Here is a 57,157-nt window from a genome sequence, read left to right as displayed (position 1 = left end):
TTTCCTCGCCCACCCATTCGAGATAGGCGTTGATGTTCTCCGATCCGCCCCAGGCGTTGAAATAGACCGTCTGGCCGGAAGCTGCTTTTTCGATCGCCGCCCAGTCCTTGACGTCTCGCTCAGCCGCTGCTGCGTTCAGGGCACTGATTGCGGCGATAACGCTGGTTGCGAATAGTCTCTTGATGAAACGCATTCTGTTTCGTCTCCCTTGTTCGGATCGGAGTGAGCTGGTTCAAGCCCCGTCCCCGCGTGATTTAGCTGCTAAGGCGCTCTCGGATACTCAACTCTTGCCGATGGATCGTGATCTCCTCTGCGCCAGGGCCGCCTCAATCTGCGGGCTGATGTGCTGACCTTCCGCTACGCCCGTCATGTGCGTCAGGTCGCGGGTGATCCGCATTTGCGCGATAAAGGCGCGGCATCCGCGGCACATGGCGAGGTGCAGCTTCATGTTGAAGCGTTGCCATGGCCCGAGGTCTCCGTCGACGAGAAGGCTGGCGCGTTCAGCGACTTCACTGCATCGGAACATCAGATCAATCCTTGTTGTGAACTTGGCTGGCTCAAAGGGTACCCCTGCGCTGACGGACCTGCTTGACGATGGTTGGTATGAGCGCCACCACAGCCAGTGCAAAGAAGGCCAGCGTGATCTCGCGGGTCACCAGGTCAGAAATCTGCGCCTGACGTCCTGCTTCCTGTGCTGCGATCAGTACGCTGTCGACACCCTGGCCGAGATAGGCATATGCGAATGTGCCCGGCAGGATGCCAAAAAAGGTTGCTGCGACAAAGCGGGCAAGGCTGATATCGAAAAGCGCCGCTGCGATATTGACCACGAAGAAGGGAAAAACCGGGGCGAGCCGGATGACGAAGAGATAGCCAAACGCATTTTCGCGAAAGCCGTCGGCAAGCTTCTTCACCACCCCGTCGACCCTGTGGCGCAAGAAACTCCCGAAGGCAGAGCGAGTGGCCATGAACAGGATGGACGCACCTATCGTCGCGCCAACCGCGACGAGCGACCCGCCCAACAGCCAGCCGAACAGGAAGCCGCCGAAGACCGTCAGGATCGAGGCGGCCGGGAACGAGAAGGCGACTGCAAGGATATAGACGCCGATGAACAGCAGCGCCGACCAAATCATATTGGCGTCCACATAGGCTCTCAGTGCTTGCCGTTGTTCGGCAAGATAGCCGAGGCTGAGATAGTTCTGCAGGCCGAAGGCATAGCCAAGCGCAAGGCCCAGCACCACGATCCCGAGAGGGGCAAGCCGCAAAAGACGCCGACTATTCTTGCCTAATGTGTTCTGGTCAGACATCGTTGAGGGACCAATCATAGACAGAGAAGCCGAAAGAGGCGGTATCGATACGTTGCCGCAGAATTATCGGCATACCATGAATGGATTGTTGAAGGCTGTCATGGCTCATCTGGCTCGTATTGCTTGAGATCGAACCGAGTTCGGCGTCACAATGGCTTGATCTGCCCAGATCTCGCTGGACTTTTAGAACGATATTTCTGTTAGCTGCTTGCGGACATCGATTGGAGAGCTGGTGGGGAACACGGAGATTGGCGAGCAGGATTTGCTGCGACGTCTGCTCGAAGGGGATCAGGCAGCCTTCGAGCGCCTGTTTCGACGCCACAATGCAGCGATGATCCGTTTCGCTACCGGTATCGTCCAAACCCGGCACGTGGCCGAAGAAGTTGTCCAGGATACATGGTTGGCGGTCCTTAGCCGGATAGAGCTTTTCGAGGCAAGAAGCTCTCTGGCAGGCTGGATCTACACCATTTTGATCAACAAGGCCCGGACCTTCACCAAGCGTCAGGGTCGCATTGTTTTCTTCGACGATGCCAGCAATGGTGACGGCCTTGCAGACGCGTTTGACGGACGCGGTCGCTGGCGCAACATGCCCCAACTCTGGGATGAGCTGACGCCGGACAGACATGTTGAGGGCCGCATGGTTCTTGAACATGTCGAGGCGGCCATTGATGCGCTTCCGCCGGCACAGCGCGCCGTGCTCATCCTGCGCGGTCATCAGGAACTTGAGCCCAAGGAGGTTTGCGCTCTTCTCGGCATGAGTGAAGGCAACATGCGCGTACTTCTCCACCGGGGCCGGGTGAGCGTGCGCAACGCCCTTGATCGCGTCAATAAACACCTCTGACATTGCATCTGGCCAAGTACCGTCTTGAATGGGCGGCATGCCTTGTGTGCTCATGGCTCAGCCCCAGAAAAAGCGACCCATGCCTGCCGCCAGCGAATGACAGTGGTGACGGCGCAAAGCGCCGCAAATCCGTAGGCGATCACGCTGAACTTTGAGGGGAAGAGACACATGGCGACGAAGACTGCAATCGTCTCGAAACCTTCCGCCAATCCACCTGCGTAATAGATGCCCTTGGTCGGAAAATCTGCGGCTTTCCTGCCAAGCTTTGCCGCAACAGCGGAAAAGGCGAGAAATGACGAGCCTGTTCCGACGAAGGAAACGATCAGCACGGCGGCCGGCAGCGCATGGGTTTCCGGTGCCTGCACCGCAAAACCGAGCGGGATGAGCGCGTAAAATACCATGTCGAGTGCGATGTCGAGAAAGGCCCCGCGAGCCGTCGGTCCCTGGAGGCGGGCGACGGCGCCGTCTAGCCCATCAAACAGACGATTGACGAGGATGAGTGACAACGCCAGTGCCCATTGACCGAAGCTCAAGGCCACGAACGCGCCGAGGCCAGCCACGAACCCCGTAAGGCTGATGATGTCTGCCCGTACGCCGCGATGTGCCAGGAATTCTGCCACAGGCTGAAGGGCGGCACGTTGCAGCGGCAGGATGCGCGCGTCGATCATCCGCGCCTCCAGGTCTGGAAGCGTTCCAACAGCGACAGCAGGACGCCGTTGATGTGGTCGCGACGCCACTGGCCAGCGACCATCTTGTTGGCCTCCGCGAGTGTTGGATAGATGTGGATGGTGCCGAGGATCTTGCCAAGGCCATGTCCGTGCTTCATGGCGAAGACGAATTCGGCCAGCAGGTCGCCAGCATGCTCTCCGACGATTGTTGCTCCCAGGATCCTGTCCTTGCCGGGCACCGTCAGAACCTTGACGAAGCCCCGCGCAGACCCGTCGGCAATCGCCCGATCGAGATCGTCGATCCCGAAGCGCGTGACCTCATGGGGAATGTTTTTCTGCCTGGCCTCGGCTTCCGACAGGCCGACGCGTGCCACTTCCGGATCGGTGAAGGTTGCCCATGGAATGACGCTATAGTCGGCCTTGAAGCGCTTGAGATCGCCGAAAAGTGCATTGATGGCGGCGAACCAGGCCTGATGCCCCGCCACATGGGTAAACTGGTAAGGCCCGGCCACATCACCGGCAGCCAGGATATTTGGGTGTAGCGTCTGCAAGTATTCGTTGGTTTCGACCACGCGGTCCACCTTGATGCCGAGTTCTTCCAGCCCGAAGCCTTTCAGGCGCGGCGCGCGCCCGACAGCTGCGATGATCTCGTCAAAAGCAATACGTCGCTTCTCGCCGGCATGATCGACTTCGATCCACTTCTCGCCAGCCTCGACCCCGCAGGCCACCGCCTTGTGGTTCGTCAGCACCTGCACGCCGTCGGCCTTGATGGAGGCCTCAACAAGCGAGGAAGCGTCTTCGTCCTCGCGGATCATCAGGCGCGGCGCCATCTCAATCTGGGTGACCTCAGACCCCAACCGTGCAAAACTCTGCGCCAGCTCACAGCCGATCGGCCCGCCGCCCAGCACCACCAGCCGCCTTGGCGCTTCATCTCGGCCGCGCAGTTTGTCCCACAAACTATCCGAGGTGAGATAGCCAACCTCGTCGATGCCGGGAAGAGGGGGCACGGAGGGTTGCGCGCCGGTCGCGATGATGATTGCGCGTGTTGTCAGGCGTTGGCTGGCCCCATTGTTCAAGGCGATCTCTACCGTCCAGGGATCTATCAGCTTTGCATAGCCTTGAAGGACTTCGACCCCCAGAGATGTATAGCGCGCGACACTGTCATGGGGTTCGATCTCGGCGATGACTTTGTGCACCCGCTCCATCACGGCGGAAAATGGTACCTTGGGCTCGACCGATTGCAAGCCGTAGTGGTCGGCATGGCGCATCTGGTGCGCGATCTTTGCGCTCTTGATCAACGCCTTGGATGGCACGCATCCGAAATTGAGGCAGTCGCCACCCATCTTGTGTGCTTCGACCAGGGTCACCTTCGCTTTTGCGCCAGCGGCGATATAGGCCGAGACAAGCCCCGCAGATCCTGCGCCAATGACAATCAGGTTGCGGTCGAACCGCTTTGGCCGTGTCCAGTTACGGCTGCTCGGTGCGGGCTTTTGATAGGTCGACACCATGCGGATCCTTGCGAAATTTTGGCCCTTTGGACCGGCTACACAAAGGACTAACGAGCATTCGATCTGTTACGGTGAGTAGGGAAAAAATATTGCTGGGTGTATATTCCGGACGTATTCAGGCCGCCAAACAGGTTCGGTGGATCCTTATGAAGCGGTGCCTAGGTTCGTCACCGCGATGACTGCGGCTTTCGCGACCGGTTTTAGCTCACGGGCAACCTGGCCTGAACGCGCCTTTAGCGTCCCTGCTCTTTTCGTTTCCATTTGCTACCATTTTCCCGGCTTTGAATACCTTGCGATTTTTTGGAAACGCGACGACCGCTTCAGGGATACAGGTGCTGGAAAACGTTACGAAGTCAGCTTTTGCGCCAACATAAATACCGTAATTGTCTATGCGAAGCGCTTTCGCTCCCTCGCTCGTGACGATGTCGAATGCAGCTTGCAGGTCCTCGTCGGTGTAGAAGCCGGAGCGGTAGCCGATGATCTCTGCGCGGTGCAGCATGTCGCCATCGCCATAGGGCCACCAGGAATCGCGGATGTTGTCGCTACCGCTGAAGACGGTGACGCCTTCTTGGCGCAGGAGAGCCACGGGCGGGAAAGTGTGATTGCCGGGTGCGTTTGTCATGATCGATACGCCGCTTTTTGCGATGGTCCCGGCTATCTTGCGGGCTGCGTCGGGCGCGAGATCGCCGAGCCCGTAGGCGTGACTGATCGCGACATGGCCCTGCATGCCAAGCGCCACCGTGCGCGCGCAAATCTCCTCGATTGTAAAAGCACCCATGCTTCCGGCATCGTGGAGATGGATATCCACGTCGACCCCATGCTTTTCAGCCACGCCGAAAACGACATCGAGATGGCCGTTCACGTCTCGGTCGAAGCTAGCGGGATCAAGACCGCCCACAAGGTCCGCGCCGAGTTTGATCGCTTCGTCAAGGAGTTCCGGCGTCCCAGGGCTTTTCAAAATGCCGCTCTGGGGAAAAGCGACGAGCTGGATGTCGATGAGATCCTTGTAGTCTTCACGAACCGCCAGAATGGTCTCCAGTGATTTCAGCCCGACGGAGCCATCCACCATGACGTGGCTGCGCATATGCAGCGTGCCATTGCCGATGCATAGATCGAGCTGGTCGCGTGCGCGTTTGTCCATCGGTGCAGCGATAGCCATGTTTTCCGCCTGGAATGCAACCCGCTCATGCACGTCGAAGCCGTTGGTGCAGGGGCGGTGCGGCATCCATGTGTCGCCGTAGAAGCTGGTGTCCAGATGGATATGTCCTTCGACGAAGCCCGGTACAAGCATATCCCCGGCAATGTCGACAATTGAAGCTGAAGCGGCATCTGATCCGGCAGGTTCGATGGACGTAATCTGTCCTTGCTCGACAGTGACATTGTGCAGCAGGCCGTCAGCCAGTTTGGCATTGGTGAAGACAGTCTTTGTCATGCTTATTAAACTCCTGAAGCAATCTATAACGTGTTCGACGTCGGGATGGCGGCGCCTGCTAAAGCGGCGCCATGTGGCAGGCGACAACACCACCGCCGTGGCGCTCGCGTGAAATCGGGGCCTCCCGGCTGCAAATATCTGCGGCAAGGGGACAGCGTGGGTGAAAGGCGCAGCCTTTCGGTGGGTCGAGCGGACTGGGTGGTTCGCCGCCCATCAATGCACGGTCGCGATTGGGGGAGGCGACATCCGGGATCGTCTGTAGCAGCAGCTTCGTGTAGGGATGCTGCGGATTGGCGAAGAGCGCCTCCGTATCCGCTTCTTCTACAATTCTGCCGAGATACATGACCGCAATCCGGTCTGCCATGTGACGCACGACGGCCAGGTTGTGGCTGATAAACAGGTAGGTTAGTCCAAGCTCGTCCTGAAGCTTTCGCATCAAGTTGAGGATTTGCGCCTGCACGGAGACATCCAGCGCCGATGTCGGCTCGTCGCAGACAAGGAATTCCGGCTCGCTTGCCAAGGCACGCGCAATCGAAATGCGCTGCCTCTGGCCGCCAGAAAACTCATGCGGATAACGCCTTATGTCATCGGGCGAAAGACCCACGATCGTGAGCAGATCGGCAACACGCTGGGTCACAGCCTCTGCACTGTCACGGAGGCCGAATTCGCGGATGGGTTCGGCAATGATATCGCCGACGCGCCAGCGCGGGTTAAGGCTCGCATGCGGGTCCTGAAATATCATCTGAGCTTCCATAGGCTTGCCGTCACTGGCAGGCGCAAAGACGATGGCACCCTCGGTTGGCGCGTATAGACCTGTTACCAGCCGCGCTACCGTCGATTTTCCGCATCCAGACTCCCCCACCAGTGCCAGGCACTTGCCTTTCTGGACAATAAAGGTGACGTCCTGCACGGCGTGCAGATACCGTTTCGGCTTGCGCTCGATCACCCGGTTGAGCCAAGGCGTCGAGACATCGAACACCCGCGTCAATTGGTCAACTTCAAGCGCGTTCTTGGAGCTTCTCATGCAACACCTCCATCATGAAGCAGGCAGGCAACGGCACCATTGGCTTGCGGAACCAGTGCCGGGCGGATTTTGAGACAGCGTGGACCGACCGAGCGACAGCGCGGATTAAAGGCGCAGCCGTTGGGAATGGCATTGAGCCGTGGCATCGCGCCGTCGATCTGCGTGAGACGCTCGACACGCGCACCAAGCGCTGGAATGGAACCCATCAGGCCCTGCGTATAAGGATGTTTGGGGCGGGCGATGACATCTTCGACCGCGCCGATCTCGATGATGCGACCGGCATACATGACCGCCACACGGTCTGCGGTCTCAGCGATTACGCCCATATCGTGCGTGACCAGCATGACACCGGCACCCTGTTCCCGGCAGAGCTTGCGCAGCAGGCTGGTGATCTGCGCCTGTATCGAAACATCAAGCGCTGTCGTTGGCTCATCTGCGATAATCAGCTGCGGATTTCCTGCCAATGCCAAGGCAATGACAACACGCTGACGCATGCCGCCGGAAAACTGGTGCGGATAATGGTCGATGCGCTCTTCAGCACCGGGAATGCCCACCTGTTGCAAAAGGTGAACGCCGTGAAGACGCGCTTGCGTCCGGTTTCGGTCAGAATGCAGACGGATGGTTTCGATGAGCTGCTGACCGACGGAGAAGAGGGGATTGAGCGATGTCAGCGGGTCCTGAAATATGGCACCCACCATGCGACCCCGCACGCTCTCCATCTCCTCATTGCTTAGATTGTCTGTGCGCTTTCCACCAATATGGATTTCGCCGGATGCAACGCGCCCCGGCGGTTCGAGAAGGCCGAGAACCGCCATGCCGGTCATGGATTTCCCGGCACCGGATTCACCGACGACACCGAGAATCTCTCCTTTCGCGATGGTCAAAGATACATCGGACAATGCAGTCAGAACGCCACTGCGGGTCGGAAACTCGACATACAGGCCTTTGACCTCAAGGGTGGGAGGTGGGTTGGAAGTGTTCATGAAGACACCTCGCTTTGATGGGAGGGGTAGCTTGGCGGGAAAATTTCTTCCACCGGTGGATGGCCGAAGGTGCGCTCGGGATAGCGTTCGATCAGGCGGTCGAATTGCTGCTGCGCCTGGCCCCGTGCTGCTGCCAGATCGATCCCGGCGACTTGTCCATCCCGCATGGAAAGCCGCCCATCGACGATTGTCGCGCGGGTGACGCGACCGGTTGCGCCATAGACGAGGGTCTGGATCGGATCAATGCGCGGCGCGATCATCCTGTCTGCCATGTCGAATACGGCGATGTCGGCTTTGCCACCGGGCGCGAGACGTCCGAGATCAGGTCGTTTCAGGGCGTCTGCCCCGGCAAGAGTGGCTGCATCGTAAAACTGCGCTGCCGATCCCGCATCGCCACGTCCCTCCGCTATCCTGTTTGCCATCATACCAACGGCCATGTTCAACACCATGTCTGGCGGTGCCGTATCCGTTCCCATGCCGATGCGAATGCCTGTCGCCTTCAGTCGGGAGAAGGATTTCAGAGACGAGCCATGCCGCGCAGACACAAGCGGACAGTGGGCAACGGTGACGCCGTTTGCAGCATAGCGAGCCAGATCGTCGTCCGTCGCAACTGTCGCATGCGGTGCGATCAGGCGGGATGATAGAAAGCCGAGATTATCGAGCCATTGCGGCGCTGTGGTGCCATACAGCCGCTGAACGGTTTGCAACTCCATTTCTCCCTGCGCCATATGCAGGCGTACGGGCATATCCAGATCATCGGCATAGGCAAATGTAAGGCGCAGGAGTTCCTGCGTGCAGGTTTCCACACGGTCCGGTGCGAACATGCCGGAAATCAGACCATTGCCCGTGCCGTGAACCCTTTTGGCAAAGGCGGCCGCATCAGAAAGCTCTCTAAGTCCCCGCTCCTCATCGAAGACAGGCTGCATGGCACCCGCTTGGTCAAGGATGACGCCGCCTGTGCGATAGGCCGGTCCCAGCCAGACCCGGAGGCCGAGGTCTTCTGCAGCGATGGCGGCAGCCTCGAATTCGGCGACCGTTTCCCCCCATGCGCGGTAGAAAAGCGATGCGATTGGCAGTGCCGATGTGATGCCGTTGAGCAGCAATTGCGCAAACGCGTAACGCTTCTGAAAAGCCAGTTCCTCTGGCGAATACATCTCATAGGCCCGTGCGGCGTAATCGGAAGGCCAGACACGCCCTTTCTTCCAACCCGGCTGGTTGTCCATCGCAAGCACGGTGGTGTCGAGATCGGACAGGGCATCCAGATCGACAAAGCCGGGACCGATCAGGGCCTCGCCCATGTCATAGCGTGCGGACAATTCGCCTTCGAAGCGGGACCCAACCCAGAGGATGCGGTCATTCTCGATGACGACTTCGCCGCCGGTGATGAGGCGTCTGCCTTCAGGCAGATCGGCAATGACGTGACGCGCAGCAAGCGCCCACCGACCGGGCGGACGTTTGCCGAGGGGCAGAGTGGACCAGTCTTCTTCCATCATGGTCGTGCTCTCAGGCTTGCGCCATCGCGTGCAACGATGTTGCCAGCGGTGACAACAAGTTTGCGCGGCAGATGCGTGACAATCGCTTCGCCGACGCTTTCACCTTCGACTAGAACGACGTCGCCTCGACCGCCCACCTCAAGCGCGTGCGCCGGGCGGTCCATCGCCAAAGCACCGCCGGTGGCGCAAACATCGAGCGCCATGGCAAGCTCATCATCACGGCGCAGATTGTTCTTCATGCCCAGCAGCATGGCACGTTCCAGCATGTCTCCGTTGCCATAGGGCCCCCATGTGTCGCGGAAGCCGTCAACACCGGCACCGAAGCGTACCCCCGCAGCATAAAGGCGTTTCAGAGACGGCACTTCGCGGGATGGCGGTGCCGTGGTGAAAATCGGGACGTCGAGCTCTGCGCATGTGTCGATCAGTGCTTGAGACACGTTCCAGTCGGGAAGGCCAAGGCAGAACGCATGGCTGACCGCGACCTTGCCCTGCATGCCCATGGCGCGGATGCGCTCGAAAATCATCTCCATCGAGAAAGCGCCAAGTTCTCCGCCTTCATGCAGATGGATATCGATGCCCCTTCCGTGTTTGTCGGCAATCGCGAAGATCGTATCGAGATGGCCTTTCGGATCACGATCCATGCCGCAAGGATCAAGTCCGCCGACTAGATCGGCTCCCATCACCATGGCTTTGTCCAGAAGATCGGCGGTGCCGGGTCTGCGCATCAGTCCGGATTGTGGAAAAGCGACGATTTCGATTTCAACGATGTCCGCAAGCTGACGCTGCGTTTCCATGACACCTTCCAGTGCGACAAGTCCCTGGTCGGTATCGATATCGACATGGGTACGGATGAGCGTTGTACCGTAACCGACCGATTGCAATGACTGCCGCATTGACTGAACGTGCGCGTCGAGACCGTATTCACGCTTCACTGCGCGCTCATTGTCGATCTTGTCGATCAAACGCGGGCCAACCGTGTTGACGTACCATGGATAGCCCAGCAGCGATTTGTCGAGATGGGTGTGGGCATCGACCAGACCGGGAATGGCGATGCGGCCACCTGCATCCTCGACTGCGACGCCATAGGCCGTGAGATTTTCACCCATCTTGGCAATGCGCCCATCCTTGATCAGGATATCGGTTTTTGCGCCGCCCATGGGTCTGGCGTTGGTAATCAAAAGATCAGTCATCAGATGCCTCAGCGTAATTTTGGGTTAAGGGCGTCGCGCAACCAGTCACCGAGCACGTTGATGGAGACAACGAGCAGGCAGAGCTGGAGGCCGGGGAAAAGGACGATCCACCACAGACCTGAAAACAGATATTGGTTTCCGATACGGATTAGCGTTCCCAGCGATGGCTGCTCTGGCGGCATACCAACGCCCAGGAAAGACAGCGTCGCCTCGATCAGGATGCCAAGACCGAAGTTCAGCGTTGCTGTGACCAGCAGGGGCGTCGTGGTGTTGGGAAGGATATGCTTCAGCATGATGCGCCAAGTCGGCACGCGGATCAGTCTCGCCGCCTGCACATATTCCTTGTTGCGCTCGACCATGGTCTGCGCCCGCACTGTCCGTGCATATTGCACCCACGCAGACAGCGAGATCGCAAAGACGATGACGCCTGATGCCCCTGCTTCACGCAGATAGGGCGGCAGCATCTGCCGGGCGAGTGCGGAGACGAGAATGGCGATGAGCATTGTCGGCATGGATAAAAGTACATCGCCTGCGCGCATCAAAAGACTGTCGGCCCATTTGCCGTGGTAGCCGGCAATCAACCCGAGTGTCGCGCCGACGACAAGCGAGACTGCCACGGAGGCAGCGCCGATGATGATGGATGCCCGCGATCCATAAAGGATGGCCGACAAGAGATCGCGGCCCTGAACGTCAGTGCCTAGAATGTATGGCCATTGGCCGTCTTCCATCCAGATCGGCGGGATCTCGGCGTTCAGCAGATCGAGAGAGGCCAGATCATAGGGGTTCTGCACCGTAAATAACGGGGCCAGAAAGGCTGACGCGATCAGCAGCAGAAGCATGAGCGCGGCAATGATCGCGGATGGGTGATGGGTAAAGCTCCACCCCAGATCGGATTGCAGCAATCGTGAAAAGCGCGATGGCCTGGTCGCTGTTTGTGTTGGCTCGATGGCGGTCATGAGTTGGCTCCTGTCACGCGGCGCGCAGACGCGGATCGATGACCGCATAGGCGATATCGACGAAGGTATTCAGCGTAACGAAAATGAAGGATACGATGCACAGATAGGCCGCCATGACCGGGATATCGACGAAGGTGACAGCCTGCATGAACAGCATTCCCATGCCAGGCCATTGGAAAACCGTTTCAGTGACAAGCGCAAAGGCAATGAGATTGCCGACCTGCATGGCGGTCAGGGTAACAACAGGCATCAGGCAGTTCTTGAGCGCGTGGCGAAACCAGAGAGCTCGCCTTTTCACGCCGCGTGCACGGGCAAATTTGATGAAGTCTGCTCTCAAAGTTTCCAGCATTTCCGCCCGAACCAGCCGCATGACGAGCGTGATCTGGAAAAGGGAGAGCGACAGCGACGGAAGGATGACAGCGGCGCGGCCAGAAGGCGTCAACAGCCCCGTGGACCACCAGCCGATGCGCACCACATCGCCTCGCCCATAGCCGGGCAGCCAGCCAAGCGTGACGGAAAAGACGAGGATAAGGAGAATGCCGACGAGAAAGCTGGGCAGGGATACGCCGATGATAGAGCTGAACTGAAGGCTTTCCGCCCACCATTTTCCACGGCCGATGGCGGTGAAAACACCCAGCGGTATGCCGATAACGAGAGACAGTATGGTGGCAATGATGACCAGTTCGAAGGTGGCCGGAAATCGCTCTGCAATAAGACCCAGCACGGACTGCTGATTGCGCCAGGACAGGCCGAATTCACCCTGCGCGGCATTTGCGACAAAGCGAACATATTGCACGAAGAAGCCATCGTTCAGGCCGAGGCGTCCGCGCAATTCATCGCGGTCCACCTGGGTCGCGCTTTCGTTCACCATCATCTCGACGGGATCTCCCAGGAACCGGAAGATGAGAAAGGCAAAGAAAGCAACCGTCAGCATCACGAGAACGGCGTTGCCGATCCGCTTGATGAGGAAAGCAAGCATGGTGAAATGTCCTTGATCTGGCCCACGCGAAGGAAGGTCCCCGCCAGAATATTGGCGGGGATCGGCTTTACATTTTCACCAGCCACAATCGGGGCAGGTTATCCGAAAACAGCGGGAAGTCGGCGATCTTGGCGCTTGTGGCCCAGGCCAGCGGTTGCTGATGGAGCGGGATCATCAGTGCATGATCTTTTGCGATTTTCAGCGATTGTGCCTCGAGTGCAAGGCGTTTTGTTGTGTCAAGTTCGACTGCTGAGGCCTCTGTCACCTTGTCGAATTCCTTATCCGACCAGCCGCCCCAGTTGAAAATGCCGAACGAGCCTTCCTTGGTGTGGAGAACCTGCGAGGTCAGGCTGTAGGCATCCAGCATGGGCAACGTGGCCCAGCCGAGTGTATAGACATCCACCTTGCCCGCAGATCGTTTCGGTGTCTGAACGGCGCGCGTGCCTTGGTCCAGTTTCGGCTTGAGACCAACCCGAGACCACATGGACGCGACGGCCTGGCACATCTGCTCTTCGTTGACCAAGGTGTCAGCGCAGTTGAACTCAAACTCGAAACCTTCGGCACCTGCCTCTTTGAGAAGTGCTTTCGCCTTTTCGGGATCGGCCTTCACCGGTTGGTCGAGTGCGGCGTCATATCCTGGTATCTGCGGTGCCACGAGTGCGCCAGCATTGCGGGACTTGCCGCGCATCACGCGTTTCTGGATCAGATCCAGATCGATGGCGAGCTGCATGGCCTGTCGAACGCGCAGATCCTTCATCGGGTTGGGCGCACCCGATAGCAACTGGTCACGCTGGCTGAAGCCGATCATGACGGTGCGCAGATCGGTTCCTTCCAGAAGTTTCACCTGCCCGGAGGCAGCTTCAAGCCGCGGCAAATCCTGCACCGGTGCCTGATCCGTGAAGTCGATGTCGCCGGATAGAAGTGCGGCTACGCGGGTGGCGCTGGAGGCAATCGGCGTAAGCTCGATGCGGTCTATGTTGTGCTCAGGCTTGTCCCACCAGCCGTCATATTTCACGAAAACGGTTTTTGCATCCGGCTGGCGGCTTTCCACCTTGAAGGGGCCGGTGCCGTTCTCATGATAGGTGGCGTAGCCTTCAGTGCCAGAACCAACATCGGTCGGCGCTTCAGCATTATTGTCCTTCAGCCAGCCCGCATCGAAAATGTAGATCGTGGTCAAGTCGTTGAGGAGCAGCGGATAGTTGGCAGATACGTCGATCTCTATCGTGTGGGCATCGATGACGCGGGAGCCCTTATAGGCGGGGATGTTACCGCGAAGGGGTGATTTAGGGTTTGTCGCACGCACGAGCGATGCCTGCACATCGTCTGCCGTGAAATCGGCTCCATTGTGGAACTTCACACCTTCGCGGAGTTTAAAGCGCCATGTGGTCGGTGAGATGATTTCATAGGATGTTGCAAGTGCAGGTTCGATCTTCAGGTTTCGGTCATAGCGCATCAATCCTTCGTAGGAGTGGTTGAGCACACCAAGAGCAAAACTGTCGCCATAGGAATATGGGTCAAGCGAACTGATATCGCGGGAAGCGCCCCATTTTAAGGTAGCCGCAGACGATGGCATCGCGAGCGCCAGCAGCGCCGCACCGGCCATCAAAGTTCTGGAAAATTGCATTTATAGATCCCCTCGGATTGCATTCAATCCTATCGGCGATCTGCCGCGTTTTGGAATGAATGCTGTTGAAACCCGTAGCTGCAAATGGCTTATTAGCTCTTTTTCGCAAACTATGATCAACGCTAAATCAGCAAGAATGCAAAAGCAATAGAAAATTGCATGCAATTTATGGGTATGGATTTTCGCAATTACCCATGCGATATGGAAAGAAATTGCATCCAGACAAAGAGCGCATTTTATGTCGACAAATCTCAGCAGAAGTGACGCGATCTACGCCTCTCTTCGCCGCGCCATTCTTGAGCAGGCGTTGAAGCCGGGAACGAAGTTGCCAGAGGATTCCATCGGCGACACATTCGGTGTCAGCCGAACGAGCGCCCGAAACGCCTTGTTGCGCCTTGCCTCGGATGGTTTGGTGGAGATCAAACCCAATCGCGGTGCAGCGGTTGCCATGCCGACATTGGAAGAAGCGGAAGAGGTCTTTGCGCTGAGGCGCTGCCTTGAGCGGGAAGTGATAGGCCGCCTGTGCAAGCGCATGCCAAGAGACGGCATCGATGCTTTGATCAGCCATGTGCATGAAGAGGAGCGCGCTCTACAGGCATCGTCACCCCGGTCGATCAGGCTTGCTGGTGAGTTCCACATTCTGCTCGCCGAACTGACGGGCTCCAAGCTACTGATAGATTTCATCAGCCAGATTGTTTCGCGCTCCTCGCTCATTCTCGCGCGTTTCGGACGCCCGCACTCTGCCGAATGCGGTATCGATGAGCATGTCCAGTTGATCGAGGCATTGAAAAACCTCGATGCCGAGACCGCAACCCGCATCATGGATCATCACCTTCATGCCGTTGAAGACCGTGCCAAGGTGGACGACAAGGACGATGGTCCCGACATCACCGAGATTCTCAGCCGTTACATTTCCGTATCCGATTAGGAGCATCCATGCGGCAGTCGGAAAACACGGTGGCCCGCTCGAATAGGGGCATGGTCACAACGCCGCATCACACGGCGAGTGAAGCGGGTGCAAAGGTCTTGCGGCGTGGAGGAACGGCGATCGAGGCTGTGATTGCCGCCGGTGCCGCATTGACTGTGCTCTATCCGCATTTTTGCGGGCTGGGCGGAGATGCGGTCTGGATCGTGGCGGATGGTTCCGGTCGTCGGCAGACCATCATGGGCATCGGTCAGGCTGCGGAGCATCTGCCTGTACTGGATGCCATTCCGAGCCGCGGCCCACTCTCGGCTCTGACAACAGCGGCACTTGTCGATAGCTGGGGCGAGGCATTGCGTTACTCCTGCGAGAATTGGCAGGGAACCGAGAGCATGGCCACATTGCTGGCGGACGCGATTGAGTTGGCCGCGGATGGGTTTCCAGTCAGCCAATCGCAGAAACACTGGCATGAATTTCGTGCCGCCGAAATTTCCACATGGCCCGGCGTCGCTACCCATTTCCCGGCTGAAGGTGTTCAGCGGCAACCGCAACTGGCTGCCGTTCTGGAACAGATCGCTCTTTATGGTCACCGGGAGTTTTACGAGGGCGAGCTTGCCCAGCGCATTGTCAGCGGTCTTGAGGCTGCAGGCAGCCCCATTCGCCTTAGCGACATGCGAAAGACGGCAGCGAAGATGGTCGAACCCATCTCCATGGCCTATCGTGGCGTCGAACTCCTCGCGCCACCACCGCCAACGCAAGGCATAACCACGCTCGCCATCATGGGTATCCTTGCGCATTTTGAGATGGGCAATGTCGAGCCGTCCTCAGCCGAGTTTTATCATCTGTGCGTCGAGGCTGTGAAGCAGGCCTTCCTTGACCGGGGTGCCATCGCCGACCCCGATTTCGTGGAGCAGGCGTGCGCTGACGCGTTGAATGACGCAGCACTTTCGGGCAAGGCGGCGGCCATTGACCGGCATGTCGCCCAGCCATGGCCCGTAGTTCATCAGACCGGCGACACGGTCTATCTCGCTGCAGTGGATCATGAGGGCCGTTGTGCCAGCGTGCTCCAAAGCACTTATTACGATTGGGGAAGCGGTGTGCTGGTGGGCGACACCGGCATTCTCTGGCAAAATCGCGGCGCGGCCTTCAGCACAGATCCAACAAGCCCCAACAAGCTCGCCCCGGGTAAAAGACCATTCTACACACTTAATCCCGGCATCGGTCTGAAACACGGTAAGCCACATCTTCTCTACGGAACGCAAGGGGCCGATGGGCAACCTCAGACGCTGGCACTGCTGCTGAGCCTTCTGATCGACCATGGTTTCGACCCGCTTTCGGCACTTGCTGCGCCCCGGTTTCTGCTCGGACGAACCTTTTCCGATAGCCGGGATAATCTCAAGATCGAGTCATCGATTGGTGAAGAGGTTATCGGGGCACTGCATTCCATGGGCCACGAAACCATTGCGATTCCCGCGCTCAGCGCGCTTGCCGGGCAAGCGGGGATTATCCGCATGAACAGTGAAGGCGGGATCGACGGTGCGCATGATCCGCGCAGCGATGGGTCCGCCATCGGCATTTGAGGGCAGATATGCACGTCGATCTGGTCATTCGAAACGCGCAACTGGCAGATCAGCGAGGGCCGGTGGATATCGCCGTCAAGGACGGTCGCATTGCTGCGATTGGCTCAGACATCCGCTGCGATGCCATTATCGAGGACGATGTGGAGGGCAATTTTGCTTTTCCCGGCTTTGTGGATTGTCATGTCCATCTCGATAAGGCCTGCATTATGGATCGCTGTTCGATCTGCGCTGGTACTCTGGAAGAAGCCGTACGCGAAACGGCAAAAGCCAAGACAGGATTTTCTGAAGAAGATGTTTTTGAACGTGCGTCTGCTGTCGTTCGGCAAGCCATCGTTCATGGCACCACCCGCATGCGCACCTTCGTGGAGATCGATCCCCGCGCTGGAATGCGCTCGTTCGAAGCGATCAAGCGGGTCCGTGAGCGGTTCAAATTTGCAATGGACATCCAGATTTGCGCATTCGCGCAGGAAGGGCTTACGCAGGAGCCCGAAACAGAGGGGATGCTGGACGAGGCGCTGCGCACCGGGGCCGATCTCATCGGCGGTTGCCCCTATACCGACCCTCGACCGGAAGAACACATCAAGCGGATATTCGCGCTAGCGCGAAAGCATGATGTCGATGTGGATTTCCATCTGGACTTCAGCCTCGATCCGAAAAAGACAGACCTGCCAGCGGTCATCGAGGCCACACTTGCAAACGGCTATGGTGGCCGGGTCACGATTGGCCACGTCACCAACCTTTCCGCGCTTGATCCGGCAGCACGTTCAATTATCGCACGCAAGATTGCCGCTGCCGGAATTGCCGTCACGGTGCTGCCCGCCACGGATCTTTTTCTGATGGGACGCGAACAGCAGTTCAACATCCCGCGCGGCGTTACGCCTGTGCATCTCTTGCTGAAAGAGGGAGTTGAGGCTGCAATCGCGACCAACAACATCCTCAATCCCTTCACCCCATTCGGAGATGCCTCGTTGGGGCGGATGGCCAATCTCTATGCCAACATCATGCAGCTTTCCCGCGATGAAGATATAGACGCTGTTTTCCACATGGTCGGCGCGTATGCGGCGAAGATTAAGCGAATACCCTACGGATTGTCTGTCGGCGCGGTGGCCGACATCGTCATACTTGACGCCCGGGACCACCGCAGCGCCATCCGATCCGGCGCGCAGACCCTGGCTGGCTGGAAAGCAGGACGCAAAACCTTCGTCCGTCCAAGGCCGCAACTTTTCGAAACGATTGTCGGGTAGCAGAATTGCTTGCATCGACTTGATGCCGGGCAATTCGCAATCCTCGGACCACGTGCTTTTTCGAACTCAGATCAGTGCTTGAGAACGCTGCCGAGTTAGCGATGATCGCTCGCGCGGCAGATAGTTCCCGTTTGGGGTCGGGCCAATAAAATCCCCGTCCTCCACGATCGTCTTGCCGCGCAACAGCAGGCGTATCGGCCATCCACGGATATCGAGCCCTTCATACGGCGTATAATCTGCGCCATGGTGCAGCATGTCGTTGGTGAGGGTGACGCGTTTGTTCGGGTCCCACAATGCGATATCGGCATCTGCACCGACAGCGATTGTGCCCTTGCGTGGATAGAGGCCGTAAAGTTTGGCGTGATTGGTAGAGGTGATCGCAACGAACTGGTTGAGGTCGATCCGGCCTTTCATAACGCCTTCGGAAAACAGGATTGGTAGGCGTGTGGCAACGCCGGGAATGCCGTTCGGTATCCAGCGGAAATGGCGTTTGCCCTTCTCGTTCAGTTTTCCTTCCGGGTCATCGAAACGGAACGGGCAATGATCGGAGGAGAACAGATCGAACACACCCTGTTCGATGCCTTCCCAGCAGGCATCCTGGCTGGCCTTGTCGCGAGGGGGAGGTGAGCAGACATATTTTGCGCCTTCCATCTCGCTCTGATCGAGATCATCGGCCGTCAGCATCAGATATTGCGGGCAGGTTTCTCCCACAATTTTCTGGCCGCGCTGGCGTGCCCGACGGATTTCTTCCATGGCCTCGCGGTTGGAGACGTGAACGATGACGATCGGCACATCGACGATTTCGGCAAGCGACAGTGCTCTGTGGGTTGCCTCCCGTTCGGCGGCGATGGGACGCGTCGTGGCGTGGTATTTCGGCTCGAACTTGCCGTCTTCCTCGTGACGCCCGATCAGGTAGCGAATGGCGTCCTCGTTTTCGCAATGGACCATCACCAGAGCGCCGGTGCGTCGAGCCGTATCCAGCGTCGCGAGAATCTCGTCATCGCGAAGCCGCAAGCCTTCATAGGTCATGAAAACCTTCAGCGAGGTGTAACCATCCTCCACCAGCGCTGGAAGTTCCTGTCCCAGCACTTCTGCAGTCGGATCTGTAATGACAAGGTGGAAGGACACGTCGACATGGCATTTGCCATCAGCTTTTGCATGATAGACCTTCAGCGCTTCGCGCAGAGACTGCCCCTTTTCCTGCATGCAGAAGGCAAGAACCGTGCTGTTTCCGCCGATGGCCGCCGAGCGGGTGCCGCTGTCGAAATCATCGGCCATGACGATGCCGTCGCCAGACGGCTGGTCGAGATGGACATGGCTATCGATGCCGCCGGGCAGGACGAAAAGACCAGTGGCATCGATCACCTCGTCGGCATCGGTCAGCTCAGCGGCGAGCGCTGCAATCCGCCCATCCTTGATGCCGACATCGCTGACGAAGGTGTCGCTTGCCGTCACCACGGTTCCGTGCATGATCACCGTATCGAAACGCATCATTCCATGTCCCCTATGCTTTTCACCGCTCAACTTGCTTTCGCAAATCCCGCATCGCTTGCCAGAATGTGATCGAGTGCAGCCGTAAAGCGATCAACCTCTTCCAGCGTGTTGTAATGCACCATCGACACCCGCAGCATGCCGCCATGGTCGGTAAGTTCGAGATATTCGGCAAGCCGTCTCGAATGAAAATCGCCAAAGCGCATGGCGATGTGTTCGCCGTCCATCGCCTTGCAAAGCGCGCCCGCCTCGCGACCATCGATACGGAATGCAATCGTCGGCACACGGGTATCCCCAAGGTTAGATATTTGGCCGACGATCCGGCAATCGTTGCGGGAGCGCAGGTAGATCAGCAGCCGTTCGGTCAACAGATTTTCCTGTGCCGTAATGGCTGAAAAGGCGGCTTCAATTTTTTGGCGCACCGTGCCGGTCTCCCCCGCCTGCTCACCCAGTGCAGTCAGGTAATCAACGATACCGCAGGTGGAATAGGCTAGCTCATAATTGGGGTTGCCCGGTTCCAGCTTGCCCGGCACTTTGTCCTTGCCGTAAAAATAATGGTAGAGCGTATCAAGTTCTAGCAGCAGATCGTACCTGCCATACATCAGCGCATAATGCGGACCGTAGGTCTTGTAGAGACTGAAGACATAAAAATCGACATCAAAGGCCTGCACATCCACGGCGCGGTGCGGCGCATATGCCACGGCATCGACGCAAATCTTTGCCCCACGCGCATGCACGAAATCGGCTATCTCGCGGATTGGATTGATCGAGCCAAGAATGTTTGAGACATGGGTAACGCAAACCATCCTGGTCCGTTCGCTCATCAGAGGCTGAAGGTCAGCCAGATCAAGCGTCAGGGTTTCCTTGTTCAGTGGCCAGAATTTCAGCACTATGCCCGCATCCTGCAACCGGTCCCAGGGTCCGATGTTGGATTCGTGGTCGCTGACGGTGACGATGATTTCGTCGCCTGCTGACAATTGGCTCAGCATGGCGCGGGCAAGATTTTGCAGCAAGGCGGTGGTTGAATTGCCGAACACGATCTCTTCTGGTCTCGATGCATTGACCAGATGCATGGCGGCTGTACGCGCCTCATAAAGCGCGCTGGCTGCACTTTGTGAGACCTCGTAAGAGCCGCCGATCTGCACGTTCTTTTCGATGAGAAACGTATTGATGCGCTCTAACGCGCCCTTGAGAATTTGCGATCCGCCTGCATTGTCGAAAAATGTCCAGCCGCGTGAAAGTCCTGGAAACTGGCTTCGCACATAATCGAGGTTAAGCGGTGAAGTGGTGGTCATAGCTGGTGTCTCCCGAATTTTTTTATTCAATGATTGAGGACGGCGCGAAGGAAGCCGCGCGTTCTCGCCTCTTGTGGGTTATCGAAAATCTCCGCTGGCGTGCCTGACTCCACCAACCTGCCGCCATCCATGAAGATGACGCGGTCTGCCACCTGCCGTGCAAAACCCATTTCGTGGGTTACGATCACCATGGTGACGCCTGTGCCAGCCAGCTTGCGCATGACATCCAGCACCTCGCCCACCATCTCCGGGTCAAGCGCCGATGTTGGCTCATCGAACAGGAGAACGCGTGGTTCCATGGCAAGAGCGCGGGCAATGGCGACACGTTGCTGCTGACCACCTGAGAGATGGCCGGGAAATTTTTCTGCCTGCTCTGAAATGCCGACGCGTGCCAAAAGCTCGCGTGCCTTGCGTTCTGCTTCGGCTTCAGGGGTTTTTCGCACCCGCATGGGCGCAATCATGACGTTTCTCAGAACGTTCATGTGCGGGAAGAGGTTGAAGGATTGGAAAACCATGCCGACCTCTGCGCGCACCCTGGCGAGCACTGGTCCCGGAGCAACGCGAATACCATCGACCGTGATCGTGCTTTCAGGTGCAAAGGCTTCCAGATGGTTGATGCAGCGTATGAGCGTCGACTTGCCTGAACCGGAGGGGCCGATGACGCAGACGACTTCCCCTTCTGCCACATCGAGATCAATGCCGTGCAGCACGGTGAATGTGCCATAGGCCTTCGTCAGCTCGCGGATGGAAATGAGGGGTGCACTCTGCTTTTCCATCAACGCTTCCCCCGGCTGAAGTGCTTTTCAAGACGTGCCACGATGGCAACCATCGGCCAGAGAAGCGCTATATAAATGAGTGCAGCCCCGATCAGCGGGGTTGGGTTTGCGTTGAGTGCTTGCGCTTGCGTTGCCTGTTTCAACAGGTCCGGCATGGCAACCACCGAGGCAAGGGCTGTGTCCTTCATGACGTTGATGCAGTTGTTGGTCAGCGGAGGAATGACGATGCGGATAGCCTGCGGCAGAATGATATCGACCATGGTGTTTCGGTTAGAAAGGCCAAGGGCTGCGGATGCCTCGAACTGTCCATGGGGTACCGCCTCGATGCCCGCGCGAAAGATCTCTGCCGTATAGGCCGCAGAAACAAGCGATAGTGCAGTAACCGCTGACAGAAATGGTGACAGCCTGATACCGACAAAGGGCAGTGCGTAGTAAACGACAATCAACAGCACCAGCAGCGGGATCGACCGGAAAATGTCGATGTAGATGCGGATCAGCAGTTTGAAGAACGCTGGAGCATAAAGCCGTGCCACTGCCAGGAACAGACCGCCGATAAGGCCGCAAAGGATGCTGGTGACGCCGATCTGGATTGTGACAACCAGACCCCATAGCAGCTGCGGCAGGCTGTTGAGAAACACGGGAACATTGAAGAAGGTATTGATGAGGTTCATGCCAAGGAGGCTCCCTTTCAAATCTGGCGGGACGCGATGGGTCCCGCCAGATGTGGTTCAAGCCTTACTTGGCCTTCGGCATGTCAAGAACAGCGACGGTCGATGTCGTATCCTCGGCTTTTGCGCCAAACCATGTCTCATGCAGCTTGGCGATGAAGCCTTCGCCCTTCAGCGTGGTGATAACCTTGTTGACTTCGGTGGCTAACGGATCACCCTTGTTGAACATGATCGAGTACTTTTCGCCGGTCGGAATGCGCTCGACGACCTTCAGCTCTGGCTTGTCCTTGGCATAGTAGAGGAGGGCAGGAATATCAGAAATATAGCCATCGACACGCCCTGCAACGAGATCAAGCATGGCGGGCTGCAAGCCTTCGAACTTGCGGATTTCGCCAAGCTTGTATTCGGCCTTATGGGCTTCGGCCCACATGTCACCGGTCGACCCCGTATCGACGCCGACGACCTTGCCGCCCATCCCCTTGAGACCCGTGATGCCGGAAGCGGCTGTGACCGTCAAAGACTGGTCGCTGTCATAATAGGGCTGCGCAAAGGTAACGGATGCCAGGCGCTTTTCGGTGATGGTGATCGATGAAATGGCCATATTGATCCGACCGGATTGGACAGCGGGAAACAGACCGTTGAACGGTGTGTTGACGAACTCAACCGACTTGCCGAGGCGCTTGGCAATCTCGTTGACCAGATCGACTTCGAAGCCGGTGACCTTGCCACTGGCATCTTCGAATTCCCATGGAACGTTGCCGATATTGGCCCCGACGGTCAAATCGGCGGCCTGAACGTTGAACACGCCAAGCGCTGAAACCAGCCCGGCGAGAAGTGTGCTTTTGATGCGCGAGACGTGATGCATTGGAGAACCCCTTGTTTTATGTTTTAAGCCAATCTACGTTGGTCTAACTGGTCAGACCAGTCCGACCAAAGAAGCATGTGCTTTTATGCTTTGCAAGATGCGTCTTGAAAAATATATCGAAAGGCCGGGGTGGCTTTAGGGAAACAGGGATCGAATGCTCAACAAGACGCTAGTGCCACAATCTGTAGCCCGCGAGATCCAGGCCATGATACAGGCTGGCCAACTGAAGGCTGGGGAAAAGATCCCGTCACAGCGCGAGTTTTCCCAAAAATTTGGCATTAGCCGGGCGTCTCTTAGAGAAGCGCTGCTCACCTTGGAAACTTTAGGCCTACTAAAAACGGAAGCCGGGCGCGGGACATTCGTTGCCGCCGCTGATGGAACCGCAGGCCAAGTGGGGCACATGGCGCCATGGCGTTATTCGGAAAGCTATTCCGTTTTCGATGTTTTCCAGACCCGTATCCTGCTGGAAGGTGAAATCGCGCGTCTCTCCGCTGGACGTCTTTCGCAAACGCAATTGGAAAAGATGGAAAAGGCAACCAAGACCATGGAGGATTGCTGGGCCAATCAAGACCTGCTCGCCAATGTCGATGCCGATCTGGAATTCCACGGCATCATCGTCTCTGCCTGCTCCAACACCATGCTGAAAGCGCTTTACCAGACCGTACGGGATCAGGTCACCGAAACCCAGCGCCAGCCAATCCCGATCACTGATCCGGAAAGAATGCGCCAATCCATTGCAGAACACCGCCGTATCATCGCTGCCTTGAGAGCAAACGATGGCGCTCTGGCTCGCAGTGAAATGGAAGCGCATATCCAAAACACGGCGCGCTGTGCTGGACTGCAGCCATAGGCCGCTCATCTGCGACGACTGTTACAGTTCTCAGAACCAGAGAATGAAGCGCACAGACGAGCAGATTATCGAGATATTGACGGAGCATGAGGCAGGCACGCCGGTCTCGGAGCTTTACCGCAAGACTGGCGTCAGCGATGCCAGCATCTACAAATGGAAGACCACATTCGGCGGCATGAACGTGTTGGAGGCGAAGCGGCGGAAGGCGCTGGAGGACGAGAACGCGAGGTCGAAGTGGCTTCTGGCCTAAGCGATGCTCGGGACTGTTTAAAAGACATTTTGGGAAAGAGCTGGTGACGCCCGCAACAAGGCGGAAACGCTGTCGCTAATCTGATAGATCATCACCAGATTAGCGAACAGCGGGCCTGTGAAGCCAGCGACTTTTGCCGAATGACGATCTGTTACGAAACCAGGCGCAGCGTATACAACGGCGAGCCTTCCACAATCGACTTCGAACTCGACGATGAGGTCGCGGATGCTATGCCGGTGCGGCCTGATGATCCCAAGATACGCGAGGGCGGCTTTTTCGTGGCAAGGCGCGATCAAATGAAATCGCAAATACCCTAGAGTGTGTCGATCCAGGCGGTCAGTGCGGCATTAACATCGTCGGGCCGGTCCTGCATGATGAAGTGCCCAGCGTCCTTCCACACATCCACTTTTGCTCGTGGGTTGGAGAACCAAGGTCGCATACGCTCGGCCTGTGCCTGATCGCGACATAGATGGTAAATGGGTGTGGTCAACTGCCGGCAAAACCGCTCGCTTTGCGGCCCCACGCCAACCTGATCCGGCCCGACGAACAAAGGGCCGAAGGACTCGCGGACGACATGCGGTGGCATGCCTTGTACCCGGCGAGCGTGCCAACGCTTGAGCGCAGGGGATGTAGCGGGATCGTAGAAAAGGTCGAAGAGGGGCGGTACGATCACGCTCGGATCGCCAGATTTGAGGTCGCTGGTCATGGTCTGGAATACGGGTGCCAGGGCATCCGCAAACCCCAAAGACCCATCAATTGATACCACGGCCTCAACGAGATCGGGGCGTTTGGCTGCGAGGTGGGCGGCCAGTTGTCCACCCATCGAGTGTCCGATCAGCACGAACTTCTCGCCCTGGTGCTTGTAAACATTAGCGCTTCGAGATCCGCGATGTAGTCCGCTGGCAAATACGATCCAGATGGCATGACCTCGGACCTGCCATGCCCCCGCAGGTCCACGGCGATGGTGCGATAGCGGCTCTCCAATACCGGTAGCTGCCAGCTCCAGTCGTGCGAGTCCGTTGTCCAACCATGAAGGAGGATGACGTTCCGGCCCTTGCCGCTTTCCGTGACGAAAAGTCTTGCGACAGGAGGCCCTGCCGCAACGGTGCGGTCGGGCAATGCCGCCATGGCAACTCCCGTACTAATGAAGGCGAGCAAGCTGCGTCGTGAGACGGCCGGGGAGACAATATTCATTTTCATTCCCTAGATTTTGTGCGAGGCGCCACTCTTGCCGGATAGGCGAGCCGCCCCCGGTGTTGAAGACGCATAAGATATATCCTGTATACCTAGGGTCAATAACGCACCTTTTGGTGCCTAGGTGTATTCAAGGATATCTCATGGTTCTCTCTGTCGATCCGGTGTTCTTCGCCGACTGTGCTGCCCGCTCCTTCTTCGACCAGGTCGCTAACAAATGGGCTGTCATGATCCTGACCATTCTGAGTGAGCGGCCAGCGCGCTTCAATGAGATGAAGCGTCGGCTGGAGGGGGTGACCCATAAAGCGCTCACCCAAGCACTTCGTCGCCTGGAGCGAAACGGGCTCATCATGCGCACCGTTCTCGCGACATCCCCGGTTGGAGTTGAGTACTCGATCACGGCGCTCGGCCTGACGCTTCAGGTACCCTTTGGAGCGGTATATGATTGGGCGATCGCTCATCTCGATGAAATCGAGGAAGCAAAGCGGCGCTACGATGCCGGGCAAGCTGGGGGATCTCGCTAAGTTTGTTGGCCAGCCTGACGAGCCTTGTAGGGCTGACCACGGGCTTGTTCTTTTCGACCAAGACGATCTTGATCGTTACTATATGGCTGGTGGGTGGAGACCGAGGAAGCGCGCATCGCGATCAGGCAGATACGATCTCCGGAGTCTCCTCGCGGGTGGTGATCATAAACGAAATGGCAAATCGCAATAACGGGTAGTAATTTCCAATTCCTTCAAGGCGTCCACATCTGATTGCTCAAAAGCGCCACTACGACAGTAGCTGTCTTAAGAGAGGCCCTGCGGGCCGGGGGGCTGTCGGTCCCGGTTTCCGGCTTTTGCCCGCGCTAAGCTAAACCTCCTGCGGCAACCCTTCGGTCTTGCGGGAGGCGAACCGCTTTCGAGGTTCCTGCTACAGCTGGTACGCCCTTCCTATTTCGGACGCTTCCGGACAACGTCCCAAGAGCTGTCACTGCGGGGTTGTTAGCTGGCTTGGCTTAAGTCGCAAATCACCAACAAGGTTGATCTGCAGATCGTGCCGTGTTTGAAGGTGGTAAATTAGCGGCGGGCTTTGGAACGGGAATGGCAGAACAATTCGATATGTTTTCGGAGCAGGCTCCGAGCGACCGGATGGTCACGCGTGGCGCGTCCAAATCCGCCAAGGTGAAGCATGCCATCCCGATGAACGAAGAAGACATGGTCCGTCATCTATCGGAGACGGGCCGCTACCGTATCCTTCAAAAACTGATGCCACGTGCAGTTTCACCATTCCCGCGTCCGGAGTACCCGCTCAAGGGCATCATTCTCGACACCGAGACCACGGGCCTTAACTCGCGCAAGGATGAGATCATCGAAATTGGCGTGATCGCTTTCACCTTCGATGAGGCAGGGAGCATCGGTGACGTGACCGGAATCTATGGAGGGCTGCAGCAGCCGACCATCTGTATTCCAGCAGAGATTACCAGGCTTACCGGGATCACCGATGATATGGTGGCCGGGCAGTCAATCGATATGGCTGCGTTGCAGGCACTGATCGACCCAGCCGACCTGGTGATCGCCCACAATGCCGGTTTCGACCGTCCATTCTGCGAGGCGTTTTCTGATCTATTCTCCGGTAAGGCCTGGGCTTGCTCCAACTCCGAGATCGACTGGGTTTCGCGTGGATATGAGGGCACCAAGCTTGGCTACCTCATCGGGCAGGCGGGCTATTTCCATGATGGTCATCGGGCTGTCGATGATTGCTTTGCACTTCTGGAGGTCCTGGCTCGCGAGGCGGTCGGATCAGTCTCCACCGCTTTCGCCGAGCTCTATGAGGCAAGCCAGAGGTCGCGTGTCCGGATCTTTGCCGAGAACAGCCCCTTCGATATGAAAGACCACCTGAAGGCGCGAGGCTATCGCTGGTCCGACGGAAGCGACGGCCGTCCTAAATCCTGGTGGATCGAGGTTGGCGAAGAAACGCTCGATGATGAGCTTCGCTATCTCAGAGACGAAATCTACCGCTATCCGGACGCTGATCCACCAACCAGACGCCTCACTGCCTTCGACCGGTTCCGAGCCTGATCGTTTCTAGGCCACCCTCTATTGGACCCATGCTTTGAGCGCATGGCCGACCTGAGAGCTTGTGCCTTATCGGCGGGTGGGAAAAGGCCTATATTCCAATCATCGAAACGACGTTGGAACCGAAGCAAGGTTGCTGGCGTCAAGAGACCTCACGAAAGGGGATCATCATGAACGTAGCACGCTCTTTTAACAACTGGCGCAAGTACCGTCAGACTGTTTCTGAACTTGGCCGCATGAGCTCGCGCGAACTGCAGGACCTCGGTATCAACCGCGCCGACATCCAAAGCGTTGCACGCCAGTCGGTCGGTCGCTAAGCGGACAGTTCTCTGCCAAGCTGAATGACACTACGCCCGCTGCTGACGCGGGCGTTTCTGCATCTGGAATGCAACGAATGTCAGAGGTGCAGTTTTTTCCATGAGGGTGCCGTGCATTTCTCGCATGGCTGCACTGCAGTAAAGTCTATTTAATGTGCGGATAGAACGGGTATCTTGTTGTCATCGAAGCGATGCACATCCTCCCGCAGAGCTTCGAATACAGACGGCCCACTCCTCCTCCCAGGGCACGTCTGTCGGAACAGCGGCACTCCTCCTCCCAGCCGTTGTTCGGTTCTTTTCGAAAAGCCTGCCGCACCTCCTCCCGCGGCAGGCTTTTTCGTTTTGGGGCTGACCATAGCGCGGGAATGAGCGGCTGTTTTCACCTGGGAATAACCAAAAGTTGACCGGCCATGGTGCGCTGCGGAAGCCTTATATTTCAGAAGCCTTGAATTCGCCGAATTTTAAATCAGTGTTAAGGAATACATTCCTTTTCCGGAGATCGCCCATGGCGCTTGGCGCATCGCATCGCTTGCAGGAAAGCCTGGCGGCGGTCGAAACGATGACACGTTTCGCCCTTGCCGTTCTTGCACTCGCTTCCGGCGTCTACACCTATCTGGGTGTGCGCAGCATTCTAGATGGCTCGCCGACGGCGGTGTTTTTTGCCGCCATCATCTACTCTGCCTCTGTCTCCGTCGGCATCTATGCCTTCTGGTCCTACATGGCGCGATTTTATCCGCACGTCACCAGCCGTTCTAGCCGCACCGCCATGCTGGCGGTGATGGCCGTTGGCTGCGTGATGATCCTTGCCATGTCGAGCTGGTTGAACGCTGCCGCGCTTGCAGGATCGGCGGCACTTGAACAGCATCTTGCTGAAACGGTTGAGGATTATACGGAAGATCTGGATCAGGCACACCAGAACGCGCTGGCAGCACAGAGCCTGCTGCCGGATATTCAACGCGCCAAGGAGCGTTTCACCCAGCTTGCGGCATCCGAACGACAGTCGGGCGCGCTGACCGGTACCACCGGCTCCGGCAGTGTCGTCTCGCTGCTGTCGCAGATGTCGTCTCAACTGAACGAACTGGAAAACGGCATCAATGCCTCGCGTGAGCAGGTCACCAGCCTGTTCAACGATGGCCAGAAACGCCTCGAGACCATGCGTGGTCTCGTGTCGGCACCCGGCGTCATCGAACCACGCGCAGACAAGTTCTCCTCGGAAGTCGTGGCCCTGACCGGCGTCATTACTTCGCTGGGGCAAACCTCAATCGCTCCTTCCATCCGTCGTGCGGCCGACGATCTTTCGCTTGGCTTCATCGCGCCTATCCCCGACGGCGGCGAACAGGATCTGATCACCCGTCAGGACCGCGTGATGGAAACCATCCGCACCTCGGTTGCGGCGCAATCCGAGGTGTTGTCCGACGCTGCCGACGAAATTCTTGCGCGCCCTCCCGTGGCCGAGCGGCGTTTCGTGCCGCTCTCGTCGGCGGAAGCCGTTCTGCGTTATGCTTCCGACTTCATTCCCGCATGGGCAGGGGCTATTTCCATCGACCTGTTGCCAGGTGTCATGGTGTTCATTCTGGCCGTGGTGAATGGTGCAATCCGCGGGCAGGAAGAGACGATGCCGTTCGCCGAACGGATCACCGTGGCAGAACTGATGCAGACGCTGGCGATGCAGAAGGCCATTGCCACTGAGGCCATGACTGCCACACAGGTGCAGGCCACAGAAGATGCCATTGCTGAGGCCGAAGACAGCAAGGACGACGCGGAGGCCAGCAACATCACCAGTCTCGGTCTCAACAAACCGCCGCGCAAAGGTCCGGCGACATGAAACCGGCATCTGCGCTCAAGGCTTTGATCAGCGTTGACGACGGCGTGCTGATGCGCGGTGCATTCTACCTGCTGCTCGCGGCAGCGGCCGTCTTTCTGGTCATCGATGTCAGGGAGATCAGCACGGCCGAAGTGGCACGACCGGGTCTTCAAACATTGCCTGATGTCCCGACCTTTCTCCCGCCGAAGACCGCGCCAGGAGAGCCTGGCGCACCGCCAGTCCAGCCCTCAAGCCCGGAGGAAGTGTTGCGCAAACCGATGACGTTCAATCTTGTCTCGGGTGGCATGCTCGTTGCCGAAGGCGCCATCGATCCCGGCGCAGCCAGCCGTTTTGCCAGCGAGGTCGAGGCCCGTGGCGAGTATATCAAAATGGTCTCTTTGAATTCACCGGGAGGTTCGGTCGATGACGCCATTGCGATGTCCAAGCTGATCCGGGAGAAGAACATTGCCACGACGGTTGCGGAAAAAGCGCTCTGCGCCTCCTCCTGCCCAATCGTGTTCGCCGGTGGCGTGACGAGATCGGCGGAAAAAGATGCCGTAGTGGGTGTCCATCAGGTGTTCAATGGCGGCATCGACCGCCCATCGCCGGAGCAAGCGATGTCCAGTGCTCAGTCAACCACCGCGCGTGTCGCGCGCCATCTCGATGAAATGGGTATCGGCGCCGGTTTGTGGATCCATGCACTGGAGACCCCGCCCAACCAGCTCTATTATCTCACGCCAGCAGAAATGTCAGAATACAAGCTGACGACCGACGCAACCCCTGTGGCCGGAGCACGCGCCGGCTGATGCTTGATCAGACATATCGAAGCCCGGTGGCCACACCCGCAAGCCTCGCGTAAAATTCCCTCGCGTTCTCCCGGTTTTTCGGGGTTGATAACGCCAACGTCCGTAGCACGCACAGCCGACAGGGTTGTCAGAACGGGCGTGGGAAAAAACTGTGTTGGCCTGCTTTCGACATGTTTTGCGGAGAAACAATGTGTGGTATCGCTCCGGTTCAAAGATCGAAGGATGAATACCGTGAGCGAACATACCGTGGCCGAGATGACTGGCAAAATTTATGAATCGCTCAATGCAGATAATGCAGGGCTCGATGAGCATATTGCGGCCCTCAAACTCGCATTGGCGCACGAGGGCGTCAAAGAGGCCGTGTTCGATCCATCGAGACTGCCGCATGGAAACCGGTCAGGGCGAAAGTTGATGCAGGCCTATTTTCGCCAGCGCGGTGTCAGCGTCAAGTTTTCGGCCTGAAGAAGGCTAGTGTAGCAGTACCACAGAAAACTATGCGTGTTCGCTAAACAATGCACATGTAAGCGTTGTTCAAGCACGGGTGCCACCAGGCCGAGTGGCGGGCTGGTTTCAGCCTGCAAACGTGAAAGGGGACCGGGAAATGACTGCTCGTTAGTTCGAGTATGTTCAAGAGCTACGTTCCTTGCCTCCGCCCGTCTGTATCTTCGAGCACCGGAAGCTAGATCAGTTGTTTGACGGCTTTGATTTCAGACACCTGCCGCACTCTTGTTCGTAGCAGACGTCAGATACAGATGTCTGAAGTCGCTCGCCTTCATAGGGCGTCCGTATAGATAACCCTGTCCTTCATCGCATGCGTATTGCCGCATCAATTGCTCCTGTTCGACGGTCTCGATGCCTTCAGCAATAACTTCGAGGTCAAACCCTGCCGCAAGTCTGGCGACCGCTTCGACAATCGCCTCGTCTTTCTTATTGCGCTCGCTGCCGCTGACAAATGAGCGATCGATCTTCAGGCGAGTGACAGGATAGTCTTTTAAAAGGCTCAGCGACGCGAAGCCTGTTCCGAAGTCATCAAAAGCTATTCCAACGCCGATTGATCGAAGGTGATGAAGTGGCTCCATGATGCGCTGTTCATTTCGCAGAATGATATTTTCGGTTATTTCCAACTCCAGCGATGTTGCCGGTAATTGGCTGTCCGAAAGCGCTGCTTCGACAGATTTAGCAAAATCGCGCGTCCGGAACTGAGCAGCAAACAGATTGACGCCAATCCTGAAATTCTCATAACCAGCTTTCCGCCATTGCGCTGCCTGCGCACATGCCGTGCGCAATATCCATTCGCCCACCGGAACCGCAAGAAGGCTTGCTTCCAATACAGGTAAAAAAGCAGCAGGCGAGACAACGCCGAGGTGCGGATGGTTCCACCTTATCAGCGCTTCCGCACCCGCAAGGCTTCCGTCGCTGAGTTTGATCTGAGGCTGGTAATACAGCTCGAACTCCTTATTCTCCCAGGCTTGACGGATCGAAGAACTCATTGCCCCTCTTTTCAAAGCCGTTTGGCGAAGCTCAGGGGTGAATATGCGGACGAGGTGGCGACCGTCTGCCTTGGCCTGATAGAGGGCCAGATCTGCATTCCCAAGCATCTGCTCACTGTCGTCTTCAGGGCCCGATTTAAGAGAAATGCCGATACTAGCCCCAATGTGAATGGGCTCGTTGTCGAACTCTATAGGTTCCTCGATTGCAGAGATGAGCGCCGAGGCAAGCTCACTGGTTTTTATGGGATCCACCGTTTCGGACATCACGACGACAAACTCGTCGCCGCCTAGCCGGGCCACCATGTGTTGGGCAGGCACGCTTTCTCGGAGACGGCGTGCGACAATCTTGAGGACAAAATCCCCCGCAGAGTGTCCCATCGTATCATTTACGTCTTTGAACCCGTCCAAATCAAGAAGGAGCAGCGCCAGCGGCTCATTGCTTTCGCAGGACTGCCGAAGGCGCAGCTTCAAACTTGACCTGTTTGCAAGACCGGTAAGTTCGTCGTATTCGGCAGCATGTTTTAGCTGCTTAACAGCCTCCAAACGGCTAGTTATATCCCGAATGATGGCACCGAACTGTGGCTCACCCGCTTCGCTCCATTGCGAGAGGGAAAGCTCTATTGGAACGTCGGAGCCGTCACGACGCTTTGCAGTCAAATTGACAGAGGTCCCTATGATACGAGCGGGACCGCCGGAAGCCACTCTGGCGAGACCCGCGCCGTGTCTGGCCCGCATAGCTTCGGGCATGATTATGTCGAGAGTTTCCCCCAGCGCTTCTTCTCTAGAATACCCAAAAATCTCTTCTGCGGATGCATTCCAGGATGTGATCTGGTTTTTGCCGTTTGCGCAGATGATGGCGTCTGGAGAGGTGGATGTAATGTTGATGAACTTGTTACGGCTAGTCTCGCTCTCCCGTTCTAACCGTCGCAATTCCATTCGTTCGAGGACCATAGCTGCCAGATCCTGAAGTACTCGCTGGTCACGATCCGAGAATGTCTCTCTCGGTTTCGGATCAATCAAGCACAAGCTTCCAAGCGCATGCCCTTGAGACGTGATGAGTGGTGCACCAGCGTAGAATCGAATGTTCGGAGACCCCGTAACCAACGCATTTGATCGGAAGCGCTCATCTTTGGATGCATCGGGAATCACAAAGACGCCGGATTCCATGATTGCGTAGGTGCAAAATGAAACATCGCGTCCCGTCTGACACACATCCAGGCCGACACGAGCTTTGAAAAATTGCCGGTCACGATGAACCAACGAGACCAAAACCGTTTGGACATCGAAAATCCGTGACGCCATCTGTATGATATGGTCGTATTCACGCTCGGGCGCGGTATCCATCAGCGCGAAACTATCCAGCACCTCAATCCGTTTTTCGTCATCGCCTGGAATCGGGTAAAGGCTCATTACAATCGCTCGCTGAATTTGCATCTTAAGTGAGCAAAGTCGAAAAAGCTTAATGGACAGTAATTCTACGGCGAGAATGCCGACAAGCACATTAAACCGTGCGTTTAGCCTTTCCAAATTCTAAATAAATTCGAAGCCGACTAACAGAAAAGTGGGGTGACAGCAGTCCGAATAGACGTGGGCGGCCAGCATCCACCGCCCAAATCTAAGCTAATAGTACGTCGCACGTCGGGATTGGGCGATGTATTAGGATGCTTGCGCGACTGTTCTTTCGGTGTGCGTCTCAGCAGCCACCTCCCGCGGATTGAGGCCATGTGGCTTGCCGTACAGGCCGATATTAGCATCGCCCCAGTGCTTGAGTGCGAGCAGGATGGGCTCCATGCTGCGGCCAAGCTGGGACAGGCTGTATTCCACCTTTGGCGGCACCTGGGCATAGACCTTGCGTTCTATCAGCCCGTCTTCCTCGAGTTCTCGCAACTGGTTCGTCAGCATCCGCGGCGTGACGTTGACGATATGCTTCCGCAGCTCGTTGAACCGCAATGTTCCTGACATGAGGTGAAAGAGCACGACCGATTTCCATTTTCCGTCGATGAGGCCGATGGCTGCCTCGACCGAACAGCCGGGAGAACAATCGAAGCGCGAATGGCGGGCTTTAGCCATACCAGTATCCTTTTTGATACTACGTGTGTTTTTTGTGCGTATTGCTTCATTATGATAATAGCGCATCTTAGCTACATATCAATTGCCAAGGCAGTCGATCATCAAAGGAGCAGAACATGAAAGCCGTTGGTTACAAGGCGCCAGGCGCAATCGAACGCGAAGACGCACTGCAGGACATCGAACTTCCCCGGCCGGTTCCCGTGGGGCGGGACGTTCTCGTCGAGGTGAAGGCGATTTCGGTCAATCCGGTAGATACCAAGGTTCGTAAGGGTGCCAGTCCGGAAGCTGGACAGTGGAAGGTGCTTGGCTGGGATGCCGTCGGCACGGTTGTGGAAGCTGGCCCCGAAACGAAAGACTTCAAGATCGGTGACGAGGTGTTTTATGCAGGCTCTCTTATCCGTCCCGGTGCCAACAGCGAGTTTCACCTCGTTGACGAACGGATTGTCGGCAAGAAGCCAACCACTTTATCAGACGCCCAAGCTGCGGCCCTGCCTTTGACGGCCATCACTGCCTGGGAAATGCTATTCGACCGGCTGGATATTCGCAAGCGCGTTCCGGGTGCAGCAAATGCCATCGTCATCATTGGCGGCGCAGGTGGAGTTGGCTCCATCGCCATCCAGATTGCGCGAGCCCTGACGGATGTCACCGTCATTGCCACGGCTTCGCGGCCTGAAACGCAAGAGTGGGTGAAGGCTCTCGGGGCCCATCACGTGATCGACCATTCCAAGCCCATTGCAGAACAGGTGGCGGCGCTCGGTATCGGTGCCCCAGCCTTTGTCTTCTCGACGACAGAAACAAACGACCATCTGATGGAAATCGTCGAACTTATCGCGCCACAGGGCCGGTTCGGACTGATCGATGACCCCGAAAGCCTCGATGTACTCGGCTTCAAGCGGAAAGCTGTATCCATCCATTGGGAATTGATGTTCACGCGTTCGATCTTCGAGACCGCCGACATGGCAGAGCAGGGCAAGCTGCTGAACGAGTTGTCCCGTCTGGTAGACGAGGGCAAGATCCGTACGACCGTGACCGAAGTCTTGTCTCCCATCAACGCGGCTAATCTGCGCCAAGCCCACTCTGCCATCGAGAGCGGCAAGACAAGAGGCAAGGTCGTGCTGCAAGGGTTTGTGAAGTGAGGCAGCCATGCTTTGAGGCGGTGGAGGCTCGACCCGGCTTATGCCCTTTTCGGCGCGTTTAAAAGGATGTGAGCGATGGGAGGGGGACGGTAGGCGGATATGGCTAGTACCGGACCCCGTCAACTGGACAGTCGCCCCCTCCCAGGCAATCGGGCATTTTTTTGACAACTGGCCTGATGGAGGACGCACTAAGGCGATTTACTCGACTGCAACGAACGGCTTCTGCGGACTTCTACAGCCGCAAGCGCTGCTCCCGCGAGCACCAGTGGGAGAGCCGCCAGAAAGGCTGATGAGATGGGCATATCAAACAGGAGCAGGTCCGCAAGAACGGGCCACAGGATTGCGAGATATTCAAAGGGGGCAAGCCGTGATGCTTCGGCGTGGCGGAACGCCAGCGTCATGGCGATATGCGCAAACCCGCCAAACAGGCCGGCAAGCACAAGGATGGTCAACGCATACAAATCGGGCATGACCCAGCCGAATGGTACGGTTGCGATGCCGCCGATCATTGAAGCTACCACAAAATAAAAGGCTATTGCTCCTGGATTTTCCGTCCGACTGAGCTTGCGGACCATGATCAACGCGAAGGCCGTCAATATCCCCATCAGCAGGCCCCAGATGTATCCCCACATCCGTCCGGCATCCATGTCTTGATGCCCGAGCTCTGGCCAGACCAGAACGAGAACGCCCGCCAAGCCCAGCACAACGCCGCCTATCCGCCAGATCGTTGGCTTCTCCGACAGGAGAAGGATGCCAGCAATGCTCGTGAATGTCGGCGACAGATAGGTGAGCAGCGTCGCCTCGGCGAGCGGAAGCCGGGCGATCGACGCAAATGATGCAAACATGGCGGCGGCACCCAGGCTAGAACGCAAAAGATGCGCGAGAGGGCGCCTTGTCGCGAGCCCGTGCGGGAACTCCGCTCGCATCCACAGGAAGATCACCAGTGGAATAAGCGCGAATGCCGAGCGAAAAAAGACGATCTGGCCGACGGGTATGTCGGCTGCAACAGCCTTGATGCAGATCGACATTCCCGCGAATAGAAATCCGGAGAGGATACGGAGCAAAATTCCAGTTCTTGGATTCTCAGTCATTGTTTTCTCTGGTGCCACGACGTCCCACCAACTGGCCGTAGCCCAGTCAGGCAGGTGTATTACTTCACAAAATGGATATGTGGCTTGGAATGGTAGGGCGAGCTCTCAACCCTTGCATCGACCGAAAAAATCTCCTGCAGCAAGGCCTGCGTGATCACAGTTTCCGGTGAGCCGGATGCAACGATCTTTCCTGATTGCATGACAATGAGTTCGTCGCAGAACATCGCCGCGTGATTGAGGTCGTGCAAGGCGATGATACTTGTTATCGGCAAGGTTGAGACTAGCCGCATAAGGTTGATCTGGTGGTGGATATCGAGATGGTTTGTCGGCTCGTCGAGGATCAGCTCCCTGGGAGATTGTGCTAACGCACGCGCCAGATGAGTCCGTTGCTTCTCACCGCCTGAAAGGCTTTGCCAGCGGTCGTTTCGCTTGGCTGTCATCTCGGTGCGGTCTAGAGCATATGTCACGGCTTCGTCGTCTGTCACCGTCCAGCCAGAAAACATGGAGCGGTGAGGGAACCGGCCGAGCTTCACGACATCGACAACTTTCAAGCTGGAATTGGTGGTGGCATGCTGTTCGATAAAGGCAATGCGTTGAGCCATTGATCGGCGCCCGATCTGGGCGATATTTTTCCCTTCCAGCGTAACCTGCCCGGACGTCGGTTTTTTGAGACCGGCAAGCAGGCGCAGCAACGATGTCTTGCCGGAACCATTCGGCCCCAGCAGTCCAAGCATTTTTCCTGGCTCGGCTGTAAAAGACACGCCGTCAATTATCGGCCTTGAGCCGACCTTCCATACGAGATTGTCAGCTTTGATACTCATGACGCGCGCCGGAACCGGTAAAGAATAATTGCGAAGAAAGGCACACCGACCAACGCCGTGACCACGCCGATCGGAAGAACCTGCTGAGGAATGAGAACGCGGGAGGCAATGTCTGCTGCGACCATGAAAATTGCTCCGACAATTGCACAAGCCGGCATTAATCGCACATGCAAAGGCCCGACGATAAAGCGCGCCGCATGCGGAACGACGAGCCCCACAAAACCGATCGTTCCGACCATGCTGACAATGGTGGCCGTCATCATCGCGGTGACGCCGAACAATACGATTCGCGCACGCCCCACATTGACGCCGAGTGATGCCGCGGCCTCGTCGCCAAAGGCAAACGCATCCAACACACGGGCGTAGAAAAGGCATATGATCAAGCCTATGCCGACGACGACGGACACGAGGGCAAAATCAGGCCACCGAACGGCTCCGAAGCTGCCCAGCAGCCAAAACATCACGTCGCGAGCTTGCTGCGCGTTGCCTGACGTCGTGACGATATACGATGTGGCAGCGTTGAACAGTTGCGAAGCGGCGACGCCAGCCAGAATGGTTTGATCTGCACCTCCACGCGCTCCGTTTGAGAGGAGAGCGACGAACAGGAACGCGGCAAATGCACCGATAAACGCGCCTGCGGACAACGAGAGCGATCCCGCGCCGATGCCAAGGATGACGACCGCGACTGTACCCGTCGATGCACCGGCGGAAATCCCGAGCACGAATGGCTCCGCGAGTGGGTTCCGCAACAGTGATTGCAGAATTGCACCGGAAAGCGCCAAGCCCGCTCCACAAAAGACAGCGACCAGGGCGCGGCTGAGCCGGTAATCCCAAATGATCGTCTCGTGGATCCGGTTTAATTCGACGCTTGTCCACCCCAGCCGATTGGTAATGGCGGCGTAGGTCGAACTGAGCGGAATCGGCATGTCGCCGATTCCAACGCTGATACCCACGATCAAGGATATGCCTGCGGCTGCGGCAAACATTATCGCGATAAGCACCGCCAAGCGGCTGTAACGCCGCACGCCGGCACTTTTGATCGCAATGATGCTCACTGGCGCAGACCAAGCGTTTTAAGCTGCTCGGCGATACGCTCTGCACCAAATATTGTCTGGATTGTCGGGTTCATGGCCTGACCCTCCATGATCACGATGGCGTTGTTCTTGACCGCTTCCATCTGGCTGGTGGCAGAGTCACTCTTTAGAAACTTGATCTTTGCGTCTGCCTTGTCGAGTTCCCAGCGATTACGGTCAACCTGCGCAACCACGATCACGTCAGGGTTTGCAGCGATGATGCTCTCCCAACCAAGCGCAGGCGAATCGGCTTCGGATGTGATCGCGTTCGTTCCGCCGAGAACATCGGCAATAAAGCCGGAAGGCGTGTTCTTTCCGGCCAGGTAGGCATCCGCAGCAGGCGAGGGACTGGAGAACCAGAATACAAAGGAGAGCTTCTTGCCATCTTTGGGTGCGCCGGCGCGCAGAGCTTCTTCACGTTTCTTGAGCTCGTCAATCACCGCTTGTCCGCGTTCACTCACATTGAAAATCTGCGAGAGCTCTTCTATCTCCCGATAGAGTGTCGTCATATTCCAGAGTTGGCTACGGTTCCCGTACCCAAACTTGTCCTTGGCGGCGCCCTCAGCCACGCAGGCGCTCGGTGACAGATACGCCGGGATGCCCAATTTGTCGAAATCTTCACGCTTTGCGACCTTGCTTGATGGTCCCATCAGGCTTGGAAGGGCTGCAGCGACGAAGTCGGGCTGCTGGGCGAGGATCGACTCGAAGGTTGGAAACTCGATGGAGAGAAGCTTGACCTTGCCATATGCCTCAGCGAGTTGCGGAAGGGGCTTGTTCGGCCAGAAAGCTGTTCCCACCATCTTGTCTTGAAGGCCGAGCATCAGCATGATTTCAGCGCTGCCTTGGCCAAGACCAACGGCGCGTTCGGGGGCCTTCTCGAAAGTGATCTTTACGCCGCAGTTTTCAACTGTCAGCGGGTAGGCCGTAGAAGCCGCCGACGCGGATTGGGTGGTTACGCCGAGCAGAGTGCATAGACCTGCAATTGCCAGTATTGTTCTCATGGTTTGCCACCCTTTATGTAAACGCCTGCTTCTGAGCCGGTATGTATACCGGTCGTCTAACTACATTCAGATCTGAAAACAAGAGAGATCTTGTCATGTTTCGGCGTCATTATTGGTGTTTTTTCGTCGGCAGTTGAAGCGCTGGCAACGTGCAAGTGAATCGGCACAATGTGCGAGGACTCAAATACTGGTGGTCCATAAGTAGGGATGTCCCGTCGTGTCGTCGAGGGTTAACCGATGTGCGCAAGTTTGCACCGGCCCAGATCCCATTAAGGTACGACTGCTAGCCACTGTTTGCTCGTTACGCCTACAAGCAAAATGCCACGGCTTCTGAAATTGATGTGACGTAGCTTAAATCTCGTACGACCCTCGGCCGCTTTTGATGTCTCTGACTTATCCAGATAATTTCTCTCTGCGTGACTGATTTTTCCAAAAAGTAAAATGGATAAAACTCGTGGGACGATGACCAGGCAGCCTCGAGGGCACCACGGTCTTGAAGTTGCTCACCTATATCGATTGGTTTTAAAAAAGTTAAAAACCAATAAAATGAATATTATTGGATATTCGAAAGCCTATAAGTGGCTTTTTGGACCATAAAAGGCAATTAAAACCGTTTTTATGGCATTTTGATATTGCATAAAACCAAGCGACATCGTATTGGCATTTTATCGTCTTGAAATACCAAACGAGGAGGTTTGGTGCGGTGTTGCTTCAGGCCCGCATGCTTCCTCGAAGAGCGAGGAAATCGACGTGCGTCTTCTTGTACTTCCCGGTGATGGCATCGGCCCCGAAATTACCGAAGCAACACTCCGTGTCGTTCGTCAGGTAGACGAGCGCTTCAATCTTGGTCTCGAGATTGAAGAAGCCGATATCGGATTAAAAGCGCTGAAAGAGCAGGGGGCCACGCTGCCGGGTGCAGTGATGAAGCGCATCCCCGAAGTGGATGGCGTTATCCTTGGTCCTGTATCCCATTACGAATATCCGACCCGTGACAAGGGTGGTATCAATCCATCGGGCGAGCTTCGCGTGACGTTCGAGCTTTTCGCGAACGTACGGCCGTGTCGCTCGCGTCCGGAACTTTCGGTTCTGCGCAAGCCGATGGATCTGGTTATCGTTCGCGAAAACACCGAAGGTTTCTATTCGGACCGCAACATGTTTGCAGGCTCCGGAGAATTCATGCCCGACCCCGACATGGCACTTTCCGTTCGCAAGATCACGGCACGGGCATCCAGCCGCGTCGCGCGGGCAGCCTTCGAGATTGCCAGCACACGCCGTAAGAAAGTGACAGCGGTCCACAAAGCCAACGTCGTCAAGCTTTCGGACGGACTTTTTCTTCGTGAAGTTCGCAAGGTTGCGGCAGAGTTTCCCGACGTAGAACTGGAGGAGCTGATCGTTGACGCTACAGCTGCGCTTCTGATCCGCCAGCCTGACCGTTTCGACGTCATAGTCACGACCAATATGTTCGGTGACATTCTCTCGGACGAAGCCTCGGAACTGTGCGGAAGCCTTGGTCTCGGCGGGTCGATTAACCAGGGCGAGAGCATCTGCGTGGCTCAGGCCCAGCATGGTTCTGCCCCTGATATTGCCGGACAGGGCAAGGCCAATCCGACCTCGCTGATCCTCTCGGCGGCGATGCTGTTCGATTGGTTGGCAATCCGGCATGGCAAGGCCGAGTATGCTTCAGCGGCCCGCGCGATCGAAGCCGCCGTAGAAGCGACGCTGGACGAGCCATCTACACGCACCGGAGATCTTGGTGGACCACTTGGTACCATTGCATTCACGGACCACGTGTGTCGCGCTCTGTAGGGTGGCGTCAAACTGTCAGCTGCCTAAGTATCGGAAGCATAGCTGTCGCTAAGGTTTACGGTGGGGCGTCGAGGTTTAGCTCGATGCTCCATGATCCCTCCGGACGTCAGGAACTCAGCCATGGATCGATTCTCTGCGCATATTGGCTACCTCTACACGGAGCTGCCATTCACCGATCGGATCAGCGCGGCGGCGAAAGATGGTTTCACCGCAATCGAGCACAACGAACCATTTGACGTTCCTGCAGCTGAAATGCGGCGCCGGCTCGATGACCTTGGCCTTTCGTTCTCGCAACTCTCGAGTGGTATGGGAGATGTAGGCGAGGGCGAGAAGGGCCTTGCCGCGCTTTGCGGACGCGAGACGGAGTTTCGTAATGATTTTCTGCGTGCCCTTGAATATGCGCAGGTGATTGGCTGCCCTTTGATAAATCCCATGGCTGGTACGCCCCGCGGTGGAATGCTCGATGCAAGCGAAACCTATTACGCAAACATCGGGTGGGCGATCGAAGCCTGTGTCGGTTCGGATGTCACTGTACTTGTCGAGCCCATCACTTTAGCGGGCTATTACCTCGGCTCGCTAAGAGACGCGGTTTCGCTACAGGAACAGTTTGGCGGCCGCTTCAAACTTCTACTCGACACCTTTCATGCAGCAAACATGCAGATCGATCCCGTGGCGTGGATCGATGACCACGTCGAGCGGATCGGCCACGTGCATATCGCCGATCATCCAGGCCGACACGAACCTGGAACCGGGACGATCAACTTTCCCGCTGTCATCCAAACACTGGATCGACACGGTTATCGCGGCGCAATCGGCTTTGAATATGTGCCGACCGGCTCAACCGGGGAAAGCATAGCTTTTCTCAAGACATGGAAGCGTACAGCCGAGCCGGCTGCGCCTTCACAGATTCACCCAGGAGCGAGTTCATGACAACCATCACCTCCATCAATCCCACAAACGGGACAGATATCCGCAGTTTTGAACTGCAGAGCGATGCGGATATCGAGTCAGCGCTATCCGCCGCTGCGAAAGCGCAAAAGGAATGGAAGAAAAAGCCTGTCGCCGAGCGCGCCAAACTTCTGACCAACATCGCCGCTGTCCTGCGAGATGGCAAGGACAAGTATGCGGAGATGATTGTTCGCGAAATGGGCAAGCCGCTTGTCGAAGCGGAAGGCGAAGTCGAAAAGTGTGCATATAACTGCGACTTTTATGCAGCCCACGCTGCCTCATACCTTGCCGACGAAGCCGTGCCATCGAACGCTACCGAAAGCGTTGTGGCCTTCGACCCGCTCGGCGTTGTTCTCGCAATCATGCCTTGGAACTATCCGTTCTGGCAGTATTTCCGCTTCGCAGCTCCCGCACTTGCCGCTGGTAACGGTGCCATTCTCAAGCACGCCAACAATGTCCCCGAATGTGCATTGGCGGTTCAGGAAGTCATGGAAAAGGCAGGCGTTCCCGTAGGTCTGACTGCCACATTGATTATCGACAACTCGAAGGTTGCCGGCATTATTGCCGATGACCGGATTGCCGCTATTACCCTGACCGGCTCGACCGAGGTTGGCGCCATCGTTGCCTTCCAGGCTGGCAAAGCCTTGAAGAAGCAAGTTCTCGAACTTGGTGGTTCCGACCCGTTCATCGTTCTTGCCGACGCAGATATAGAAGCCGCAGCGGAGACAGCAGTTAAGGCACGCTACATCAATGTTGGACAGTCCTGCGTCAACGCCAAGCGCTTCATTGTCGACGAGACGATCGCTGATCGCTTTGTCGAACTGTTTGTGGAGAAGGCTGCAGCTCTCAAGATAGGAGACCCGATGGAGCGTGACACCAAGATTGGGCCAATGGCACGCGCCAACCTACGCGATACTTTGCATTCGCAGGTCGAGCGTTCCATCGCGCAAGGTGCCGTGCTCAAGCTGGGTGGCAAGCCAGTCGAAGGTGATGGCTTCTATTATCCTCCGACCGTCCTCGATAGCGTCAAGCCCGGAATGGTCGCGTTTTGCGAGGAAACCTTTGGCCCGGTCGCCGCGATTATCCGCGTCAATGGCGTGGAAGAAGCGATTGCCGTGGCAAATGATACCGAGTTTGGGCTTGGTGCAGCACTTTGGACGTCAAACGTCGACGCTGCCAAAGTCTTGTCACGGGACATCGACGCTGGCGCTGTCTTTATCAACGGTATGACCGCATCCGATCCTCGCTATCCCTTCGGTGGCATCAAGCGGTCCGGCTACGGCCGTGAGCTTGGCGTCTACGGCATCCGCGAGTTCGTCAACATCAAAACCGTGTGGATCGGACCGGCGGTTGCCGCTGCACCGATACCCAAGGCCGCCGAATAAGGAAATCAACGATGACACAACCAGCCATTTTACGGCCCAACGAACTGAAAACCAATGATCGTGGCGGCGGCGCACGTACCACTCCGTTGGTGACCCGCCGCTGTGGTTCGACCAGCATGATCAACGGTATCACGGCGTTCGATCCTGGCTCGGCAATCGGTCTGCACATGCACAATTGCGAAGAGAGCGTGATGGTGATCGAGGGGGAAGCGATCGCTGAGATCGACGGTGTCGAGCACCACCTCAACACCAACGATACAACGTGGATCCCCGCAAACGTGCCGCACCGCTTCATCAATGCGTCTGACAAACCAATGCGTATCTTCTGGACGTACGCCACAGTCGACGCAACCCGAACGATGCTGGCAACCGGTGAAACGAAGACGATCGACGCCGAACACGGTCACGTAAAGCAGTGACGCCCGCGGCCGGGGTAACTGCCCGGCCCACAATTTCGGGAGGAGAACCCATGTCAAAACCCTGTTTTGTGGAGGTTGCAGAGATCACGGTCACGGATGCCGTCGGTTTCGAAGCGGCGGTTGCAAAGGCAAAACCGCATTTCCTTTCCGCTGAAGGATGCCTCGGTTTGGCCCTGCATCGTCTGGTCGAAACGCCCGACGTCTATCGCCTCCTCGTCAAATGGCAGACCGTCGAGGCCCATACAGTGACTTTCCGGCAGTCTGAGGGCTTCCAGCGCTGGCGCGAACTGGTGTCACCTTTTTTCGCCAAGCCTCCTGTCGTTACTCATTCTGCCGACGTCGATCTCGGCTGACTCTCCCGCAGACAAACCAGCTGTCGCTGCCCTCGTTGCCAAGTTCGTGACCGCAATGGCGCTGGCCCCCCCCCGATGTCAAAGCCTCCCAGCCTTTGCGCCTGGAGGCCGGGCCGAGATGTTGATGTTCAGCAATATCACAGGTGCTGATCTTGGCCTCGTCTCGCGCATCACCGCGCGCGCATTGTTTTGTGATCTTCGGAGCTCCCTTCGTGGCGCGCTGTCTCACCAGTGCAAGCTTATCGGATTGTGGGGGCAGGCGTGCGGGCAGTCAGCGTGAACTTCGAGGCGAAAAAGTCGGCAGTTCCGGTTGATCGCATGTCCGTCATTCGCGCAACCGTACGACGCGCCAAGGAAGCCCGTCTGGCCGTGCAGCTGTTTGTGGATACAGCGACTGCAGTTGAGCCTGCCGAAGAGCTCGCGGAAGAGGGTGTGCCGCTGATCCTTGATCATTTTGCGGGGTTCAAATGTGGCATGGATATCAACGGCCCAATATTCACAAAACTGCTGAAGACCCTCGAAACAGGTAACATCTTGGTCAAGCTCTCGGCGCCGTACCGCACTCTGATCGCAATGGCGTCGTTGATCTAAGCCATTTAAGGGTTCGGCGGGATCCGGTTAACGCCGGCTAAACGCCGAGCCTCCATTTTTCATTGACGATAATCCTCTCCATCACGCTCTGCCTCTCAAGTTGTGGCAACCCACTTCCGCAAAGGTCTATTCATCCAAGATGATGTAAAAGCGTGAAACAATGCCCCTATTCGGCTCCGAAACCGGTGGGTAGTCCAAAGAGCGACCTGTGTGATAATGATGAATGTTAATTCTTATTCGTTGGACGGTTAGGGGCGATGAAGGTGCAGCGTTGAACACAACTCCACTCATAAACCAACTCGCGGCCCAAATTGTCGATCATGTTAAGGCCCAGGGCAATCCGGTTGGCATGAGACTTGTCGAGCGTAAGCTCGCAGAGCAGCTCAAAGTATCAAGGTCGCCGGTGCGAAGCGCGCTTAAGTTACTGGAAGATTACGGCTTTGTGCAAACCGCTCCAAGTGGAGGTTTTCTGGTTTCTTGGCAAGGTGGAGACATTCATCTCCCTTTTCTTGAAAACTCCACCAGCGACGAAAATGAGGTTTATGCAAAAATTGCCGTCGATCGGCTCGAAGGTCGGCTCCCGGATCGAGTGACCGAAAAGGAACTGTGCCGGCTGTACGATCTTTCGAAAGCCGTACTGGCAAAGGTCCTTCGCCGCATTCATAGCGAGGGTTGGATCGAAAGGCTACCCGGCCATGGCTGGGAGTTTCTGCCTATGCTAACTTCGTTACAGGCCTACAAAGATAGCTATCGGTTCAGGCTTACCATCGAGCCGGCAGCCATCTTGGAACCAACATTTGTGCTGGACCGGGATGCTCTTGAATCAGCCCGTGATCAGCAGCAGCGCCTGATCGATGGCGACATCTGGAATATATCAAATCCCGACCTCTTCGATCTCAATAGTCATTTACACGAGGCAATTGTCGAGTGCAGTCGCAACGTTTTTTTTATCGAATCCCTGCGCAGGATCGATCGGATCCGGAGGCTGATCGAATACAAACGTTCGCTAGACAGGAAGTACGCAATTGTCCGCTCGCGTGAGCACGTACAGCTTCTTAACCTGCTGCTAGAAAGCAAGCGGCAGGAGGCCGCCGCGTTCATGACGCAGCACCTCTCATCCGTCGCCGTCATAAAAGTTGCCGGCGACTGAGCCGCGCAAAGATATGGCCTCCACTTTGATATGTGGCACTACAAATCTATCGTCTAAGACGGATTGATCTCAAGGCCCCCCCGGAATGCCTTTCAGGATCATTGGCATGATCCCGCCCTCCTGGAGAGTTGAGACCTCTACTTCCGTCTCGATCGCCGCTCGCGTCTCAATGAGTGTCTTCTCTCCATTTCCTCGTCGCAGTTCAACATTGATGATCATTCGCGGTGTGAGGGTTTGAAAATCGCAATCGATGAAGATCGTATCGCCAGGACAAATATTCAGCTCGGTAGCAGGGTGCGTCATGCGCAGCGGCAGGATGCCCATTCCAATCAGATTTGATCGATGAATGCGCTCAAAGCTTGAAGCAAGGATCGCTTTGACACCTAGAAGGGCGACACCTTTGGCAGCCCAGTCACGTGATGATCCCATTCCATATCGCTCTCCTGCAACAATGACCAAATGTTGGCCAGCCTTGCGATAGGCGTCGGCGGCCTTCCAAAGGGGCATCACCGCTCCAGACGGGACATGAACTGTCGACCCGGGAGGAAGATCTGCGGCCAGCCTATTGCGAACAGTTTTGTTTGTGAACAGGCCACGAACCATTGCTTCCCAGTTACCACGTCGAGAAGCGTAGACATTCAGATCGTTGGCATCCTCTCCCCGCGCTATGAGATAACGGCCTGTTTCACTCGTCTTGGAAATAGCCCCGGCTGGAGAAATATGATCGGTGGTGATGTCGTCACCAAGGATCATCAGTGGCGTCGCTTCAAATGCTCCTTGGGCTTCGTTCAACGAGAAGCGCGCAAAGGGTGGCCTGCGGATATAGGTTGACGCCTCGCTCCAAGGGAAAAGCACGCTCGACGGCGCGTCGAGCATAGACCATGCCTCGCTTGCCTCTGCGAGGTCATAGGCATGGCCCACGTCCGTTATGCTTGCAGATGCGGACAAAGCCGCGTCAATGTCTTCAGCGCTTGGCCAAAGATCGACAAGGGTAACCGGTCGTCCGCTTCCGTCAAAGCCAAGCGGATCTTTCAAGATGTCGATGTCAACCGTGCCTGCGAGTGCAAAGGCGATCACCATTGGCGGAGATGCTAGGAACCCGGCTTCCAACTGCGGATGCACTCGTCCCGGAAAGTTCCTATTCCCAGAAAGGACAGCGACCGGAAGAATCCCGCTTTCGTCCATGGCCGTAATGATCGGCTGTGGCAGAGGGCCTGAATTTCCGATGCATGTCGTACAGCCGTATCCGACTATTCCGAAGCCGACCGCTTCAAGGTCTTCGAGGAGACCCGCACGCGTCAAGTATCTTTCTGCGGTTGGCGAACCAGGAGCCAGTGAAGTCTTCACCCAATGAGGCGGTTTGAGCCCCAGGTTCCGGGCCTTTCGGGCAAATAGGCCCGCCGCAATAACGAGCCGAGGATCTGACGTATTGGTGCAGCTGGTGATGGCAGCAATAGCGACCGCTCCGTCGCTCGGCCCATTGGCTTGTCGAGGCTGGAATTTCGGCGTCAGCGTCCGTATTGCCGAACGCGTCTCTCCAGCGGAAATCCGATCTTGTGGTCTGGTCGGACCGGCCAGGCTCGCCTCAGTCTCGCAAAGGTCAATTTCAATGGTGGCTGTGTAGGTTGGGTCCCTATGGGGGTCGAACCACAACCCGGTACGCTTTGCATAGCGCTCTACAAAGCTCGCATGCTCTTCGGAGCGCCCAGTCTGTTTAAGGTATCGGAGAACATGCTCGTCGATCGGAAAATAGCCGCTGTTTGCGCCAAACTCCGGCGTCATGTTCGCAATGACGCAGCGATCGCCAGCGGTTAATGACGAAACTCCTGGCCCGAAGAACTCGACATACTTGTCTTGCAAATCAAGCTTTCGCAGCCGCTCCGTAACGGTGAGGGCGAGGTCCGTTGCCAGAACGCCGTGGGGCATTTCACCCACCAATTTTACTCCGATCACATCTGGTACGCGCAGGGTCACCGGCATGCCGAACATGACGCTCTCTGCTTCCAGGCCGCCCACTCCCCAGCCCAGGACACCGATCCCGTTGATCATGGGAGTATGGCTATCCGTACCGATCATGGTATCCGGCACAGCCCATATCTTTGCGCCTGTGGTCGCAGTCGTTACGACGGTTGCCAGGCGCTCGAGATTCAGAGTGTGCATGATGCCAGTGCCGGGAGGATGAACGCGGAACCCCGACAGTGTTTTCGTCGCCCACTTCATGAACTGATACCGTTCAGCATTTCTCTCGTATTCACGCTTGATATTCAGCCCGAAGGCGTCCTTTCGAGCGTAAAAATCGACGCCAAGGGAATGGTCAGTGGAGACATCTACCGGCACGACGGGATTGAGTGCCTCCGGATTGCCACCATCTTCAGCAAGTGCGGCTCGCATGCCTGCAATGTCGACCAGCGCAGGACCACAGGTGGTGTCGTGCATCAGAACGCGGCCTGGCAGAAATGAAATTTCCTCGTCGCTTGAACAACTGTCCAACCATTTGAAAATTGCCAGTTTTGACGCGTGAGCGTCAGGGCCACCCAGTCGGACAACGTTTTCTAGCAGAATGCGATGGATATAGGGAAGTCGAGACAAGTGCTCGCCTGCTTCGGCGACGAGATCAACGAATGTAAGAGCAACTCCATCGGGACCGGTTATAGAGGCGGTCGACACGTGCAAATTTCCTTTCATGTAGATGAGGGAAGTTCAGGCCTGCCTGCGGGCATCTTTCGTACCCGCCTGTTGGCATGATCTTTAAATTCGCCAGCAATACAGCTGCTAAAATTCATGGGAGAATCAGCGCCTTACAACAATGAAGAGCCGAGGGAATGGCAGTAAGACAGTGCCATCGTCCATAGCAGCGTAATTCCGGGAGAGGATTTCTCGATACTCCTGCAGATACTCCGTCTTCTGAGCATCTGTCAGGCGGCTGAGATATGGCAGGAGGCCAGTGCCCTTAAACCATTCCACAATGCCATCTAGTCCGGATAGAGGATGAATATATGTTGTGCGCCAGATCTCTACGTTGGAGGCAACCGGCTTCAGCAAGGACCAGTAATCGGAAATTGATAGAATTGGGATTCTTTTACCCTCCGCACCCTTAAGGGCATTTGACCATTGGGAGAGGCTTGCAGCGGTTCGCATGGCCACCTGAGCCGGCTCATTCAAATTGTCCGGCATTTGCAGGGCAAGAAACCCGCCTGGCCTCAAGAACGAGACCAATCGCGTGAGCAGCGCGTCGTGATCGGGAACCCACTGCAGAACAGCATTGGAAAAAAGTAGATCTTGCTCCGACTTTGGCTGCCAACAAGAAACATCAACCGTTTCAAAGGTACATGTTGGCAGACGCGCGCTCGCAGCCTTTATCATCTGCGGCGAGGAATCTATTCCGGTAACCTTTGCCAACTCAAACCGTTTGACAAGCAATTCGGTCGAGTTCCCTGGTCCACAGCCAATGTCTGTTATAGACACCGGATTGGTCAAGCCTACACTCGCCAAAAGGTCCGCTGCGGGTCGGGTACGATAGTCTTCAAACTTCAGGTATTGGGCGGGTGACCACACGGATGGCATTCAAGCTCCTTGAAGAGGTTGATGCGATATTGCATTTATAGATATTAAAATGCAATGGTAACCCGCTGTAACGAACCAGGCAATGGATTATGATCATAAATGCTTTTGAACTTTCATCAAATGAGATAGCCGAACTGGCTCCGGAAGGCGTTTTGCGCGTTGCGGTGGCCGTAGGACCTGCCGCATCCGCAGTCTGGTGTGTCAAAGACGAAAAATCAGGTAAGGCCCGAGGCGTTACGATATCGCTCGCCAAAGAGATCGCGCAACGCACAGGCCTGCGCCTTGAGTTGATTGAATTTTCCAGTTCCGGTGACATCGTTGCTAATTCCGACACCGGCTCCTGGACCCTTTCTTTTGTCCCGGTCGATGATCATCGCCGCGCCGTTCTAGGCGTCGGGCCGAGTTACTACCTCGGTGTCAGTACTTATCTCGCGCGACAGGATGCGTTGAAAACAGTCACGGACGTTGATCAAAAAGGTGTCAGGGCAGCAGGAATTGCAGGTACAGCAACATTACGAAGCGCCCAAAAGACATTGAAGAACATAACAATCGAGGCGATCGCCACCCTCGATGAAGCAACCAGCAAGTTCGAACGGGGGGAGCTTGATGCGATTGCTCTTGGCAAGGAGTCCATACTGAGCATGCTGCCTGGCCTCCATGGCTGTCACGCTGTTGAAGGGCATTTTCATGAAGCCGGTACGGCTATCGTTGTTCCCAAGTCAAACCTCCACGCATTGGAGGCTGCCGATCGTATCATGGCTGAAATGAAAAAGGATGGAACCGTTCGCGGCGTATTCGACCAGAACAACATGGACCATGCCGAAGTAGCACCGTAGTGAGCAGTTCTGCTGCTCCTTTGCGTTCCGACCTGTGACCGCTTATCTTATGTAATATGATTCACCACATGAGCGTCCGAATGCGAAGCACGAGCCAGTTAACCGCGACCATCGCGAAAGAAATCAGTCAACTGATCCATTCCGGCGAACTCAAAACTGAGGATCATTTGAGTACACAAGGCTTAGCGGACAAATTTGGGGTTTCGCGATCCCCTGTCCGCGAGGCTATGCAACTATTGTTCGAGCAAGGCCTTCTCGAGCAAAGGCCCAATCGGGGCTTTTTCGTCTCCGCTCGGAAGATCGAGCATCCTGCTGACGTCTTTGGCGATCAACTCCAGGAAATGATGAGCGACTATCAACGCTTGGCAGAAGATTGGCTCACCGATCGCATTCCGTCAGAAGTCACCGAGTTGATGCTGCGGCAGCGTTATGAACTGACGAAGGCCCAACTCAATGATATTTTGATGCGAGCTGCACGAGAAGGGTGGGCTGAGCGCAAGCAAGGATATGGGTGGCGTTTTCTTCCCGTTGCAAAGACTGCTGAAGCTTTCGAACAGATTTATCGTTTCAGAATGCTGATAGAACCGGCTGCCATGCTGGAGCCGACATTTACGCTGGATCGCAAGATCATCGACGAGCAGTGGCGCATTCAGGAGCGTATGCTTGAAACCGACATCAAAAATCTTCCAGCCGAACGACTTCTGTACAACGGGTCGCTTTTCCACGAAGAGATAATCAAGATGTCAGGCAATCCCTTCTATCATATCTCCTTGGTGCGAGTGAACAGGATGCGGCGTCTTCTCGAATATCGTTCCAATGTCGACCGGGATCGCCTGCTTGTGCAATGTCGGGACCACTTGGCCATCCTGACTTTGTTGATTGAAGGCGACATAGCAGAAGCCTCTTACGCTATGCGCCGTCATCTCGGAGGCGCTTTGACACGGAAGTCTCCGCTTCTATGGTCGCGAAGCGTTTCAGGTATACGAGACGTGCAGTTGTCGGTCGAACCTCATCAACCGGGCTGAGGCACACTCGCATATTGTTTCTTTTTGCGGACCGTCTGCTAGGTTTCAACATCGGTTCAATGACTGCAATCTGAATGTATGCAGAGTGCAGGGGTCACGTTGTAGAGCTGAAGACTAGCTGTGACTTCTCCTGCTCTACAACGCGGAATGACCGGGACAACGGCGGGTCCCGTCGCCGACTTGTCAGGCGGCCCAGGATACGGATTGTTCCTTTGTCTGCCCTGAAAACTGGAACTGCTTTAGCAGACGGTTCAATTCGACAATGTCGCTGCTGAGAGCATGGCTTGCCGCAGTCGATTCCTCGACCATGGCGGCATTTCTCTGGGTTGTGTGGTCGATCGTTGAAATTGCGCCGTTGATTTCCTGAAGACCAATCAGTTGTTCACGGGCTGCTGTTGCGATTCCTTGAACTCTGGCGCTGATATCTTCCACATGGGCAACGATGGATTGCAGGACGGTGCCCGTCTCACCGACCAGTTCTACACCAGCCTTTACCTGACCGCCCGACGCCGTGATCAAACCTTTGATTTCCTTCGCTGCCTTGGCGGAACGTTGGGCCAGCTCACGTACCTCTTGAGCGACAACGGCGAAACCTTTTCCGGCTTCGCCGGCGCGCGCAGCCTCGACCCCGGCATTCAGCGCCAGAAGATTGGTCTGGAAAGCAATGTCATCGATCACGCCGATGATGTTGCTGATTTCTCCTGACGATGATGAAATTGCCTGCATCGCACCAATGGCTCGCTCGACAACTCTGCCCGAGGTCTGGGCGGCTTCGCGGGCTTTCGCCACCAGTGCGTCGGCTTCTTGCGCCCGGGTTGTGGCATCCTGGGTCGTCGTCGTGATCTGTTCGAGCGCGGCGGCTGTCTCCTCGACCGATGCTGCCTGCTGCTCTGTCCGTGAGGCCAGTTCGTCGGCCGCGGCTCGGATTTCATTGGCGCTGGCGGAAATGGATTGGGCGTTGACGCCCACAGCACTCAACGTGGCCTCAAGGTGTTGCGAGCTTGCGTTAAAGTCTTCGCGGATCCGGTCAAAGGAGCCGGCAAACGGACTTGCTATGCGATGCGAGACATCACCTTTTGACAGCCTGTTGAGGGCCGACGCGAGAGTAGCGATCATGTTTTCGACCTCCGCGTCCTGTTTCGCCTTATCGGCTGCACGCTGCAACTGGTCGGCGTGCGTCTCCGCATCGCGGGCTGCGGAACTCGCTTCCAGCTCGACGCGGCGGCGGGCGTTTTCCCGGAAAACGACGACATTGTGGGCCATCTTGCCGATTTCATCTCCACGGTCAGCTTCACGAATTTCAGCTTCGAGTTCGCCCTCTGCCAGTCGTGACATTGTTTGTCTCAGGCTCGCAATCGGTCGTAAAATCCCGTAGGTGGCAAGAAGCATGGATGCGGCGATCGTCAAGACGATAGTAAAAGCAAGAACGGCAGCGCTGTAGAAGATGGTAGCCTGATTGTCTGCCGACAGGCTTTTCACGCTTCCTTCGACCGATCCCTCGAGTTTCTCGTTATAAGCGCGTAGGTTTGTCGATAGTTCATCAATCATTGGATCAATCGCGCCGAGAACAGCAAGAGCATTCATGTCACGGTTGCCTTTGGCGGCGACAATTGCTTTATCCAGAGCCGTCTTGATCTTATGCGCTACGGCCACAAATCCTTCGATATCGCTTTTGCCATCGGGAAAAGCCGCCATCGCGCTGTCGAAGCGATCAAACATCCTCTTGGCGTTTTTTTCATAGCTTGCTCCAACGTCTTCGAACAATTTGGCGTCTGGTGAATAGGCCGTGAGCTGATAGGCGCGATAGGCAATCGACTGCAAATGTCGCGTTGCTGCATAGAGGTCGGTGTTAGACTTTCCTTGGGACTGAATGAACTCACTGTACTGTGCATCTGCAACAAAGAACTGTGATGAATTGTAGGCTAAGCTTCCGCACGCAAGCAAGCTGACCCCGGTGATCATTGCTAGTATCTTCGTGCGTATGCTGACCTTTTTCATAAGGTTCATTCGAGACCCCCTCTTACTATAAAATCTCGTAAATACTGGATTTAAACAATTAAAAAACCAATAATGAGATTCGTTGGTAACGTTGCATCAGCTATCAGAAGGGCGAAGGAATAAGATAACTGATGATATCTTGCGCCATATAATGATCTCGCACAAAGTTATATCAACTGCCGCATGCTGATAAAAAATCTCTATCATAAAAATAACGTTTGCATTTTTAAGCCTTAAAAGCCAATGTAGGCGTGTTGTGATGAGCGGTGCATATGGTCGCCGCCTTCTAGGGAGATTTATCACATGAAAATTTCGGTTACGGAGTGCGACGGTATCGGTCCGGAGATCACCGCGGCTACGATGGAAGTCCTGAAAGTGGCCGATAAGGCTTTCGGTCTTGGCCTCGAATATGAGTTTGAGGACACAGGATTCACGAGCCTTGAAAAATATGGCACCACGCTTCGCGATGAAGTCATCGAGCGCGCTCGCAAGGCTGATGGCATTATTCTTGGACCTCAGTCCCATATGGACTACCCCGCCCGCGACAAGGGTGGCGTCAACGTGTCCGCTGGCTACCGCGTAAAGCTCGACCTTTACGCAAATGTGCGTCCCGCACGTTCGCGCCCCTTCCTGAATGACGCCAAGAAGATGGACCTCGTCATCATGCGTGAGGCGACGGAAGGCTTCTATCCCGATCGTAACATGGTTGCAGGCACGGGCGAATTCATGCCGACGGAAGACGTAGCGCTTTCCGTGCGTAAGATTACCGCCAAGGCATGCGAGCGCATCGCCCGTCAGGCATTTATTCTGGCCATGAAGCGCGACAAGCGCGTGACCGCGGTCCACAAAGCGAACAATTTCATTCTGACCGACGGCCTATTCATGAAGCAGGTCCGCAAGGTCGCGGAAGAGTTCCCCGAAGTTAAGCTCAACGATTTCATTATCGACGCCATGGCCGCACACCTCGTTCGCGATCCATCGCGCTTCGATGTGATCGTGACCACGAACTTCTACGCTGATATTCTTTCTGACCTGGCAAGTGAATTGTCAGGCAGCCTCGGCCTTGCAGGCTCGATCAACGCCAATGCTGAACTCGGTCTGGTCTGCGCGCAGGCTCAGCACGGCTCCGCTCCTGATATCCAGGGCCAGAACATCGCCAACCCGACGTCCCTAATTCTGTCAGTGGCAATGATGCTGAGCTGGCTCGGCGAGCAGCGCAAGCTTCCAAACTTCGAAGCTGCTGGCGCAGAAATAGAAAGAGCCGTTGATGAGGTTCTCGCCAACCCAGAGAGCCGGACACGTGACCTCGGTGGCTCACTGAATACCGATGCATTCGGCTCTGCCGTCGCTCAGGCGATCCGTTCCGGTGAATCCGTCAAGAAGGCTATTAACGGCTGATGTGACGTCATTGTTCAAGTGAGGATGAAATCACGGTGGCGTGTGGTGCGCCATCGGATATCGGGCACCCGGAGGAGACAGAAATGTCTGGGTGCATATGGGAGAAAGTCTAATGAACATCAGCAAGTCCCTCTACGGGGTCGCGTTTGCCGCTGCATGCGCATCTCTTATGACATCGACGGCCCTGGCACAGGACGTCCCGGCCGGTTATCCTGCCGATTACAGCGCCTTGATTGACGCAGCGAAGAAGGAAGGCACGGTCTCCGTCTATACATCGACCGATGCCGCTCAGTCGCAGAAGCTGCAGGACGCCTTCTCGAAGAAATATGGCATCAAGATTGCCTATAACGACCTGGGTACGAACGGCGCATACAATCAGGTGATTTCTGAAGCTGCTGCCAGTCAGACGACGGCAGATGTTATCTGGAGTTCCGCCATGGACCTACAGATGACGCTTGTTCAGGACGGTTATGGCGATGAGTATGCTTCTCCTGAGGCAGCTAAACTCCCCGGTTGGGCGAACCACAAAAACGTTCTCTACGCCACAACCGTTGAACCGATCGGAATGATCTACAATTCCAAAGCCTTCACAGAGGACAAACTGCCGGTCAACTATGCGGATATGATAACTTTCCTGAAGGACAATAAGTCAATTCTTCAGGGAAAGGTCGCGACATTCGATCCCGAAAAGAGTGGCTCTGGTTTTCTTCATCACTCCAATGATGCGCGCAACCGCAGCGATTTTTGGGATCTGGCGAAAGCCATGGGTGATGACGGCGCCAAGATTTATTCAAGCTCTGGCGGCATGAAGGAAACAGTTGTATCCGGCGAAAACGTTATCGCGATCAACATCATCGGCTCCTATGCGCTGCAGTGGGTCAAGGAAAGCCCCAACCTCGGCGTACACTTCTTCAAGGATTATACGCCTGCCTTCTCCCGTCTGATCATGAAGACAAAGGATGCGCCGCATCCAAACGCTGCCAAGCTCTTCATCGACTTCATGCTTTCTGCCGAAGGCCAGTCGCTTCTTGCCGGAAGCGGTCTGCCATCTGTGCGCGAAGACGTTAACGTCGAAGGCGGGTTCAATCTGAAGACCCTCAATGAACGGGTCGGTGGAGGTCTTAAGCCGATCGTCGTCGATGAAGGCGTGATGGAATACATGGACCAGATGAAGCGCGTGCAATTCTTCAACGACTGGAAGTCCGCGCTCGGTCGCTAATGGCCATCGGCTGCGGCGCAACGTCGCGCCGCAGTTCTTTCCCCTCAGTGAGAGGTAGATATGTCCACGAATATTCAAGCACCGGCCGCGCTAACACTGTCAAAAGCAGCTGCCGAGAAAAAATACCCCGCGAATATGCCGAAGACCGGCAATGCCAGTATTTATCGGAGAGTTGTCATTGGTCTGCTGGCACTCGCTGTACTGACCCCAGTTGGCCTGATCGTCTACCAGAGCTTTCTGTCCGCCGCCTTCTTCAGTCCTAGGGCAAGGTTCGGTTTGGACGCCTACAGGTATGTCTTCTCGGACAAAAACTTTTATCGCGCACTTGGAACAACAGCGATCTTCTCTTTTGGCATGGTGGCGATAGCTGTGCCACTTGGTGGCCTTTTAGCCTTCCTGATTACCAGAACGGATATCAAGGGCAAGCGGGCGCTTGAAATTCTTGTTCTCGTGCCGATGTTCATATCGTCGATCGTTTTGGCGTTCGGGTACACCGTTTCGGTTGGTCCAACCGGCTTTGTCTCCCTGTTCATCCGCAGCATCATCGGCGTCGTACCTTGGAACATCTACAGCTTGCCGGGCATGATCCTGATCGCCGGTTTGAGCCACGTGCCTCACGTGTACCTCTATGTTTCGTCGGCCATGCGAAATTTGCCTTCCGATCTGGAAGAGGCTGCACGCACCAGCGGAGCCTCGGTCTGGCAGGTGTCTCGCGACGTGACCTTGCCGATGGTTTTGCCAGCGTTGATCTTTGCCGCGTCGCTTAACATCCTTCTCGGCTTTGAAACCTTTGGCATCCCGCTTGTCCTTGGTGATCCCAACGGCATCATGGTTCTGACGACCTACATCTACAAACTTACAACGCTGTTCGGCACGCCAACGTACCAACTGATGGCTGTGGTTGCGGTTGTTCTCATTCTGATCACACTCCCTTTGGTCTGGGCGCAGCGCAGGCTTCTACGCAATGCCAAGAAATATGCTGCCATGGGCGGTAAGGGCGCGCGTGTCGCAACGCTCAAGCTTGGCCGCGGCGGTCAAATCATCGCTTTGTCTATCATTGGCTTCTGGCTGTTCGTATCAGTGGTCCTACCGATCGGCGGGATCACCGTGCGTGCCTTCGTCGATGCCTGGGGTGAAGGCGTCAACCTGTGGGATCAACTGACATTCTCCAACTTCGACCGCATGCTAGAGGTCCCCAGCCTGACCCGCGGCATCATCAATACCGTCCTGCTTTCCGTGGTTGGCGGTGCTGTCGCCGTGGCAATCTATCTGGCTGTCGGACTGGCGGGTCACCGCAACTGGGGCATGTCGAACACCGTCCTCGATTATATCGTTCTGCTCCCACGCGCCTTGCCCGGTCTGGTCATCGGCCTGGCTTTCTTTTGGGTCTTCCTCTTCGTACCGTTCCTGACACCGTTCAGGCCGACCCTCGTAAGCCTCTTTGTAGCCTATGTCGTTGTGGGCCTCTCCTACGGTCTTCGGTTGCTGCAAGGAACATTGATCCAGGTTGCGCCTGAGCTGGAGGAATCGGCACGGACGACTGGCGCAACGATCGGCCAGACATGGAAAGATGTCGTCATCCCCATCGTTCGACCCGGTCTGGCCGGTGCGTGGGCGCTCATCATGATCATCTTCCTGAGAGAGTATGCAACGGGTGTCTAC

51 protein-coding genes and 2 pseudogenes (2 of these 53 running past the window's edge) are annotated in these 57,157 nt (G+C 56.3%); 25 read left to right on the top strand and 28 right to left on the bottom strand.

Annotation, left to right across the window (positions count from 1 at the left end; all coding sequences use genetic code 11):
• The 3 genes from ACQZ51_RS14755 to ACQZ51_RS14745 all read right to left on the bottom strand — a co-directional run.
• On the bottom strand, positions 1-193 hold the start of the coding sequence (locus ACQZ51_RS14755) for an ABC transporter substrate-binding protein (protein WP_448778279.1). The gene continues 1,037 nt to the left of window position 1, outside the view; 193 of the gene's 1,230 nt are visible here — the first part of the coding sequence; its start codon is at positions 191-193; its stop codon lies beyond the left edge, outside the window.
• Positions 194-280: 87 nt separating this feature from the next.
• Positions 281-526 carry a zf-HC2 domain-containing protein gene (locus tag ACQZ51_RS14750; protein WP_448778277.1) on the bottom strand — a complete coding sequence of 82 codons (246 nt, stop codon included), beginning with the start codon at positions 524-526 and terminating at the stop codon, positions 281-283.
• A 31-nt stretch (positions 527-557) separates the two neighbouring features.
• A complete protein-coding gene (locus tag ACQZ51_RS14745; RefSeq protein WP_448778275.1) occupies positions 558-1,304 on the bottom strand; it encodes a TVP38/TMEM64 family protein in 747 nt (248 codons plus the stop codon).
• Positions 1,305-1,635: 331 nt separating this feature from the next.
• Here ACQZ51_RS14745 and ACQZ51_RS14740 point away from each other — a divergent pair, with 331 nt between their 5' ends.
• The gene (locus ACQZ51_RS14740) at positions 1,636-2,145 is read left to right on the top strand and encodes an RNA polymerase sigma factor (protein ID WP_448778351.1); all 510 of its coding nucleotides are present in this window, start codon (positions 1,636-1,638) and stop codon (positions 2,143-2,145) included.
• Between the two features lie 50 nt (positions 2,146-2,195).
• Here the strand turns inward: ACQZ51_RS14740 and ACQZ51_RS14735 are convergent, their stop codons facing one another.
• The 10 genes from ACQZ51_RS14735 to ACQZ51_RS14690 all read right to left on the bottom strand — a co-directional run bounded on the left by ACQZ51_RS14735 (position 2,196) and on the right by ACQZ51_RS14690 (position 14,002).
• Positions 2,196-2,813: a CDP-alcohol phosphatidyltransferase family protein gene (locus ACQZ51_RS14735; protein WP_448778273.1), complete on the bottom strand. Its 618-nt coding sequence runs from the start codon at positions 2,811-2,813 to the stop codon at positions 2,196-2,198.
• Positions 2,810-4,321, bottom strand: coding sequence for a dihydrolipoyl dehydrogenase family protein (locus ACQZ51_RS14730; protein ID WP_448778271.1), 1,512 nt, complete (start codon positions 4,319-4,321; stop codon positions 2,810-2,812). The genes ACQZ51_RS14735 and ACQZ51_RS14730 overlap by 4 nt, the downstream gene beginning before the upstream one ends.
• 205 nt (positions 4,322-4,526) lie before the next feature.
• Positions 4,527-5,753: an amidohydrolase family protein gene (locus ACQZ51_RS14725; protein WP_448778269.1), complete on the bottom strand. Its 1,227-nt coding sequence runs from the start codon at positions 5,751-5,753 to the stop codon at positions 4,527-4,529.
• A gap of 58 nt (positions 5,754-5,811) precedes the next feature.
• A complete protein-coding gene (locus ACQZ51_RS14720) occupies positions 5,812-6,777 on the bottom strand; it encodes an ABC transporter ATP-binding protein (RefSeq protein WP_448778267.1) in 966 nt (321 codons plus the stop codon).
• On the bottom strand, positions 6,774-7,760 hold the full coding sequence (locus ACQZ51_RS14715; protein ID WP_448778265.1) for an ABC transporter ATP-binding protein: 987 nt from the start codon (positions 7,758-7,760) through the stop codon (positions 6,774-6,776). The genes ACQZ51_RS14720 and ACQZ51_RS14715 overlap by 4 nt, the downstream gene beginning before the upstream one ends.
• Entirely contained in the window at positions 7,757-9,250 is a 1,494-nt protein-coding gene (locus ACQZ51_RS14710; protein ID WP_448778349.1) for an amidohydrolase family protein, read from the bottom strand. Before ACQZ51_RS14710 ends, ACQZ51_RS14715 begins: the two co-directional genes overlap by 4 nt.
• Complete coding sequence (locus ACQZ51_RS14705; protein WP_448778264.1) at positions 9,250-10,443, bottom strand: amidohydrolase family protein; 1,194 nt, start codon at positions 10,441-10,443, stop codon at positions 9,250-9,252. The genes ACQZ51_RS14710 and ACQZ51_RS14705 overlap by 1 nt, the downstream gene beginning before the upstream one ends.
• Before the next feature lie 8 nt (positions 10,444-10,451).
• A complete protein-coding gene (locus ACQZ51_RS14700) occupies positions 10,452-11,399 on the bottom strand; it encodes an ABC transporter permease (protein ID WP_448778262.1) in 948 nt (315 codons plus the stop codon).
• A 13-nt stretch (positions 11,400-11,412) separates the two neighbouring features.
• Positions 11,413-12,378 carry an ABC transporter permease gene (locus ACQZ51_RS14695; RefSeq protein ID WP_448778261.1) on the bottom strand — a complete coding sequence of 322 codons (966 nt, stop codon included), beginning with the start codon at positions 12,376-12,378 and terminating at the stop codon, positions 11,413-11,415.
• Between the two features lie 67 nt (positions 12,379-12,445).
• The gene (locus ACQZ51_RS14690) at positions 12,446-14,002 is read right to left on the bottom strand and encodes an ABC transporter substrate-binding protein (RefSeq protein ID WP_448778259.1); all 1,557 of its coding nucleotides are present in this window, start codon (positions 14,000-14,002) and stop codon (positions 12,446-12,448) included.
• Between the two features lie 238 nt (positions 14,003-14,240).
• Between ACQZ51_RS14690 and ACQZ51_RS14685 the strand changes: the two genes are divergently transcribed.
• Genes ACQZ51_RS14685 through ACQZ51_RS14675 form a run of 3 tightly spaced genes read left to right on the top strand, consistent with a single transcriptional unit; the run spans position 14,241 to position 17,748 of the window.
• Positions 14,241-14,930 (top strand): GntR family transcriptional regulator, encoded by a 690-nt coding sequence (locus tag ACQZ51_RS14685; RefSeq protein WP_042618851.1) that lies wholly within the window; start codon positions 14,241-14,243, stop codon positions 14,928-14,930.
• 8 nt (positions 14,931-14,938) lie between these two features.
• The gene (locus ACQZ51_RS14680; RefSeq protein ID WP_448778258.1) at positions 14,939-16,504 is read left to right on the top strand and encodes a gamma-glutamyltransferase family protein; all 1,566 of its coding nucleotides are present in this window, start codon (positions 14,939-14,941) and stop codon (positions 16,502-16,504) included.
• An 8-nt stretch (positions 16,505-16,512) separates the two neighbouring features.
• Positions 16,513-17,748 (top strand): amidohydrolase family protein, encoded by a 1,236-nt coding sequence (locus ACQZ51_RS14675; protein ID WP_448778256.1) that lies wholly within the window; start codon positions 16,513-16,515, stop codon positions 17,746-17,748.
• A gap of 66 nt (positions 17,749-17,814) precedes the next feature.
• Here ACQZ51_RS14675 and hydA read toward each other — a convergent pair whose 3' ends face one another.
• From hydA to ACQZ51_RS14650, 5 genes are all read right to left on the bottom strand, one after another.
• The gene (hydA, locus tag ACQZ51_RS14670) at positions 17,815-19,239 is read right to left on the bottom strand and encodes a dihydropyrimidinase (RefSeq protein WP_448778347.1); all 1,425 of its coding nucleotides are present in this window, start codon (positions 19,237-19,239) and stop codon (positions 17,815-17,817) included.
• 29 nt (positions 19,240-19,268) lie between these two features.
• Positions 19,269-20,534, bottom strand: a complete 1,266-nt coding sequence (locus ACQZ51_RS14665) for a cysteine desulfurase-like protein (RefSeq protein WP_448778254.1) — start codon at positions 20,532-20,534, stop codon at positions 19,269-19,271.
• A 26-nt stretch (positions 20,535-20,560) separates the two neighbouring features.
• Positions 20,561-21,310, bottom strand: coding sequence for an amino acid ABC transporter ATP-binding protein (locus tag ACQZ51_RS14660; protein ID WP_448778253.1), 750 nt, complete (start codon positions 21,308-21,310; stop codon positions 20,561-20,563).
• Complete coding sequence (locus ACQZ51_RS14655; protein WP_192064944.1) at positions 21,310-21,981, bottom strand: amino acid ABC transporter permease; 672 nt, start codon at positions 21,979-21,981, stop codon at positions 21,310-21,312. The genes ACQZ51_RS14660 and ACQZ51_RS14655 overlap by 1 nt, the downstream gene beginning before the upstream one ends.
• A 64-nt stretch (positions 21,982-22,045) precedes the next feature.
• Positions 22,046-22,843 carry an ABC transporter substrate-binding protein gene (locus tag ACQZ51_RS14650; RefSeq protein ID WP_448778250.1) on the bottom strand — a complete coding sequence of 266 codons (798 nt, stop codon included), beginning with the start codon at positions 22,841-22,843 and terminating at the stop codon, positions 22,046-22,048.
• Positions 22,844-22,997: 154 nt separating this feature from the next.
• On the opposite strand from ACQZ51_RS14650, the gene ACQZ51_RS14645 reads away from it, so the two are divergent.
• Together ACQZ51_RS14645 and ACQZ51_RS14640 are read left to right on the top strand one after the other, a co-directional pair.
• Complete coding sequence (locus ACQZ51_RS14645) at positions 22,998-23,693, top strand: FadR/GntR family transcriptional regulator (protein ID WP_448778248.1); 696 nt, start codon at positions 22,998-23,000, stop codon at positions 23,691-23,693.
• 43 nt (positions 23,694-23,736) lie between these two features.
• Positions 23,737-24,110, top strand: a pseudogene (locus ACQZ51_RS14640) (transposase); the annotation flags it as partial.
• Between the two features lie 146 nt (positions 24,111-24,256).
• On the opposite strand, the pseudogene ACQZ51_RS14635 reads toward ACQZ51_RS14640, so the two are convergent.
• Positions 24,257-25,071 (bottom strand): annotated as a pseudogene (locus ACQZ51_RS14635) (alpha/beta fold hydrolase).
• 209 nt (positions 25,072-25,280) lie between these two features.
• Between ACQZ51_RS14635 and ACQZ51_RS14630 the strand changes: the two are divergent.
• From ACQZ51_RS14630 to ACQZ51_RS14605, 6 genes are all read left to right on the top strand, one after another.
• Entirely contained in the window at positions 25,281-25,661 is a 381-nt protein-coding gene (locus ACQZ51_RS14630) for a winged helix-turn-helix transcriptional regulator (RefSeq protein WP_448778246.1), read from the top strand.
• Positions 25,662-26,267: 606 nt separating this feature from the next.
• Positions 26,268-27,197, top strand: coding sequence for a 3'-5' exonuclease (locus tag ACQZ51_RS14625; protein ID WP_448778346.1), 930 nt, complete (start codon positions 26,268-26,270; stop codon positions 27,195-27,197).
• A 167-nt stretch (positions 27,198-27,364) separates the two neighbouring features.
• Complete coding sequence (locus ACQZ51_RS14620) at positions 27,365-27,511, top strand: DUF1127 domain-containing protein (protein WP_082249986.1); 147 nt, start codon at positions 27,365-27,367, stop codon at positions 27,509-27,511.
• A 505-nt stretch (positions 27,512-28,016) separates the two neighbouring features.
• Positions 28,017-29,336, top strand: a complete 1,320-nt coding sequence (locus tag ACQZ51_RS14615; RefSeq protein ID WP_448778244.1) for a hypothetical protein — start codon at positions 28,017-28,019, stop codon at positions 29,334-29,336.
• The gene (locus ACQZ51_RS14610; RefSeq protein WP_448778242.1) at positions 29,333-30,121 is read left to right on the top strand and encodes a hypothetical protein; all 789 of its coding nucleotides are present in this window, start codon (positions 29,333-29,335) and stop codon (positions 30,119-30,121) included. Before ACQZ51_RS14615 ends, ACQZ51_RS14610 begins: the two co-directional genes overlap by 4 nt.
• Positions 30,122-30,343: 222 nt before the next feature.
• Complete coding sequence (locus tag ACQZ51_RS14605; RefSeq protein ID WP_448778241.1) at positions 30,344-30,583, top strand: hypothetical protein; 240 nt, start codon at positions 30,344-30,346, stop codon at positions 30,581-30,583.
• 245 nt (positions 30,584-30,828) lie between these two features.
• Here the strand turns inward: ACQZ51_RS14605 and ACQZ51_RS14600 are convergent, their stop codons facing one another.
• Both ACQZ51_RS14600 and ACQZ51_RS14595 read right to left on the bottom strand, forming a co-directional pair.
• Complete coding sequence (locus tag ACQZ51_RS14600; protein ID WP_448778239.1) at positions 30,829-33,021, bottom strand: putative bifunctional diguanylate cyclase/phosphodiesterase; 2,193 nt, start codon at positions 33,019-33,021, stop codon at positions 30,829-30,831.
• Positions 33,022-33,267: 246 nt separating this feature from the next.
• Positions 33,268-33,681 carry a winged helix-turn-helix transcriptional regulator gene (locus tag ACQZ51_RS14595; RefSeq protein WP_448778237.1) on the bottom strand — a complete coding sequence of 138 codons (414 nt, stop codon included), beginning with the start codon at positions 33,679-33,681 and terminating at the stop codon, positions 33,268-33,270.
• 116 nt (positions 33,682-33,797) lie between these two features.
• Here ACQZ51_RS14595 and ACQZ51_RS14590 point away from each other — a divergent pair, with 116 nt between their 5' ends.
• Positions 33,798-34,817 (top strand): zinc-binding alcohol dehydrogenase family protein, encoded by a 1,020-nt coding sequence (locus ACQZ51_RS14590; protein ID WP_448778235.1) that lies wholly within the window; start codon positions 33,798-33,800, stop codon positions 34,815-34,817.
• A 188-nt stretch (positions 34,818-35,005) separates the two neighbouring features.
• Here ACQZ51_RS14590 and ACQZ51_RS14585 read toward each other — a convergent pair whose 3' ends face one another.
• The 4 genes from ACQZ51_RS14585 to ACQZ51_RS14570 form a co-directional block, all read right to left on the bottom strand.
• The gene (locus tag ACQZ51_RS14585; protein ID WP_448778233.1) at positions 35,006-35,908 is read right to left on the bottom strand and encodes a DMT family transporter; all 903 of its coding nucleotides are present in this window, start codon (positions 35,906-35,908) and stop codon (positions 35,006-35,008) included.
• Positions 35,909-35,967: 59 nt separating this feature from the next.
• The gene (locus ACQZ51_RS14580; protein WP_448778232.1) at positions 35,968-36,729 is read right to left on the bottom strand and encodes an ABC transporter ATP-binding protein; all 762 of its coding nucleotides are present in this window, start codon (positions 36,727-36,729) and stop codon (positions 35,968-35,970) included.
• Positions 36,726-37,715, bottom strand: coding sequence for a FecCD family ABC transporter permease (locus ACQZ51_RS14575; RefSeq protein WP_458575370.1), 990 nt, complete (start codon positions 37,713-37,715; stop codon positions 36,726-36,728). Before ACQZ51_RS14575 ends, ACQZ51_RS14580 begins: the two co-directional genes overlap by 4 nt.
• Before the next feature lie 65 nt (positions 37,716-37,780).
• Positions 37,781-38,803: an ABC transporter substrate-binding protein gene (locus ACQZ51_RS14570; protein ID WP_448778230.1), complete on the bottom strand. Its 1,023-nt coding sequence runs from the start codon at positions 38,801-38,803 to the stop codon at positions 37,781-37,783.
• 750 nt (positions 38,804-39,553) lie between these two features.
• On the opposite strand from ACQZ51_RS14570, the gene ACQZ51_RS14565 reads away from it, so the two are divergent.
• From ACQZ51_RS14565 to ACQZ51_RS14535, 7 genes are all read left to right on the top strand, one after another.
• On the top strand, positions 39,554-40,609 hold the full coding sequence (locus ACQZ51_RS14565; protein WP_448778228.1) for an isocitrate/isopropylmalate dehydrogenase family protein: 1,056 nt from the start codon (positions 39,554-39,556) through the stop codon (positions 40,607-40,609).
• Positions 40,610-40,729: 120 nt separating this feature from the next.
• Positions 40,730-41,539 carry a hydroxypyruvate isomerase family protein gene (locus ACQZ51_RS14560; protein WP_448778227.1) on the top strand — a complete coding sequence of 270 codons (810 nt, stop codon included), beginning with the start codon at positions 40,730-40,732 and terminating at the stop codon, positions 41,537-41,539.
• Positions 41,536-42,942: an NAD-dependent succinate-semialdehyde dehydrogenase gene (locus tag ACQZ51_RS14555; RefSeq protein ID WP_448778226.1), complete on the top strand. Its 1,407-nt coding sequence runs from the start codon at positions 41,536-41,538 to the stop codon at positions 42,940-42,942. The genes ACQZ51_RS14560 and ACQZ51_RS14555 overlap by 4 nt, the downstream gene beginning before the upstream one ends.
• Before the next feature lie 11 nt (positions 42,943-42,953).
• On the top strand, positions 42,954-43,361 hold the full coding sequence (locus ACQZ51_RS14550) for a cupin domain-containing protein (protein WP_448778225.1): 408 nt from the start codon (positions 42,954-42,956) through the stop codon (positions 43,359-43,361).
• Between the two features lie 50 nt (positions 43,362-43,411).
• Complete coding sequence (locus tag ACQZ51_RS14545; protein WP_448778223.1) at positions 43,412-43,714, top strand: antibiotic biosynthesis monooxygenase family protein; 303 nt, start codon at positions 43,412-43,414, stop codon at positions 43,712-43,714.
• Positions 43,715-43,975: 261 nt separating this feature from the next.
• Positions 43,976-44,305 carry a hypothetical protein gene (locus ACQZ51_RS14540; RefSeq protein ID WP_448778221.1) on the top strand — a complete coding sequence of 110 codons (330 nt, stop codon included), beginning with the start codon at positions 43,976-43,978 and terminating at the stop codon, positions 44,303-44,305.
• A gap of 223 nt (positions 44,306-44,528) precedes the next feature.
• The gene (locus ACQZ51_RS14535; RefSeq protein WP_448778219.1) at positions 44,529-45,455 is read left to right on the top strand and encodes a GntR family transcriptional regulator; all 927 of its coding nucleotides are present in this window, start codon (positions 44,529-44,531) and stop codon (positions 45,453-45,455) included.
• A 69-nt stretch (positions 45,456-45,524) separates the two neighbouring features.
• Here ACQZ51_RS14535 and acnA read toward each other — a convergent pair whose 3' ends face one another.
• Positions 45,525-48,122 carry an aconitate hydratase AcnA gene (acnA, locus tag ACQZ51_RS14530; protein ID WP_448778217.1) on the bottom strand — a complete coding sequence of 866 codons (2,598 nt, stop codon included), beginning with the start codon at positions 48,120-48,122 and terminating at the stop codon, positions 45,525-45,527.
• Between the two features lie 123 nt (positions 48,123-48,245).
• Complete coding sequence (gene tam / locus ACQZ51_RS14525) at positions 48,246-49,019, bottom strand: trans-aconitate 2-methyltransferase (protein ID WP_448778215.1); 774 nt, start codon at positions 49,017-49,019, stop codon at positions 48,246-48,248.
• An 89-nt stretch (positions 49,020-49,108) separates the two neighbouring features.
• Between tam and ACQZ51_RS14520 the strand changes: the two genes are divergently transcribed.
• Entirely contained in the window at positions 49,109-49,855 is a 747-nt protein-coding gene (locus ACQZ51_RS14520) for a transporter substrate-binding domain-containing protein (RefSeq protein ID WP_448778214.1), read from the top strand.
• 80 nt (positions 49,856-49,935) lie between these two features.
• Positions 49,936-50,880, top strand: a complete 945-nt coding sequence (locus ACQZ51_RS14515) for a GntR family transcriptional regulator (RefSeq protein WP_448778212.1) — start codon at positions 49,936-49,938, stop codon at positions 50,878-50,880.
• A gap of 183 nt (positions 50,881-51,063) precedes the next feature.
• Here the strand turns inward: ACQZ51_RS14515 and ACQZ51_RS14510 are convergent, their stop codons facing one another.
• The gene (locus ACQZ51_RS14510; protein ID WP_448778210.1) at positions 51,064-52,887 is read right to left on the bottom strand and encodes a methyl-accepting chemotaxis protein; all 1,824 of its coding nucleotides are present in this window, start codon (positions 52,885-52,887) and stop codon (positions 51,064-51,066) included.
• 294 nt (positions 52,888-53,181) lie between these two features.
• On the opposite strand from ACQZ51_RS14510, the gene ACQZ51_RS14505 reads away from it, so the two are divergent.
• The 3 genes from ACQZ51_RS14505 to ACQZ51_RS14495 form a co-directional block, all read left to right on the top strand.
• Positions 53,182-54,276, top strand: coding sequence for an isocitrate/isopropylmalate dehydrogenase family protein (locus ACQZ51_RS14505; protein WP_448778208.1), 1,095 nt, complete (start codon positions 53,182-53,184; stop codon positions 54,274-54,276).
• Between the two features lie 112 nt (positions 54,277-54,388).
• The gene (locus ACQZ51_RS14500; RefSeq protein WP_448778206.1) at positions 54,389-55,495 is read left to right on the top strand and encodes an ABC transporter substrate-binding protein; all 1,107 of its coding nucleotides are present in this window, start codon (positions 54,389-54,391) and stop codon (positions 55,493-55,495) included.
• 60 nt (positions 55,496-55,555) lie between these two features.
• On the top strand, positions 55,556-57,157 hold the 5' portion of the coding sequence (locus tag ACQZ51_RS14495; RefSeq protein WP_448778204.1) for an ABC transporter permease. Its footprint extends 159 nt past the window's final position; 1,602 of the gene's 1,761 nt are visible here — the first part of the coding sequence; its start codon is at positions 55,556-55,558; its stop codon lies beyond the right edge, outside the window.

It is taken from the genome of Agrobacterium sp. CG674, assembly GCF_053521645.1.
Note: the sequence above shows the minus strand (reverse complement) of the source record. Positions and strands in the feature narration are given on the sequence as shown.

Excerpts from the sequence above, each read along its gene's own strand:
- ACQZ51_RS14615 (WP_448778244.1), top strand. The coding sequence starts at position 28,017 with ATGGCGCTTGGCGCATCGCATCGCTTGCAGGAAAGCCTGGCGGCGGTC.
- ACQZ51_RS14585 (WP_448778233.1), bottom strand. The coding sequence starts at position 35,908 with ATGACTGAGAATCCAAGAACTGGAATTTTGCTCCGTATCCTCTCCGGA.
- tam (WP_448778215.1), bottom strand. The coding sequence starts at position 49,019 with ATGCCATCCGTGTGGTCACCCGCCCAATACCTGAAGTTTGAAGACTAT.
- ACQZ51_RS14500 (WP_448778206.1), top strand. The coding sequence starts at position 54,389 with ATGAACATCAGCAAGTCCCTCTACGGGGTCGCGTTTGCCGCTGCATGC.
- ACQZ51_RS14580 (WP_448778232.1), bottom strand. The coding sequence starts at position 36,729 with ATGAGTATCAAAGCTGACAATCTCGTATGGAAGGTCGGCTCAAGGCCG.
- ACQZ51_RS14715 (WP_448778265.1), bottom strand. The coding sequence starts at position 7,760 with ATGAACACTTCCAACCCACCTCCCACCCTTGAGGTCAAAGGCCTGTAT.
- ACQZ51_RS14505 (WP_448778208.1), top strand. The coding sequence starts at position 53,182 with ATGAAAATTTCGGTTACGGAGTGCGACGGTATCGGTCCGGAGATCACC.
- ACQZ51_RS14735 (WP_448778273.1), bottom strand. The coding sequence starts at position 2,813 with ATGATCGACGCGCGCATCCTGCCGCTGCAACGTGCCGCCCTTCAGCCT.
- ACQZ51_RS14600 (WP_448778239.1), bottom strand. The coding sequence starts at position 33,021 with ATGAGCCTTTACCCGATTCCAGGCGATGACGAAAAACGGATTGAGGTG.
- ACQZ51_RS14570 (WP_448778230.1), bottom strand. The coding sequence starts at position 38,803 with ATGAGAACAATACTGGCAATTGCAGGTCTATGCACTCTGCTCGGCGTA.
- ACQZ51_RS14575 (WP_458575370.1), bottom strand. The coding sequence starts at position 37,715 with ATGTTTGCCGCAGCCGCAGGCATATCCTTGATCGTGGGTATCAGCGTT.
- ACQZ51_RS14560 (WP_448778227.1), top strand. The coding sequence starts at position 40,730 with ATGGATCGATTCTCTGCGCATATTGGCTACCTCTACACGGAGCTGCCA.
- ACQZ51_RS14630 (WP_448778246.1), top strand. The coding sequence starts at position 25,281 with ATGGTTCTCTCTGTCGATCCGGTGTTCTTCGCCGACTGTGCTGCCCGC.
- ACQZ51_RS14510 (WP_448778210.1), bottom strand. The coding sequence starts at position 52,887 with ATGAACCTTATGAAAAAGGTCAGCATACGCACGAAGATACTAGCAATG.
- ACQZ51_RS14690 (WP_448778259.1), bottom strand. The coding sequence starts at position 14,002 with ATGCAATTTTCCAGAACTTTGATGGCCGGTGCGGCGCTGCTGGCGCTC.
- ACQZ51_RS14675 (WP_448778256.1), top strand. The coding sequence starts at position 16,513 with ATGCACGTCGATCTGGTCATTCGAAACGCGCAACTGGCAGATCAGCGA.
- ACQZ51_RS14695 (WP_448778261.1), bottom strand. The coding sequence starts at position 12,378 with ATGCTTGCTTTCCTCATCAAGCGGATCGGCAACGCCGTTCTCGTGATG.
- ACQZ51_RS14710 (WP_448778349.1), bottom strand. The coding sequence starts at position 9,250 with ATGGAAGAAGACTGGTCCACTCTGCCCCTCGGCAAACGTCCGCCCGGT.
- ACQZ51_RS14660 (WP_448778253.1), bottom strand. The coding sequence starts at position 21,310 with ATGGAAAAGCAGAGTGCACCCCTCATTTCCATCCGCGAGCTGACGAAG.
- ACQZ51_RS14535 (WP_448778219.1), top strand. The coding sequence starts at position 44,529 with ATGTTAATTCTTATTCGTTGGACGGTTAGGGGCGATGAAGGTGCAGCG.
- ACQZ51_RS14545 (WP_448778223.1), top strand. The coding sequence starts at position 43,412 with ATGTCAAAACCCTGTTTTGTGGAGGTTGCAGAGATCACGGTCACGGAT.
- hydA (WP_448778347.1), bottom strand. The coding sequence starts at position 19,239 with ATGCGTTTCGATACGGTGATCATGCACGGAACCGTGGTGACGGCAAGC.
- ACQZ51_RS14725 (WP_448778269.1), bottom strand. The coding sequence starts at position 5,753 with ATGACAAAGACTGTCTTCACCAATGCCAAACTGGCTGACGGCCTGCTG.
- ACQZ51_RS14590 (WP_448778235.1), top strand. The coding sequence starts at position 33,798 with ATGAAAGCCGTTGGTTACAAGGCGCCAGGCGCAATCGAACGCGAAGAC.
- ACQZ51_RS14555 (WP_448778226.1), top strand. The coding sequence starts at position 41,536 with ATGACAACCATCACCTCCATCAATCCCACAAACGGGACAGATATCCGC.
- ACQZ51_RS14605 (WP_448778241.1), top strand. The coding sequence starts at position 30,344 with ATGAATACCGTGAGCGAACATACCGTGGCCGAGATGACTGGCAAAATT.
- ACQZ51_RS14685 (WP_042618851.1), top strand. The coding sequence starts at position 14,241 with ATGTCGACAAATCTCAGCAGAAGTGACGCGATCTACGCCTCTCTTCGC.
- ACQZ51_RS14740 (WP_448778351.1), top strand. The coding sequence starts at position 1,636 with ATGATCCGTTTCGCTACCGGTATCGTCCAAACCCGGCACGTGGCCGAA.
- ACQZ51_RS14720 (WP_448778267.1), bottom strand. The coding sequence starts at position 6,777 with ATGAGAAGCTCCAAGAACGCGCTTGAAGTTGACCAATTGACGCGGGTG.
- ACQZ51_RS14550 (WP_448778225.1), top strand. The coding sequence starts at position 42,954 with ATGACACAACCAGCCATTTTACGGCCCAACGAACTGAAAACCAATGAT.
- ACQZ51_RS14595 (WP_448778237.1), bottom strand. The coding sequence starts at position 33,681 with ATGGCTAAAGCCCGCCATTCGCGCTTCGATTGTTCTCCCGGCTGTTCG.
- ACQZ51_RS14730 (WP_448778271.1), bottom strand. The coding sequence starts at position 4,321 with ATGGTGTCGACCTATCAAAAGCCCGCACCGAGCAGCCGTAACTGGACA.
- ACQZ51_RS14625 (WP_448778346.1), top strand. The coding sequence starts at position 26,268 with ATGGTCACGCGTGGCGCGTCCAAATCCGCCAAGGTGAAGCATGCCATC.
- ACQZ51_RS14650 (WP_448778250.1), bottom strand. The coding sequence starts at position 22,843 with ATGCATCACGTCTCGCGCATCAAAAGCACACTTCTCGCCGGGCTGGTT.
- ACQZ51_RS14610 (WP_448778242.1), top strand. The coding sequence starts at position 29,333 with ATGAAACCGGCATCTGCGCTCAAGGCTTTGATCAGCGTTGACGACGGC.
- ACQZ51_RS14515 (WP_448778212.1), top strand. The coding sequence starts at position 49,936 with ATGCGAAGCACGAGCCAGTTAACCGCGACCATCGCGAAAGAAATCAGT.
- ACQZ51_RS14680 (WP_448778258.1), top strand. The coding sequence starts at position 14,939 with ATGCGGCAGTCGGAAAACACGGTGGCCCGCTCGAATAGGGGCATGGTC.
- ACQZ51_RS14645 (WP_448778248.1), top strand. The coding sequence starts at position 22,998 with ATGCTCAACAAGACGCTAGTGCCACAATCTGTAGCCCGCGAGATCCAG.
- ACQZ51_RS14620 (WP_082249986.1), top strand. The coding sequence starts at position 27,365 with ATGAACGTAGCACGCTCTTTTAACAACTGGCGCAAGTACCGTCAGACT.
- ACQZ51_RS14655 (WP_192064944.1), bottom strand. The coding sequence starts at position 21,981 with ATGAACCTCATCAATACCTTCTTCAATGTTCCCGTGTTTCTCAACAGC.
- ACQZ51_RS14750 (WP_448778277.1), bottom strand. The coding sequence starts at position 526 with ATGTTCCGATGCAGTGAAGTCGCTGAACGCGCCAGCCTTCTCGTCGAC.
- ACQZ51_RS14745 (WP_448778275.1), bottom strand. The coding sequence starts at position 1,304 with ATGTCTGACCAGAACACATTAGGCAAGAATAGTCGGCGTCTTTTGCGG.
- ACQZ51_RS14665 (WP_448778254.1), bottom strand. The coding sequence starts at position 20,534 with ATGACCACCACTTCACCGCTTAACCTCGATTATGTGCGAAGCCAGTTT.
- ACQZ51_RS14705 (WP_448778264.1), bottom strand. The coding sequence starts at position 10,443 with ATGACTGATCTTTTGATTACCAACGCCAGACCCATGGGCGGCGCAAAA.
- ACQZ51_RS14700 (WP_448778262.1), bottom strand. The coding sequence starts at position 11,399 with ATGACCGCCATCGAGCCAACACAAACAGCGACCAGGCCATCGCGCTTT.
- ACQZ51_RS14520 (WP_448778214.1), top strand. The coding sequence starts at position 49,109 with ATGATCATAAATGCTTTTGAACTTTCATCAAATGAGATAGCCGAACTG.